Origin of the sequence: Caballeronia sp. Sq4a, from assembly GCF_023170545.1 — a bacterium.
In the GTDB taxonomy this organism is placed as follows: domain Bacteria; phylum Pseudomonadota; class Gammaproteobacteria; order Burkholderiales; family Burkholderiaceae; genus Caballeronia.
Genome location: NZ_CP084250.1, coordinates 2881792 through 2936737, shown reverse-complemented (window position 1 = coordinate 2936737; position 54946 = coordinate 2881792). Strand labels below are relative to the sequence as shown.

At 61.6% G+C, this 54946-nt stretch carries 57 protein-coding genes and 1 tRNA gene (1 of these 58 cut by a window edge); 16 read left to right on the top strand and 42 right to left on the bottom strand.

The window, feature by feature from the left end; all coding sequences use genetic code 11:
* A protein-coding gene (locus LDZ24_RS13995; protein WP_248320828.1) for an SgcJ/EcaC family oxidoreductase crosses the window boundary here: on the bottom strand, positions 1-105 show its beginning. 366 nt of this gene lie to the left of the window's left edge; the window shows 105 of its 471 coding nt (coding positions 1-105); it begins with the start codon at positions 103-105; its stop codon lies off the left edge, out of view.
* A complete protein-coding gene (locus LDZ24_RS13990) occupies positions 102-728 on the bottom strand; it encodes a LysE family translocator (protein ID WP_248320827.1) in 627 nt (208 codons plus the stop codon). The genes LDZ24_RS13995 and LDZ24_RS13990 overlap by 4 nt, the downstream gene beginning before the upstream one ends.
* Positions 729-1125: 397 nt before the next feature.
* On the opposite strand from LDZ24_RS13990, the gene sap1 reads away from it, so the two are divergent.
* Together sap1 and LDZ24_RS13980 are read left to right on the top strand one after the other, a co-directional pair.
* Complete coding sequence (gene sap1, locus LDZ24_RS13985) at positions 1126-1470, top strand: surface attachment protein Sap1 (protein WP_248320826.1); 345 nt, start codon at positions 1126-1128, stop codon at positions 1468-1470.
* Positions 1471-1668: 198 nt separating this feature from the next.
* Positions 1669-2220: a YaeQ family protein gene (locus tag LDZ24_RS13980; RefSeq protein ID WP_248320825.1), complete on the top strand. Its 552-nt coding sequence runs from the start codon at positions 1669-1671 to the stop codon at positions 2218-2220.
* 3 nt (positions 2221-2223) lie between these two features.
* Here the strand turns inward: LDZ24_RS13980 and LDZ24_RS13975 are convergent, their stop codons facing one another.
* Positions 2224-2631 (bottom strand): VOC family protein, encoded by a 408-nt coding sequence (locus LDZ24_RS13975; protein WP_248320824.1) that lies wholly within the window; start codon positions 2629-2631, stop codon positions 2224-2226.
* A 391-nt stretch (positions 2632-3022) separates the two neighbouring features.
* On the opposite strand from LDZ24_RS13975, the gene LDZ24_RS13970 reads away from it, so the two are divergent.
* Positions 3023-5623 carry a DNA phosphorothioation-associated putative methyltransferase gene (locus LDZ24_RS13970; RefSeq protein WP_248320823.1) on the top strand — a complete coding sequence of 867 codons (2601 nt, stop codon included), beginning with the start codon at positions 3023-3025 and terminating at the stop codon, positions 5621-5623.
* A 62-nt stretch (positions 5624-5685) separates the two neighbouring features.
* Here the strand turns inward: LDZ24_RS13970 and LDZ24_RS13965 are convergent, their stop codons facing one another.
* From LDZ24_RS13965 to LDZ24_RS13945, 5 genes are all read right to left on the bottom strand, one after another.
* Positions 5686-7248, bottom strand: a complete 1563-nt coding sequence (locus LDZ24_RS13965; RefSeq protein WP_248320822.1) for an ATP-binding protein — start codon at positions 7246-7248, stop codon at positions 5686-5688.
* A 14-nt stretch (positions 7249-7262) separates the two neighbouring features.
* Positions 7263-9338, bottom strand: coding sequence for an AAA family ATPase (locus tag LDZ24_RS13960; protein ID WP_248320821.1), 2076 nt, complete (start codon positions 9336-9338; stop codon positions 7263-7265).
* A gap of 2 nt (positions 9339-9340) precedes the next feature.
* Positions 9341-9559, bottom strand: a complete 219-nt coding sequence (locus tag LDZ24_RS13955) for a DNA modification system-associated small protein (RefSeq protein ID WP_248320820.1) — start codon at positions 9557-9559, stop codon at positions 9341-9343.
* Entirely contained in the window at positions 9560-10696 is a 1137-nt protein-coding gene (gene dndC, locus LDZ24_RS13950) for a DNA phosphorothioation system sulfurtransferase DndC (RefSeq protein ID WP_248320819.1), read from the bottom strand.
* A gap of 87 nt (positions 10697-10783) precedes the next feature.
* Positions 10784-10969, bottom strand: coding sequence for a helix-turn-helix domain-containing protein (locus LDZ24_RS13945; protein ID WP_371747422.1), 186 nt, complete (start codon positions 10967-10969; stop codon positions 10784-10786).
* A 380-nt stretch (positions 10970-11349) separates the two neighbouring features.
* Between LDZ24_RS13945 and LDZ24_RS13940 the strand changes: the two genes are divergently transcribed.
* A complete protein-coding gene (locus LDZ24_RS13940; protein WP_248320818.1) occupies positions 11350-12594 on the top strand; it encodes a hypothetical protein in 1245 nt (414 codons plus the stop codon).
* A 567-nt stretch (positions 12595-13161) separates the two neighbouring features.
* Here LDZ24_RS13940 and LDZ24_RS13935 read toward each other — a convergent pair.
* The 14 genes from LDZ24_RS13935 to LDZ24_RS13870 all read right to left on the bottom strand — a co-directional run bounded on the left by LDZ24_RS13935 (position 13162) and on the right by LDZ24_RS13870 (position 23965).
* Positions 13162-13503, bottom strand: a complete 342-nt coding sequence (locus tag LDZ24_RS13935) for a hypothetical protein (protein ID WP_248320817.1) — start codon at positions 13501-13503, stop codon at positions 13162-13164.
* 184 nt (positions 13504-13687) lie between these two features.
* Positions 13688-15592, bottom strand: a complete 1905-nt coding sequence (locus tag LDZ24_RS13930; RefSeq protein ID WP_248320816.1) for an AAA family ATPase — start codon at positions 15590-15592, stop codon at positions 13688-13690.
* A gap of 278 nt (positions 15593-15870) precedes the next feature.
* Positions 15871-16047, bottom strand: coding sequence for an AlpA family transcriptional regulator (locus LDZ24_RS13925; RefSeq protein WP_248320815.1), 177 nt, complete (start codon positions 16045-16047; stop codon positions 15871-15873).
* Between the two features lie 110 nt (positions 16048-16157).
* On the bottom strand, positions 16158-17738 hold the full coding sequence (locus tag LDZ24_RS13920; RefSeq protein WP_248320381.1) for an IS66 family transposase: 1581 nt from the start codon (positions 17736-17738) through the stop codon (positions 16158-16160).
* Positions 17739-17768: 30 nt separating this feature from the next.
* The gene (gene tnpB, locus LDZ24_RS13915; RefSeq protein ID WP_045463971.1) at positions 17769-18122 is read right to left on the bottom strand and encodes an IS66 family insertion sequence element accessory protein TnpB; all 354 of its coding nucleotides are present in this window, start codon (positions 18120-18122) and stop codon (positions 17769-17771) included.
* On the bottom strand, positions 18098-18622 hold the full coding sequence (locus tag LDZ24_RS13910; RefSeq protein ID WP_248320380.1) for a transposase: 525 nt from the start codon (positions 18620-18622) through the stop codon (positions 18098-18100). Before LDZ24_RS13910 ends, tnpB begins: the two co-directional genes overlap by 25 nt.
* A gap of 214 nt (positions 18623-18836) precedes the next feature.
* A complete protein-coding gene (locus tag LDZ24_RS13905; RefSeq protein WP_248320814.1) occupies positions 18837-19538 on the bottom strand; it encodes a hypothetical protein in 702 nt (233 codons plus the stop codon).
* A 205-nt stretch (positions 19539-19743) separates the two neighbouring features.
* Positions 19744-20958: an integrase arm-type DNA-binding domain-containing protein gene (locus LDZ24_RS13900; protein ID WP_248320813.1), complete on the bottom strand. Its 1215-nt coding sequence runs from the start codon at positions 20956-20958 to the stop codon at positions 19744-19746.
* Between the two features lie 139 nt (positions 20959-21097).
* Complete coding sequence (locus tag LDZ24_RS13895) at positions 21098-21403, bottom strand: Arm DNA-binding domain-containing protein (RefSeq protein ID WP_371747356.1); 306 nt, start codon at positions 21401-21403, stop codon at positions 21098-21100.
* Between the two features lie 165 nt (positions 21404-21568).
* A tRNA-Ala gene (locus LDZ24_RS13890) sits at positions 21569-21644 on the bottom strand.
* Positions 21645-21710: 66 nt separating this feature from the next.
* Positions 21711-22061, bottom strand: coding sequence for a c-type cytochrome (locus tag LDZ24_RS13885; RefSeq protein ID WP_248320812.1), 351 nt, complete (start codon positions 22059-22061; stop codon positions 21711-21713).
* Between the two features lie 12 nt (positions 22062-22073).
* Positions 22074-22868 carry a BON domain-containing protein gene (locus LDZ24_RS13880; RefSeq protein WP_248320811.1) on the bottom strand — a complete coding sequence of 265 codons (795 nt, stop codon included), beginning with the start codon at positions 22866-22868 and terminating at the stop codon, positions 22074-22076.
* A 23-nt stretch (positions 22869-22891) separates the two neighbouring features.
* On the bottom strand, positions 22892-23479 hold the full coding sequence (locus LDZ24_RS13875) for a phosphoheptose isomerase (RefSeq protein WP_248320810.1): 588 nt from the start codon (positions 23477-23479) through the stop codon (positions 22892-22894).
* Between the two features lie 132 nt (positions 23480-23611).
* Entirely contained in the window at positions 23612-23965 is a 354-nt protein-coding gene (locus LDZ24_RS13870) for a YraN family protein (protein ID WP_248320809.1), read from the bottom strand.
* A gap of 90 nt (positions 23966-24055) precedes the next feature.
* On the opposite strand from LDZ24_RS13870, the gene rsmI reads away from it, so the two are divergent.
* A complete protein-coding gene (rsmI, locus tag LDZ24_RS13865; protein ID WP_248320808.1) occupies positions 24056-24937 on the top strand; it encodes a 16S rRNA (cytidine(1402)-2'-O)-methyltransferase in 882 nt (293 codons plus the stop codon).
* Positions 24938-24988: 51 nt separating this feature from the next.
* Here the strand turns inward: rsmI and LDZ24_RS13860 are convergent, their stop codons facing one another.
* Positions 24989-25591, bottom strand: a complete 603-nt coding sequence (locus LDZ24_RS13860; protein ID WP_248320807.1) for a septal ring lytic transglycosylase RlpA family protein — start codon at positions 25589-25591, stop codon at positions 24989-24991.
* Positions 25592-26257: 666 nt separating this feature from the next.
* On the opposite strand from LDZ24_RS13860, the gene LDZ24_RS13855 reads away from it, so the two are divergent.
* From LDZ24_RS13855 to LDZ24_RS13845, 3 genes are all read left to right on the top strand, one after another.
* Complete coding sequence (locus LDZ24_RS13855; protein ID WP_248320806.1) at positions 26258-26902, top strand: MBL fold metallo-hydrolase; 645 nt, start codon at positions 26258-26260, stop codon at positions 26900-26902.
* Complete coding sequence (locus LDZ24_RS13850; RefSeq protein WP_248320805.1) at positions 26899-27552, top strand: exonuclease; 654 nt, start codon at positions 26899-26901, stop codon at positions 27550-27552. The genes LDZ24_RS13855 and LDZ24_RS13850 overlap by 4 nt, the downstream gene beginning before the upstream one ends.
* A 95-nt stretch (positions 27553-27647) precedes the next feature.
* On the top strand, positions 27648-28106 hold the full coding sequence (locus tag LDZ24_RS13845) for an Lrp/AsnC family transcriptional regulator (RefSeq protein WP_008352298.1): 459 nt from the start codon (positions 27648-27650) through the stop codon (positions 28104-28106).
* Positions 28107-28139: 33 nt separating this feature from the next.
* On the opposite strand, the gene LDZ24_RS13840 is transcribed toward LDZ24_RS13845, so the two are convergent.
* The 3 genes from LDZ24_RS13840 to LDZ24_RS13830 form a co-directional block, all read right to left on the bottom strand.
* On the bottom strand, positions 28140-29294 hold the full coding sequence (locus LDZ24_RS13840; protein WP_248320804.1) for a cation diffusion facilitator family transporter: 1155 nt from the start codon (positions 29292-29294) through the stop codon (positions 28140-28142).
* Positions 29295-29484: 190 nt separating this feature from the next.
* Positions 29485-29787 carry an H-NS family nucleoid-associated regulatory protein gene (locus tag LDZ24_RS13835; protein WP_248320803.1) on the bottom strand — a complete coding sequence of 101 codons (303 nt, stop codon included), beginning with the start codon at positions 29785-29787 and terminating at the stop codon, positions 29485-29487.
* A gap of 357 nt (positions 29788-30144) precedes the next feature.
* The gene (locus LDZ24_RS13830) at positions 30145-30810 is read right to left on the bottom strand and encodes a HugZ family protein (protein ID WP_248322367.1); all 666 of its coding nucleotides are present in this window, start codon (positions 30808-30810) and stop codon (positions 30145-30147) included.
* 159 nt (positions 30811-30969) lie between these two features.
* Here LDZ24_RS13830 and LDZ24_RS13825 point away from each other — a divergent pair, with 159 nt between their 5' ends.
* On the top strand, positions 30970-32193 hold the full coding sequence (locus LDZ24_RS13825; RefSeq protein WP_248320802.1) for an MFS transporter: 1224 nt from the start codon (positions 30970-30972) through the stop codon (positions 32191-32193).
* 59 nt (positions 32194-32252) lie between these two features.
* Here the strand turns inward: LDZ24_RS13825 and LDZ24_RS13820 are convergent, their stop codons facing one another.
* Entirely contained in the window at positions 32253-33398 is a 1146-nt protein-coding gene (locus LDZ24_RS13820) for a branched-chain amino acid ABC transporter substrate-binding protein (RefSeq protein WP_159837420.1), read from the bottom strand.
* A 535-nt stretch (positions 33399-33933) separates the two neighbouring features.
* Between LDZ24_RS13820 and LDZ24_RS13815 the strand changes: the two genes are divergently transcribed.
* Entirely contained in the window at positions 33934-34638 is a 705-nt protein-coding gene (locus tag LDZ24_RS13815) for a dienelactone hydrolase family protein (RefSeq protein WP_248320801.1), read from the top strand.
* 33 nt (positions 34639-34671) lie between these two features.
* Here the strand turns inward: LDZ24_RS13815 and LDZ24_RS13810 are convergent, their stop codons facing one another.
* Positions 34672-34854, bottom strand: coding sequence for a hypothetical protein (locus LDZ24_RS13810; RefSeq protein ID WP_175938812.1), 183 nt, complete (start codon positions 34852-34854; stop codon positions 34672-34674).
* Positions 34855-35062: 208 nt separating this feature from the next.
* Positions 35063-36328 (bottom strand): MFS transporter, encoded by a 1266-nt coding sequence (locus tag LDZ24_RS13805; RefSeq protein ID WP_248320800.1) that lies wholly within the window; start codon positions 36326-36328, stop codon positions 35063-35065.
* A gap of 324 nt (positions 36329-36652) precedes the next feature.
* Here LDZ24_RS13805 and LDZ24_RS13800 point away from each other — a divergent pair, with 324 nt between their 5' ends.
* From LDZ24_RS13800 to LDZ24_RS13790, 3 genes are all read left to right on the top strand, one after another.
* Positions 36653-36865 (top strand): hypothetical protein, encoded by a 213-nt coding sequence (locus LDZ24_RS13800; RefSeq protein WP_175938808.1) that lies wholly within the window; start codon positions 36653-36655, stop codon positions 36863-36865.
* Between the two features lie 77 nt (positions 36866-36942).
* Positions 36943-37977, top strand: a complete 1035-nt coding sequence (locus LDZ24_RS13795) for a serine/threonine protein kinase (protein ID WP_248320799.1) — start codon at positions 36943-36945, stop codon at positions 37975-37977.
* Between the two features lie 158 nt (positions 37978-38135).
* The gene (locus LDZ24_RS13790; RefSeq protein WP_248320798.1) at positions 38136-38858 is read left to right on the top strand and encodes a PepSY-associated TM helix domain-containing protein; all 723 of its coding nucleotides are present in this window, start codon (positions 38136-38138) and stop codon (positions 38856-38858) included.
* A gap of 31 nt (positions 38859-38889) precedes the next feature.
* Here the strand turns inward: LDZ24_RS13790 and LDZ24_RS13785 are convergent, their stop codons facing one another.
* The 12 genes from LDZ24_RS13785 to mgrA all read right to left on the bottom strand — a co-directional run bounded on the left by LDZ24_RS13785 (position 38890) and on the right by mgrA (position 52163).
* On the bottom strand, positions 38890-39909 hold the full coding sequence (locus LDZ24_RS13785) for an XdhC family protein (RefSeq protein ID WP_248320797.1): 1020 nt from the start codon (positions 39907-39909) through the stop codon (positions 38890-38892).
* Positions 39882-40433 carry a CoxG family protein gene (locus tag LDZ24_RS13780; RefSeq protein WP_248320796.1) on the bottom strand — a complete coding sequence of 184 codons (552 nt, stop codon included), beginning with the start codon at positions 40431-40433 and terminating at the stop codon, positions 39882-39884. The genes LDZ24_RS13785 and LDZ24_RS13780 overlap by 28 nt, the downstream gene beginning before the upstream one ends.
* Positions 40424-41656, bottom strand: coding sequence for a VWA domain-containing protein (locus LDZ24_RS13775; protein WP_248320795.1), 1233 nt, complete (start codon positions 41654-41656; stop codon positions 40424-40426). The genes LDZ24_RS13780 and LDZ24_RS13775 overlap by 10 nt, the downstream gene beginning before the upstream one ends.
* Complete coding sequence (locus LDZ24_RS13770) at positions 41632-42528, bottom strand: MoxR family ATPase (RefSeq protein WP_248322366.1); 897 nt, start codon at positions 42526-42528, stop codon at positions 41632-41634. Before LDZ24_RS13770 ends, LDZ24_RS13775 begins: the two co-directional genes overlap by 25 nt.
* Complete coding sequence (locus LDZ24_RS13765) at positions 42528-43334, bottom strand: xanthine dehydrogenase family protein subunit M (RefSeq protein WP_248320794.1); 807 nt, start codon at positions 43332-43334, stop codon at positions 42528-42530. Before LDZ24_RS13765 ends, LDZ24_RS13770 begins: the two co-directional genes overlap by 1 nt.
* Before the next feature lie 11 nt (positions 43335-43345).
* Positions 43346-45745, bottom strand: a complete 2400-nt coding sequence (locus LDZ24_RS13760) for a xanthine dehydrogenase family protein molybdopterin-binding subunit (protein WP_248320793.1) — start codon at positions 45743-45745, stop codon at positions 43346-43348.
* Positions 45746-45797: 52 nt separating this feature from the next.
* Positions 45798-46274 carry a (2Fe-2S)-binding protein gene (locus LDZ24_RS13755; RefSeq protein WP_248320792.1) on the bottom strand — a complete coding sequence of 159 codons (477 nt, stop codon included), beginning with the start codon at positions 46272-46274 and terminating at the stop codon, positions 45798-45800.
* A gap of 284 nt (positions 46275-46558) precedes the next feature.
* On the bottom strand, positions 46559-48001 hold the full coding sequence (locus LDZ24_RS13750) for an amino acid permease (RefSeq protein WP_305854670.1): 1443 nt from the start codon (positions 47999-48001) through the stop codon (positions 46559-46561).
* A gap of 139 nt (positions 48002-48140) precedes the next feature.
* On the bottom strand, positions 48141-48797 hold the full coding sequence (rqpR, locus tag LDZ24_RS13745) for a response regulator transcription factor (RefSeq protein WP_248320791.1): 657 nt from the start codon (positions 48795-48797) through the stop codon (positions 48141-48143).
* A gap of 8 nt (positions 48798-48805) precedes the next feature.
* On the bottom strand, positions 48806-49651 hold the full coding sequence (locus LDZ24_RS13740) for a sensor histidine kinase (protein ID WP_248320790.1): 846 nt from the start codon (positions 49649-49651) through the stop codon (positions 48806-48808).
* Between the two features lie 319 nt (positions 49652-49970).
* Positions 49971-50741 (bottom strand): ferredoxin--NADP reductase, encoded by a 771-nt coding sequence (locus LDZ24_RS13735; RefSeq protein ID WP_175938781.1) that lies wholly within the window; start codon positions 50739-50741, stop codon positions 49971-49973.
* Between the two features lie 375 nt (positions 50742-51116).
* Positions 51117-52163, bottom strand: coding sequence for an L-glyceraldehyde 3-phosphate reductase (gene mgrA, locus LDZ24_RS13730; protein WP_248320789.1), 1047 nt, complete (start codon positions 52161-52163; stop codon positions 51117-51119).
* Between the two features lie 212 nt (positions 52164-52375).
* Here mgrA and LDZ24_RS13725 point away from each other — a divergent pair, with 212 nt between their 5' ends.
* Positions 52376-53170, top strand: a complete 795-nt coding sequence (locus LDZ24_RS13725; RefSeq protein ID WP_248320788.1) for a mechanosensitive ion channel family protein — start codon at positions 52376-52378, stop codon at positions 53168-53170.
* Between the two features lie 76 nt (positions 53171-53246).
* Complete coding sequence (locus tag LDZ24_RS13720; protein ID WP_248320787.1) at positions 53247-53450, top strand: DUF3185 family protein; 204 nt, start codon at positions 53247-53249, stop codon at positions 53448-53450.
* A gap of 8 nt (positions 53451-53458) precedes the next feature.
* Here LDZ24_RS13720 and LDZ24_RS13715 read toward each other — a convergent pair whose 3' ends face one another.
* Entirely contained in the window at positions 53459-54235 is a 777-nt protein-coding gene (locus tag LDZ24_RS13715) for a phytanoyl-CoA dioxygenase family protein (RefSeq protein ID WP_248320786.1), read from the bottom strand.
* 315 nt (positions 54236-54550) lie between these two features.
* Between LDZ24_RS13715 and LDZ24_RS13710 the strand changes: the two genes are divergently transcribed.
* Positions 54551-54901: a hypothetical protein gene (locus LDZ24_RS13710; RefSeq protein WP_248320785.1), complete on the top strand. Its 351-nt coding sequence runs from the start codon at positions 54551-54553 to the stop codon at positions 54899-54901.
* Positions 54902-54946 lie beyond the last annotated feature (45 nt).

Sequence of the window (54946 nt, the reverse complement as noted above, 5' to 3'; positions counted from 1 at the left end):
GGCAAAGCGCCCGGCCATGGCGGCGGCGTCCTGCCGGTTCCAGTCGTTCAGCAGCGCGAAAAACACGCGCCGCGCGCTGGCGGTCCAATCGTCGATGCCGTTCATGCTGCCCTCTTCCAAGCCGCGGCGAACACGCCCGCGCCCATCAGCAACGCGCCGCCGGTGCGGTTCACGGCGCGCTGCACCGAAGTCTTGCGGATCGCGCGGCGCGCTCCGGATGCGAGCAGCGCATAGGCGAACGCGTTTGCCGCCGCGATGCCCACGAACGTGGCTTCCAGAATAGCGATCTGCGAGACGGACGCCGCGTGCGGATCCACGAACTGCGGCACGAAGGCGACAAAGAAAATGATGCTTTTGGGATTGAGCGTGGTGACCGCGTAGGCGTGCGCCATGATGCGGCTCGTGCGCAGCTCGCCGGCCGGCTTGACGGCATCCGCATCGACGACCGGCGCGCGCCACAGCTTCACGCCGAGATAGAACAGATAAGCCGCGCCGATCCATTTCACAGCCATAAAAAGCTCCGCCGATGCCGCAAGCACGACGCCCAGACCGAGCATCGAAGCAGTCATGGCGGTGAGGTCGCCGAGCGCGACGCCGACCGTCGTCGCGAGCGCGTATTTGCGGCCGTGACCGAGTGCGTACGAGACGACAAGCAGGACTGTCGGCCCGGGAATCGCCACGAGAATCGCCGAAGCGATTGCAAACGGCAGCCATTGAGCGAGCGTCATTCCGAATTCTCCTTGAGTAATGCCGTCGATTTATCCACGAACCGGCGTGCGTGACAATAGGCCGTTCGGCTAGCTTCCGCCACTGACGATCGGCTGCTATGCGCGTTGTCGCGGCCCGACAAGAACCGCTTCTGCGGCGCACCAAAAGCGCAACGAGACAAATCGCCGCACCGACACATTGCTGCTGGTGAATTCATTTTCGATTCGCCCTTCAATCGGCCGGTTCGTCGTACAGGTGAGGGCAACTAATCTCCGGGATAAATACTGCGACATTGCGTCTTGTTGCAATCGCACACAACATATGCTTGCAACGCGACGCCGCTCATTTAGCATGAGTTCACGCAACCGGTTTTATATACGTTGCTAATGTCGCGGCTCGAGTCCGGAGGCTCTATTCATGAAGAAACGCGCCAGTGCTGTCTTCACCGTGGTGAGCTTGGTCGTCGCGGTTTCCGCGGCGTACGCGCAGGACAACGCCATCCAGCCACAGCAGACGTTCAAATTCAGGCCGAATTCGTACGGCTGCTTGTCGAAAGATAAATTCGATTCAGCGGATCAGCACGCAAAAGCCGGCGAGCATCAGCAAATGCAGCAGTTCTTTGAAGGCTTCGAGTGCATATCGACGCCGGTGGATTCGCATTTTCGCGTGCTGCGCGTGGTGGGCCACGACATCGAATTCGTGAATGCCGCCAATAGCGACACGCAAGGCATGTGGACCGCCGACCGCTTTATCGATCAATAAGCGGTCGCATCAAAGCGCGCCTTGAATACGGCGCGGTCGCCCGCTCAGGCTGACCGCGCGATCCGCACTTCCAATTCCACATCGATTCGCCGCACAATGTCGGGCTCATCGCGTCCGATGTGCGGCTTTCGCCGTTGCGCCGTGCCGCTTTCCAACTTCTTATGAATCGCCGGTCGCGAGCGCCGGCGTCATCGCTGCATGGCTCTGAAATCCACCATCTATAAGGCCGATCTCCAGATCGCCGACATGGACCGTCATTACTATGGCGACCACTCCTTGACCATTGCGCGGCATCCGTCCGAGACGGACGAACGCATGATGATCCGCGTCGCGGCGTTCGGCCTCTTCGCCAACGAGCGACTCGAATTCTGCAAGGGCCTCTCGGATACCGACGAGCCCGATCTCTGGCAAAAGGACCTCACCGGCCAGATCGAGTTGTGGATTGAAGCGGGCCAGCCGGACGAGCGGCGCATTGCGAAGGCGAGCGGGCGCGCGGACCGCGTGGTCGTGATCGCGTATGCGGGAAAGACGGCGGACATCTGGTGGCAGGGCGTGCGCGCGAAGGTGGAGCGCCTGCAGAACGTGACGGTATGGTCGCTCGCGGACGGCGTGGCGGAAGCGCTCGGCAAGCTGGCCGAAAGGACGATGCGCCTGCAACTGACGGTGCAGGATGGCGAGGCATCGCTCGGCAGCGCGACGGTCGACCCGGTGGCGATTCGCTGGAACGTGCTGAAGGCGCCGGGCGCGTGAGCGTCAGGCTTCTGGCGGCCCTTTGAGCTCGATCATGTTGCCTTCGGGATCGAACAGATAAAGCGACGGACCGAAACCTTCGGCGCCGTAACGCCGCGCTTCTTCGCCGATGCGCGCGCCGTGCGTCTCGAGATGCGCGCGCAGGGCTGCGGCATCGAAGGGTTCGACGCGCAGGCACAGGTGATCCATGTTGCGGCCCGCGCCCGGCTGACCGCTTTCGGGTCGGTCGATGGATGCGCCGACAGCGAGCAGATCGATCAGCGAGCGGCCGGCGCGCATCTGCACGAGACCGATATCGCGCTGCTCTTTCTCGACCGCGCAGCCGAGCGCGGTGCGATAGAAGTGGATCATCGCGTCGAGGTCGATGCAGCGAATCACGACGTGATCGATTTCGCGGATGTGGATGGGCATGGTGCGTTGCTCGCTCGCGGGGTCATTGACGAGCAGTGTACGCGGGATGCGGACTGCGGGAGACGCGGAAAAGACAAAGGGCTCGGTGTGATACCGAGCCCTTTGGGATTCGTGGTGGAGAGGAGGACTACAAAACAACGCGCTTAACCTACTGAATTATCAAGTATTGGGTCTTCTGCGTTTTGAAGTTGCCCCCAAACTTGCCCCCGAGCAATGTGGGCTCGCCGACCGCTCGGCTTGACAGTAGTGGCCGACTTCGCTGACCATCGAGCGGCAAGTCCCAAGACCGTGCTGTGACCTTACAGTGGGGCGCATTAGGCGACTGGGCGTCCTAATCCTTTGGCAGCGCTTGCCGCAACCGGGGGCGCAGAAGAGCGAGGTTAGCCTCTCGATGACGGTCGGAAAACGTGTTCACGACGAGCTGTATATCCATCTGTCCGCATTGGAAAGCCTGCAGGACGACGCACAGAAGCTTGCCATTGCGAAAGCGGCAGAAATCGTCGGTCGGTCAGGGGAACTGACTCCCAATGTGGCAAAAATCAACTTGCGTACCGGCAGTTTTTCTCTGCTGTCGTACCCGCAATTCGACGAGGAGCCATTTCCCACGCTGATGGCAAGCTGGCGGTTCGCAGCCGGTACATCGAGCCAGCCGATATTTAGATCCTACATAGACTCGTTAAACCCACCTATTCTTCACCGCAAAGAAAAACTAGTGCTTGACACCGACGAGCGACGCCACGACTGGATGCACGTCACGTCCGCCGCGGAGCAACTCGGCCTGTTCGACGACCCGCTCACCATAGGCTTCAGGGAGAACTGGACGCGGCTGATAGCGGCCAAGGGATATCAGTTGATTGGCTCAGAATTCATTCCACTCGCGAATGAAGTACCGACTGAGCCAATCGCGGCGTCCGCGAGCTCCCAGACAGTGAATCGCCATCTGACCGCATTGAATCGAAATGTTTTGTCGGCGCCCGTCCAACTGCTCTTCCGCCACGAGCTTCTATCTCCTGCCGCCGACTTCTTTGACTACGGATGTGGGCGGGGCGACGATCTCGCCGGACTTCGCTCGCTTGGATTTGAGGCAAACGGATGGGATCCACATTATGCGCCAACAGCTGACTTGCGACGAGCCGATGTCGTTAACCTTGGTTTCGTGATCAACGTAGTGGAGGACGCGGCCGAGAGAGTTGAGGCCTTACGAGGAGCTTTCCGGCTTGCTAGACGCGTGCTCTCAATTGGCGTGATGCTTCACACTGGCGACATTAGTGGTCGTCCATACCGAGACGGCGTTTTAACCTCAAGAAACACGTTTCAAAAATACTTCACACAAGCGGAACTGAAGGACTTCATCGAAGCGGTTCTTCACCGTGAAGCGTTCATGGTCGCACCAGGGATCGCATTTATCTTTGCAGATAACGAAGCCGAGCAGAGTTTTGTCGCGGGCCGCTATCGACGGCGCAATGTTGCCGAACGGTTGCTTTCTGCGCAAGCCGCGAAGGCTCGGATGTATGGCCGCGCAACCAAGCGCGCAACAAAGGACCACCGCGCCCCCGACGTACCCCGCACTAGAATTACTAAGGTCGAGCAACAGCGCGCCGCAATGCAGCCCCACCTCCAACAACTTTGGATTACGAGCCTTGACCTCGGTCGGGAACCTGATCCGAGTGAAGTTTCGGACCTGAACGAGTTGCTCGGCGCTACAGGAACCTTCGCTCGTGCGTTGCGGTTTATGAAGGAGACGTTTGATCCGGACCTACTGCATATCGCAGCAAGTCATAGGACGGATGACCTACGCCTTTACTTCGCAATTCAGCACTTCGAGAAGCGGCAGAAGTATCGAAGCCTTGAGGCGAGAATCCAGCGCGATATAAAGTCTTTTTTTGGCGACTATGCAAGCGCCCAGGCCGCTGGCGTGCAATTGCTGCGTGAGGCTGCCGATCCAACGCTGATATTATCCGCGTGCAAGGAAGCCCAAGCGAACGGCCTCGGATGGCTAGATGGCGAACATTCGCTGCAACTCCATGTGTCCCTCACTCATAGGCTGCCGGTGATATTACGCGCATACGTCGCATGTGCGATGGTAGTCTGCGGCTCGATGAGTGACGTGCAGTTGGTTAAGATTCACGTAACGTCCGGCAAACTTACTCTGCTAGAGTTCGACGACTTCGAAACGTCTCCAATCCCCCTATTGAAACGTCGTCTAAAAATCAACATACGGAAGCAAAGCTACGAAGTTTATGAATATGGAAGCCGCGATTATCCAAAGCCGTTTCTATTCCGGAAAAGTCGTTTCTTAAACGAAGACTGTGCTGGGTACGCGGAACAACTTGAATTCGACGAAGCGTTGGAGCAAACGGGTCTGTTAAATAACATTAGTGCTTCGCCTTCAACTCAGCAAGTAGAGGCCGCCCTAGAGGAACGCCGGCTTGAGATACGCGGAATGCGACTGGCGAGAAGCACATCAATACCCGACTTGGATCAAGCCTGCGGACAACATTTCACTTTTCGTGATTTCGTGGAGTGCGGGGAGACTCAAAAACGACTCAACGTCACTAACGTGCCGCGGAGCCCAGCGACGTACAACGCATTCTATGATTTAGCTACTCAGGTGCTAGATCCGATCATAGAATACTTCGGTTCCATACGCCTCACTTATGGGTTTTGCTCACCGGACCTGAGCAAACACATTACTCGGCGGGTAGCACCGAAGCTTGATCAGCACTCGTCCTGCGAACTGAGTTTCAAGGGCTCTCTCATCTGCCCGAGGGGCGGCGCGGCTTGCGACTTCATTATTGACGACGAAAACATGGCCGACGTAGTAGATTGGATCATCGACAACGTTGGCTTTGACCGCATCTACTACTATGGTGAAGATCGGCCGATCCACATAAGCTGGGCTCCAGAATACGCGGCTGATGTCTACTCGATGCGACTGTCTCCAAGCGGTCGTTTAATTCCGCGACGATACGGTAGGTCCCAGTCAGCTTAGCATTTTGATTTAGCGGGCGTGGCTCAGAAAGCGACGCTTCCAAGCCAGGCCCTATTCAGTTCCTAGGCACTCTCTGACAGCACTTCGGTCTCGGCTTTTCGGCCGGCGTCACGCCAGTATTGGCGGATCGGTCCTGTCAGCGTGGTCCCACGCAGCCGAAGGACGCCCTCGCCCGAGCCCAGCTTCTTATGGATCGTTTGACCCAGAATCATCCGTTGCTGCGACTCAGTGAGTGTCTGGGGAGATAGGTGAATCCCACAGTCAGCCAATTGGGCGAAATCAGTCGAATTCTGGCCCTTTGTTACGAACGCATCCGCGTCCTGCGAGGCAAGCCAGACGGGGAAGCCCCACGAACGGCCCTGTCGGGCCAGAGAGCCAAGAAGTCCTGCTTTGCCTTCCTTCGGCAAGAGAAGGTGTGCTTCGTCTACAAACAGGATCATTTGCAGGGGTTGAACTCCATCTACCACCTGCAACTGGCGATTCAACTGCCGCATAATGGTATTGAGAATCAGCGCAACCACCAACGATTTCGTTTCGTTATCGTTTCCAAGACCTTTGAAGTCAATCACAGTCGAGCTCGATAACCAATCCTCGATCGGTACGGCCGTCTTGGCGTCAGCAAATATGTTGAAAGATTCGATTTTATCGAACACCGATAGCGCAACACCGTCTTCCCCGCGATCCTTCAGGCCTTGCACAATAGACGGAATGTCCGGCTTTGCGGAACCTTCGTATGCTTCGCGAATCACGCGCTCTTGGTTAGCACCGAGCTGAGAGGCGAAGCATCTAACAAGATGTGCCATTTCTGAGGCAATTTGCGCGCGCTCCGCTCCCGTCCCACCTTCGACCAAAGGGTTTATTGGAAGTTGAGAATCAATCAAACGTATGTACCGAGCACCAGTTTGCTTGAGAAAACGGTCGCGATTTTCGCGCTGCTGAGAGTCGTCGGGAGAATCCTGCAGTTCGCCTTTGAGGTCAAAGAATAGGAAGCGGGCGCCAGAGTTAGCCGCTTGAGCAAGCAAATCGAGCCCCAACTGGCTTTTGCCTGTCCCCGGTCGACCGGAAATAACCATTAGGCCGTTTCCTCCAGCGGCATTTAGCCCCCACGGCTTCTGGTCTGTCAGCAACTGAATCGGCACAAGCTCACTGACCGCTTTTCCGACAGATAATGATTTCGGGCCGCCGGCGACGTGACCATCGAACTTAGGCAATCTACTCGCGAGCAGCACAACGAAGTCGACGGTATTCTTGTTAGCCTCGTTGTAGTCGTCTTGCAAAAGAGCTGCGCCTCGTTGCCAATGGAATTCGACAAGAGTGCGGAAGCTGCCAGAGTCGTCCAGTCGCTCTTCGACTGTGCTTGCAATAATCGATGCCCACACGTCAGAGTGATCGCCGAAGAGGTGGATCCCCTCGATCGGCATACCTTTGTCGGGGCCGCCGATCTTAGAAGTCGCCTCTTCACTATTGCGAACCGGTTCACACACGCTCCGGGCGAGCGCTAGCCTTGCCGCACTCGCCTTGTCGTTGAGACCCAGGATGGAACGCAAGTCGCTGAGGAACTCTTCTGCATTTTTCGTGGGGCGGTACCGCATGCGGTCCACGTCTTTGATTGTGAATTGGGCCATGGCAGTCTACAGGATCAGAAATAACAATCTTCGTTTATGGTCGAGACGCCGGAACCGTCCTCGATTGGCTCGAACGTCACAAGGAACTCCCTACGGATTCGGCTTCGGATTGCGCTGGCGTAGCGGTCGTCAATTTCTTCGTCATGCGACAGGAAGATGACTTGCCCCGGAGCCGCCTCTGACACGTACTGAAGAACCCTTGTCCGATACTGAGAGTCCATATTCCCGACGGGCGTATCGATGACGATCGGTGCGTTCGTCTGCGCCACTCCCGCCACTGCTAAAGTGAATGCCAGACCAAACGCTCGCTTCTGCGCACCCGACAAACTGCTGAGAAGAACTTGCTGCCCCTTAGGCCCTTCTAGCCATGGCTCATTGTCCGCCTCAAACCTCGTCTTGAATTTTGAATATTCGCCCGAGATCATCGCAGAGAAATGCTCTGTGCATTGCTGCTCGAGCGCGTCCTTGCACAGTGGGATCAGGTTCTCCTTTGCATCATCAACCAACGCTCTTACGCGTTGCGCGACATCAAGTTTTTCTTGGATAGGAGATCCTGCTTCCCGCCTCGCTTCCATTTGTCCGATCGCAGCTTTGAGATCGTTGATCGAATTTTGCAACCCACGCTCCTGATGCTCCAATCCGCTTACGATACCGCTGACCTCTCGGAATTGATCCAATGTAGACTGCAAATCGGCCTTCAATTTTTGCAATTGAGGCTGAATATCCCGAGTGCGCTCGAACCTTTGCCTTGTGTCTTCGAGCTTAGTTGTCACCCTATGAAGGTCGACCGCGATGTCGCCGAGATTCTCATTTGCTCCATAACTGGACTTCTGGATCGAAGAAATAACCGACGAACGATCGGTGTCAGTCAAGAACCCGTATCGAAAATCCGCGGCGCATCCTTCTGGCGGAGGGCTCCAGAGGCTCTCCAGTGCAGTTTCTAAAGCTCCGCGCAGCTGATTTGATTGCGAAATTGAAAGCGGGGGCGTTACACGCGCACTACCCGAAGAGGGCAGTACGCTCTCAACAATCGCACTTGCTTTGGCTGCGGCTTCGTCCTTAAGTAGCAGCCAGCGGTTCCGGACAATTTCGGCTTCCAGATCGCAGACGATGGTGCGCGCGTTGCGGCTTAACGCCAAAGGCATTGCAAGGCTCACTACACCATTGACTAGCTCTTGATGAAGCTTACTTTCCTCCTGTGTCAGTGCTGCAATGGTGGCGGAATATTCTTCTACGTCGGTAGCCTTATCGCCGACCATAGAGTACAAGTCATTCTCAAGCTGCTCGCGAGTTTGTTCTGCGTTGGTACGGTCCCTCCGCTTCTCGCTTAGGCTATTCTGGATGTCTTTCAACTGGTCTTTGCAACGGTCAAGTTCCTGACGCTTTTCCTCAAGTTCGTCTGCGCGAACGGACCCCACATCGCGTGTCAGTTTGCCTTTCTCGTTAGTGATGTAGCTCCGCAAGCTTTCGCCCAATTGGTCTAGCAACCCGGTTCCATACAGCGCCTTGACGGCGTCAAATAACGCTCGCCCACCTGCCGCCTCAACGCGTGCCTGTGCTTGCTCGCCATCGAAGAAAAGGCATGGCATCACATTCGAAGGAAAGAGCAGTTCCTCAACGCGCTTGTTTGCGTCCTGCCAATTCGGATAAAGCTTTTTCCGACCATTCGCTTCGATCAGTACTTCCTCACCATCTGCGGAGTCTAAATCACGGACCTTACCCCCGCGTTTGAAGAGCCACCGCCGTGTAACCACCACGGGGGCGTCGTCAATCTCGAAAGTCAAGGTCACTGAGCAGTGTGGTTCTTCCGTCTCGCGAGACGGCCGATGCAAGATGCTTTCGATGAGACGCTGATAGCTCAGAAACTTATCTTCGGTGCCGTTCCGGCCACGGAATCCTTCGATCAGGTGCATTGCTTCTCGGCCGAACATGCCGAGATACAGCGACATCAGAAACGATGTCTTTCCTACGCCGTTCTGCGCGCCGATAAGAATTACGTTTCGCTTTCCATTCTTGTCGGGGACGGGAAGGGAGAAGGTCGCGTTTCGATAGCTGCGCCAGTTTCGCAACTGAAGCTGAGTCAGGTACATGACTATTCTCCCCGAACAATCGAAGCGCTATCGAGGAACTCTGCTATTGCGGCACTAAAATCCTGCGTAATGCCGATTTGCCTTCCCCGACCGAGATTTTCTCGTTGAATTTCAATCATCTGCGTGACCAGCTCGAGTGATACATTGTGTTGTTTGCAAAGGTCTCTTAGAATTTTTTTGGCTGCCCCATCCGACAGAATTGGCAGCGATCGCTTCGCCATCTAGCGCTCCTCAAGCATTGTTATGAGGCGGTCAGCTTTACGCATCACACCCGTCGATTTATCGTCTTCCCAGATCTTGTGGATCTCTCTAACTTCTTCCCCGCTGATTAACGGCAGCCCTACCGTATCCTGTAACGAAAGCAAGCTATCGAGCACTGCCTTCCGCGCCTCGAAGGTGAGCGGTCCAATCCCCTGCTGCCCGTTTCGACGCTCTTGCATTCTGTTTTCCGGGGTATAACAGAATACCTTCATCCAATCTCGGAATTCCGCCATTGGGATGAGATGCTCAAATCCCTTATCCACTTGATTCCGAAACGATTTGTCTTTGTCGACAACTGTGCACGTCCAGCACCCAAAGCGAATGGATGAACTGCCGCACGAGGGTTGTGCGTCCGGGTCAATCACAATTGGGCACTCGCCACCCATCGCGTCTCGGTACAACTTAACGAGCGCGTCGTGGGTGCCCGCCCAGGGTGGCTGCCGAGACATCAGGTACTCCCATACATCCTCGGTGGTCAACTCGAGAATCGGTCGAAAGACAAGGCACCCCGGTATATCGTTGTGCGAGTTGAGCCGTTCCCCATTATCGTAACGTTTCGCAGTAGCGGCCCGTGCGGCCGATTCGCTTCTGCGCACGCCTAGCAGAAGAATAACCTCGCCCGATTCGCTTACTTTTTGCCGGATGAAGTCAGTCGTGGGCCGGATTTTTAACCGATCAGTGCACCATCTGAACATCCGCGTCGGGCTCGGATAACCACGGCCAATAACGTTAACCCAGTATGTGTGCGTAACCAGAGGAACTGTCTTTCTTACAGTGCAAGGCAGTTGAAGGTCGGCTAGCGCGGTGGTCAACCGCTTAAGCGTTTCATCAACGAACGTTTGAACGATCGGAGACTCAACGAGTGTGTCGTTGGCAACTATATAAACGGGTCTGTTTCGTTCGGACCATGGAATCTCAAGCAATGACTCGATCACTAGGTGTAGAACAAGAGTGGAATCCTTCCCGCCGGAAAAACCAATGATCCACGGTCTGGTGTGCGACTCGCGATACTCCGCTTTTATTTCACGTTTAATCTCGTCAATCCGCTCTTCGAGAAGCTGACTGTCATTTGCGTCCAACGTTTCCGATCTTGTCATTACGATACCTGGTGTTACTCCGTGCTTCCATGCAGAAACCTACCTATCGATTCGCCCAATGTGGCGAACGCAGATAGCGCTTAATTCTTACTTCTGCCTTTCAGGCTCAGGCAGCGAGAGTTGCGACTGCTCCCTTATCCACTTGTCAATATCTGCGAACGAAAAGCGCCAACTCCCACCAACCTTAAATGCAGGGATCTCTTTGGCGGCCACTAAACGGTAAATTGTCCGTTCAGTGACCTTCAGATATAGCGCGACCTGGGAAAGGGTCATGATTTCACTTATCTCAGCCTTGCTCAACATAGATCGGTGCCGGGTAGCTGGTAAATTTGTGCAGCATAGGGCAAAATTTTCATGAAGCCAAGAGCCACCTTCGCTCGGCGGTGGTGAGCACCTCACGTAATCTTTGCCGATCGGTCAGCGGCGCCCGAGAGGTCTGTTGGTGACCCGGTCCACTGTGGTTCCTGCTCACTAAGATGCTCTGTGATGCAATCGCCGGCGGCAACGCGACGTCGGCCAGCGTCTGATCGTCTCAGACCGAAAGGACACGGCCTTACCTGCTGCCCGGTCAATACGACCGCGATTATTCCTTTTTTGGGCGGCAGCTAGCGGCAAGCGAACCGCTTCGCTAGAAAGACGCAAGAACAAAAACTATGAAAAGCATCGAAGTTCAAATCAGCACCGAGTGCGGGACGTTGGGCCTACCACCAAAATTACTCGGACAGGCGGGGCGGAAGTTAAATTGGGACGCGAACGAAAGCAACGCATTTGGCCTTGTAGCAATGGTCACTGCTCCTCCAACATACGTCGGGTTCTCCCTAGCCGATACATGGGCGCATCAGCGCTATTTTGCGGCAGTCGATCCGCTCAAAGCCCATCTGTCGCTCCGACACGAATGGATTGACCTAGATCCACATCAGAAAACGATACTCGCAGACGATTGGGGGATGGGATTCCCGCTGCTATATCTGATGGAGGTGCTCGACATGGTGCACTTCGCCCCCACGGATTACTGGGTCAAGTCCATAGAGCTGGCAACGGGAACCAAGCTTGTACTGAAAAAGGGGAAGCAAGGCCCACCGAAGCTGCCTGACTTCATAGGCATGGACACCGCTGGGCGCTATCATGCTATCGAGTGCAAAGGTACGCAGAAGTCGCGCTCAGCACTGTCCTCCGCTATAAAGCGCGGCGTTCCACAAGTTGAGAACCTACGTGCCCTCGGGGCACTACCAGCGGCCATGCACGCGTGCTTCGATAGCTGGTTGGTCGCCGGCCTTTACGTGCCGACCGGAAATAAGAAGACGCGACCGCTGCTCAAGATAGCTGACCCCGATTTTTCTTCGCTGTCGGACCTGATAGATCGAGCCGGTGGAATACAGGCGGTCACCAAGGCGATATTCCTTACAGCTTTGTGTCAACAACTGGCTTCTGTCGGACTGCGCCGCCTCGCCTCAATACTATTTTCAGGGAAAGCCCAACCGAGCGAAATTGAGCTTGTGCGCACACAAGCTGGCATTAGCGAGGAGGCGCGCCGGGCCGGTTTTGTCACGAACGGTAACTTTTTGGTTGCTGATCGAAAAACTCAGATATTTGACCCTCAGAGACAGAACGTAGGAGCGCGGATTCGGGAGGTGAAGTCGTCGTATTCTGCTCCCGCGAAACTCGTCGAATCACTTGCACTGACAGTCCAAGACAACGGGAACGTAAATCGCCAGCAATTAGATCTCGTGCTCTCGAATTTGGTTAGCGCGCTCCCTGGCAACGAGCCAAGGTCCACGCCTTTGCCACGGGACGAAGGAAGAGAAAGAACGCCATGGATATCCCGAGAAGTAAACGGACGCAGCCAATTACGCTCACAGTTCGGAATCCAAATCGATACGGCATTGGACAGCGAATAAGCTTGGTTGCAGATAGCTTCTTGCGCGGTTTAGCCTGAATCGGTGCTGCAGTGGCTACGCCAAGTCCGGCAAACACGAGGGTGCTTGAGAGCGAAAGACTGGCAACCGACGTTGTTAGTTTGTCAGACGTCGGCGCCGGTGTTGCCTGCGTTAAATCGCGCGACATCAAAACTTGCATTCTTGGCACGGCAAACCGGCATAACCTAAGCGAATTGATCGCTTTCCCCTTCCTGATCCTGTATGCGACCCTGCGCGTGATGGGACCCGTTTGTGTGACCAAAACGGGTGTATGGGGGTCACGACTCGTCGCAACCGACCGCTGCAATCTGACATCTTTCGGAAGGAGGCACCGCGCGCGCGCGCGATACCTGTAGCTTGCCGAGATAGCTAGCCCCCGCGTTTCTGTGGCCGCCGCACCACGAAGTAAGGGTTGCGCGCCTCTAGCGAGGTGTTCAAACGACCGACACCTCTTGAAGGATGCGCGGGGAGAAGAAAAAGGAGGGAATCCCCTCATAGGCGCCGCAGAGCCCGACGCAGACTACGGTCTTGAGGAGAATCGCCGCCGCGTTAGTAGAAATATCTCACCCCTGACGCGGCGGCCTTCCGCAGGAACTCGTGTTCGAAGACCGCGGTAGCGAAATCGGGCGCGCACTTGATGAAGGCGCCGCCCCGTTTCACGCTCACTTGGTTGTACCACGTGCCGCAATGCCAGACCAGTTGTCCGAACTGGCGATCGCGGGACAGCGAGACCTTTGACTCGGGATACGCAACTTTCGCGATATATGCTGCCGTCTCCGCTGATCGGGCATCTGCAAAGCGTCGCTCGGCGGTGGTCTCGCCGGCGGGAGTTTTCACGAGCAATACCCATGAGGGCTCGCGTGTTGTCCTGTTGTTTCTCTTGTTCGGCATTTCGGTTCCTCGAAGAAAGAATAGAAAACAGATCTGTCCGCTTGTCCCGGCCGATATGCGGCCATCGGCAAGCATTCGAGTGGACGCAAAATGACGCACCCTTATAGGTGGGTGCGTCTTTTGCGTCTTTGATCCTAAGACACGGAAAGCGCAAATTCGTCTTATTGCGTCTTTTGCGTCAGGGTCAGATGGCCCACAGCCTGCCATCGCTGATGCCATAGATGCCACGCGCCTTCATTGCTTCGATCGCGCGTTTGGCCGTACTACGGCGGCGGCGAGGGTCTTCGTCCACAAGCTCGGCGCTCGCGGCACCGATGGCGGATTCCAGCTGGATGCACAGTCGACCGGTCGATGCACCGCCTTCGTCGACGTCCATCGAGGCGCGAAGCAATTGCATGACTGCCTTATGAACCAAGATCTGCTTCGCACCTTGAGGTTGCGGCCGGGCCGGTCCCTTCATGGCGCCGTCGGAATCGACTACACAGCTCGAGATAGCATCGCCATGGTCATCCTGGCCGAGGTTTACTTCGTGCAACATGAAGGCATGCACGCCACCGTCGACATCGTCTTTGCTCTTTGCAACCGACCACTCACGGTTGCCGCCGGGAGCGCGCGAAACCTCGATGGCTGCATCGAGCGCCGCGTGCAGACTCGAGTGACCGCGAAGCCCCTTTGTCGCGTCTTTGCCGGTGTGGTGGACGAGCAGAACTAGCCCACCGAGCCACTCCTGCAGGCGCTTGGCGGCAGAGATGATGCTGCCCATATCTACGGACGAGTTTTCGTCAGCTCCTGGCGCGGCGCGGTTGAGGGTGTCGAGCACCACCAACCCGCCCGGAGCGCCCGCGCTCTGGATCGCCCGGGCGAGTGCATCGACGTCCAACGGGTCAAGCAAGTTGAACGGCTCGGTCACGAAGCGCAAGGCGTCAGGCAACGGCTTTCCATGATGCTGGGCCAACGCCATCAAGCGCTTGCTCATGCCCGCCTCGCCTTCCAGGGCGCAGTAAGTGACCGGGCACTGCGTCACCCGACGCCCGAACCATTCGGGCGCACCGGCCGCCACGGCAGCAGCCGCATCGAGCGCCAAAAAAGACTTGCCGGACCCGCTCGGGCCGAACAAGGCGGCGAGCCCTTCTTTCGGCAGCACCCCACGGACGAGCCACGGCATCGGCAGCGCGTTCGCCAGCTCGGCCGCCGAACGCAATCGAAAGCGCGTCGCTCCAGCTTCGAGCGCGGCGACGTTCAGACGGCCTTTCTGAGCCCACTCAACGAGAGTACCAATCGTGACGGCGTCAGGCCGGTTATTTCGAAAGCTCTCCCACTCTTTCTCGCACAAGCCTGGCTGATACATAGGCCCGCCGTCCTTATCGATGCGCTCGTCCTTGGACGACCAATCATCCCAAGCCTCGCACCACTTGGGATCGCCATCGCCTTGGTGGTGCAAAATCATGCCGAGTTTGAGCCACTGCTTGCGATCCCAGGTCTCGTCGTTCGGGTCGAGCTTCGACAATAGCTCGCCCCTGACGCATTCGAGGGTCCAGCGCCCGCGCGGCTGTTTCAGCAATAACGGGTCTGCATCGTTGCGCGTCAGCATGTTACGCGGCTTGACTGCGCGCTCTTCGGCATCGCGGGCAACGCTTTGCGAAAGCCAATAGTCAACATTCAGATAGCCTTCGCCCTCATGCGCGCCATGCTTGAATTCAGCGCCCTCGTTTTGCACCGGCAAGTACATGATGCGGTCTGCCTCAACTGAGCCCGGGTCGAGCGTTGCCGGAAAGCGCAGCGCGACGACCCACACGAGCGTTTCGTGTTCGTCGCGCGACACATCGCGCCCGAGCGGGATGATGACGCGTAGGCGGGGCGCTTCCGGCGTGTGAGAGCGCGTGGTGTGCCAGACGTAGGCGAACGGGGCGAGCACGTCGCCATTCCTAAAGGCGGCGAACAGGGTCTCCGCTCCGTGGTCGAAGTCGAGCGCGAGCGCCGAGCGGTACTCGAAAGCACTTCCGGCGCGCTTGTTATTGACGAAGGAGCCGTAAGTCATGAACCGATCTTGCGCTTTCTCGGCATTCCGTTCCGACTTAGTCAGCTCCATGTATTCGCCATGTGTGATCGGACTCCGCCTCGGCATTGAGAGAAGCTTTACCAAATCAGCAAATTCGATCGTCCCCTGCTTTTCAAGCTTACCTCTATCGAATTGGCCTACCCCGACCTTAATTCGGCGACACGGAGATACTTGTTCTGGCAACATTTTTCTATGCAATCCTAATTACTAGGTCCCGAATGTCGCTCGTAGCGGCCGATCGGGGATTTCTATTAGCGGGTTGTGCGGATCAGATGGAAGTCGAGGTCCAGCGTATTTGGCACCCCGCGTCAGCCGATGAGCCGGGTGTCTGCCCTGCGCCGCAACCACTCGTCGATCTCGGCTTCGACCCAACCGACGGCCCGCGCGCCCAGATGAACCGGCTCCGGGAATTGACCGACCTTGATCAACCCGTAGATCGTCGAGCGTGCAAGACCCACTCGCGATTCGACTTCCGGGCGCCGCATGATGCGAAGCGAGCCGGCGACCTTACTGATTTCTTGAGCGTAAGCGATCCACGAACGACGCCGCTCAGAGTAAGGTGGTAGAGCGCCGTGATACGTGATAGCGAAGTGGGTCAGCGGAGATCTGCGGGCATCTTCCAGGGAAGCAGCGCGTCGTAGTCGTCGACGGTCTTCGCCAGCGGAAGGCGCTGGAATAACCAGTGGAGGTAACGATAAGGATCGATGCCGCCGGCTTTGCACGTTTCGATGAGGCTGTAGAGGTTTGCACTAGCGTTTGCCCCTGCAACCGTGTCGCTAAAAAGCCATGAACGGCGCCCAACGACGAAGGGGCGAATCGCGTTCTCACAAGGGTTGTTCGAGATAGGCCAACTGCCGTTCTCGACATAGCGGATCAGCTTCGGCCACTGCTCGCGTAGATAGGTCAGTGCCTTTCCAAGCAGACTTTTTGGCACGATGCCGGGCGACTGCGCGAGCGCCAAGGCGTAGATGGCGTCGAGGATGCGCGTGCTGTATCGCCGTCGCAATCGCTGTCGTCGCTCAGGCTTCCATTTCTTAGAGCGGGCCTCTGCAGCGAACAGCTTGCCGATCAGCGTGATGAAGCGTGTCGCGAGCAGATCGGGCGAACGGGCGACTTTGGGCACGTTGTCCTCCGCTTTGATGAAGTACCGCCTCAGGTGCGCCCAACATCCGAGGTGCACGAGGTCGTAGCGTTGAGCGATGTCGTTGTAGGGCTCGTAGCCGTCAGTTACTAGAACGGCGCCCTTGCGGATGCCCGTGAACAGCTTGTCGGCCAGCTTGGCGCCGCGTCCAGGTGTATAGCTGAAGCAGCGGATAGGGACGCCCGAGCCGGTCATCTGCGCCCAGAGGTAGCTCTTCGTTTGTGGTTTTCTCCCTTTCTCTTTCAGTACCTGGAACGTTGTTTCGTCGCAGTAGATCAGCTCTGCCTCGAGCAACGCATCGCGCATCAAGTTGATCACGGGCTGGGTCGCGAGGCCAACGCGAACCATGCTGGCGGCGATCGTGTTCGACGAGATGTCACCGCCGAAGCGACACAGCAAACCAGCCTGACGATACAGCGGCATGCCGAACTGATACTTGCCGGTGGCGATCCATGCAAGCGCTGATTCGCTGAACAGTCCGCGCGCGATGATGCGCGGCGGCGCCGGCGTGACCTTGATGCCGAGGTCACAGCATGGGCACGCATATTTGATGCGCTGGTGTTGGATCACCCGAAGCTGCTCGGGGATCACATCGAGCTGCTCACTGATCTCCGCGCCTATCTCGACGAGCGCGTGCCCATCGTTCGTGCAGAAGCGTTCGGCTTCGGGCAGTTCGTGTCGCACGACCTCGCGCGGCAGATTCGGATCAAGCGGCTTGCGATGACCGCGCTTCTTGCGCTTGTGCGCGGCGACCGTCGTCTCCGGCGTGTCTTCCTGCGCGGGCGCGCTGTTCGCGCCGAGCGTCTCGGCTTCGTTGAACAAGCTAGGTTGATCAGAATCTCGTGCTTCACTCTTCGCGCCGAACAGTTCGCGACGATAGGCTCGAAGGCGCTCCTCAGCGAGATCGCGCTCGGCCGTCACGAGCCGCAAGGCGCCGCGTAATGCCTCCTGTTGCTCTCGCAATGCACGTGCAGCATCGCGCTCGGCAAGCAACGCCTTCAGTTCCTCGGCGGTGATCGTGACGTTGATCGGCATGGCGGTTAGACCTGCACGCCGCCTCACTGTTCAGCTCACGCGATGATATTCCTGCTTGGGATGCCGTCGAATCGCGGTGATGTCATCGCCGTCGAGTAGCGCGTGCAGCACGTTGGTGGTCATCGTCACGATCTCAGCCTTGTTGTCGGGCCAGATGAAGTGGCTTCTCTCCAATCGCTTTATGAGAAGCCAGAAACCACTGCCATCCCAGCCAAGGATTTTTATCCGATCGCGACGCCGGTTTCCGAAGATGTATAGGGAAGTGTCCATCGGATTCAGGCGCATCGACTGCTCGACGAGAATCGACAGGCTATTCATGCCGTAGCGGAAATCAACGGGATCGCGGTGCAGATAGACCTTCAGATCGTCGTCGAACCGGAACACGGCATCCTCCCCAGAATCTGAACCATGGTCGTCAATTCGTCGATGGTCGCGATTGCCCCGCCAAGTTCAAGCTCGACGCCGTTCGACAGACGCACATGCAAGGCAAGTGTCATCGATGGCGGTGTGGACGGTTGTGTCGGCGACGCTGAAACGACCGACACGAACGCAGACGGCTTTACCGCGACCGGGACGGGTTGGTGCGACCCTGGCAGATCGACGGCCACGTCATTAATCGACTTGTCGGGCTGAGGCGGGTTGTATTCGTCGTTGCCATTATGCTGCGACGCTGGCGAAATGCCATTCTCGCGCTCCACCAGGTACTTCGCGATCCACTTGCGCAGCAGATTGGCGTTGATGCCGTGCTGCTGAGCCAGACCGGCGACTGATACTCCGGGACGAAGTGCTGCTTCAATCAAGGCGCGTTTACTTTTTTCGTCATAGCGGCGACGGCCATCGCTGCTGCGACGCACTACTGCCAACTCTGAGTCCATGCCAGTCATAGGTGTCCACCTCCAAGATAGGTGGACACCTATGGTCCTCGCTACTGTCGCTCACTGCCAGACGTCGAAGATGGACCGCTTACTCTTGAGCCATGTGTTCTCCTTTCGAAGTTCGCGTCCGGCGAATTACCGGAACGTCATGGCTCGCAGTGTGCCGTGTGAGACTCGCGAAGTCCGCTAGTGCCATGCACCCGTGCATGGCGGGTGCATGGCACTACTTGACAGGATCAGGGGGGACCAGATCGGGGGCGGATTTCTGCGCGGCGATGATTACGTCGCGCAAAGTCATTGGACTGCGCAGCAATTTGAGATCGTCTCCGATCACTTTCAGGATTTCGACAGCTGGGGAAGCACGGCCCATGTCTACATCGGCCGTCGCTGTCACCGGTATGCCGTGCTGCTTCACTACCCGGAGCACACGTATTGCCATTTCGACCAGCACTGTGTGCGCCTTGTCGACGGACGTGCGGACCTTGGGCAACTGAGGAATCTTTGCCCCGGCGACCTCTGCGGACGCGACCAGGTGATCGAGCACTGAAACCACGTCGACGTCAGTCGGGTACAGCCGGCGGTATTCGGGCGACCGATCTTGTGCTTTTTTGAGAGCTGCACGCAGCGAGCGCAGAAAATCGTCATGCTCGGCCATGAGCTCACCCTTATTAATATCGCGCTTGTGTTCTTGAAGCTCTGCGGCAGCCCAGTGAATCTCTGCGCAGATGACTTGTACGAAGTGGTCGGTGGGCTCGCCCCACGGCATCTCGGGCGGCCCTACAAAGTCGCCGCCGCCGTGATTGGAAGAGGACTGGTCGGAGAATAGGCGGTACAAGTCCCGCAGTTTGCACTTCGCCTTTTCCGAAAGGCTTTCCGGTGCAGATTCGATGTAACGCGCGGTGTATCGCGCTTTTGCGGTCGGCATTGGTGACGCTCGCTGAGGTATTTGGCGCGCCGAAACGCTGCACGTCGGCATGACGCGTCAGTTACACGGTGATCAAAATGTTCGAGAGCGTCTCGTTCGGCAGCGCGCTCGCAGGACGTGCACGCGGTGATCAGACCCCGATTTAGTTCACGCGGTCAACGCCATTGGTATCCGGTCCGACGCAACTGCGATAACTCGACAAATTCTAGGTCAGCACATGGAGAGATTCGGGACGCATAGATCCCCACTTGAGCCCATCAAGGTAGTCTGCCCACTGCTGCATCATGGCGCGCCGGTCTTTCAGAAATCTGGTGCGGTTGTATGCGGTACCTAACGCGTCCGGGACCTTGTGCGCAAGTTGATGCTCGATCACTTCCGGTTTGAAATGTAGTTCCTCGTGCAGGATTGTGCGGGCCATCGCCCGGAATCCGTGACCCGTGATCTCCGTCTTGGTGTCGTACCCCATGCGCCGCAGGGCCGCGTTGATCGCCGCCTCGCTCATCGGTTTGCGCAGGTCGCGTCCCGGAAACACGTAAGTCCTGTGCCCGGTCAGCGCGTGCAATTCCCGCAGAATGGCTACCGCTTGCGTCGCCAGAGGGACAAGATGCTCAGTCTTCGTTTTGGTCACAAGGTAGCGCCACTCCGCCTTATCGAGATCGAAGCCTGACCACTCAGCCTTTCGCAATTCGCCCGGTCGCACAAACAGGAGCGGAGCCAACTGCAACGCGCTTTTCACGACGAAGGTGCCGCGAAAGGCATCGATTGCGCGTAGCAGCTCCGCGACCCCCATGGGGTCGGTGATGGATGCGAAGTTCTCGTGCCGAACGGGCGGAAGGGCGCCTTTCAGGTCACCAGATGGGTCGCGTTCGGCTCGCCCCGTCGCCACGGCGTAGCGGAAGACCTGTCCACAGTTCTGCAGCGCTCGATGGGCTGTATCTCGCGCACCCCGACTTTCGATCCGCCGAACTACTGCCAGCAGTTCGGGCGCGGCGATTTCAGCAATGGGTCGGTTTCCGAGCCAAGGGAAGATGTCTTTTTCGAGACGCTGGATGACCTTGTCGGCATGACTCTGAGCCCATCCGGGCGACTGATGAGTAAACCACTCACGCGCGATCACTTCAAACGAGTTGGCGCCCCGCTCAAGCGTCGCGGCTTTCCGAGCCTTCTTGTGCTCGCCAGGGTCGACACCCTGCGCGAGCAGTTTGCGCGCCTCTTCTCGGCGCTCGCGTGCGTCCTTGAGGCCGACGTCCGGGTAGACGCCGAGCGATAACCGCTTCTCCTTGCCACCGAATCGGTATTTGAAGCGCCACCACTTGCCACCGGTAGCGGATACCTCGAGGTACATGCCTCGCTCGTCGAATAGACGATAGAGCTTGCCGGTCGGCTTCGCGTTACGAACACCTACGTCAGTCAGTGCCATGCTCGCTACTCCTTAGGGAGCACGTTGCGCGTTGCATCAAGAAATGCCCGAAGCTGAGCCGTCTCCGATGGATTCAGGTTCATGCGGCGGGAGCCGAGTCGGATAGAAAGCGCGCCGTCGCTATCGACGAAACAGCGCATTACCGCCTCCAGCCGAGCGGCTTCATTCCGCTGGCTGGCGCGCTCTTCTTTCCGCACCTCGCTAGGATCAACCCCGCGGCGAGTAGCCCCCGTGCCTCGTCTCGCATATTCCGCGCTGCTGCGAGGGTCACTTCCGGGTAGGTGCCGAACGACAGGCTTTTCTCCTTGCCGCCGAAACGATACTTGAGTCGCCAGTATTTGCCCCGCCCGGGGGCGACAAGCAGGTACAGGCCGCCGACGTCAAAAAGCTTTCTGGGCTTCTCAGCGGGCTTGGAGTGCTTGATGGCGGTATTGGTAAGCGCCATTTGGGGAATACTGCCTCAACAGAAAAACGAGTAGCCCCAAAAGTCTTCCCCATTCGGGGCCGGATGTCAATGAACGAATCGGGATCTTGCCGGCAACAAAAAACCCCGTAAGCCTTGAACTTACGGGGTTTTATGGACTTTCTCGGATTTCTTCAGACGTATTCGTGGTGGAGAGGAGGAGGATCGAACTCCCGACCTTCGCATTGCGAACGCGACGCTCTCCCAGCTGAGCTACCCCCCCAACGAAGTGCGATTCTACCACAGCGAAGCAGCCTTCGAGCAAGCCCCTCCGCTACGCCACAACATGTTACTTCTGCGGCGCCCCGGCGAGCACCCACTCGACGACGGTCTTGATGTCGCCATCGTTCATCGCGGGGTGCGAGGGCATCGGGATCGAGCCCCAGACGCCGGCGCCGCCGTCCTTCACTTTCCTGGCGAGCTTGGCGCTCGCCTGAGCATCGCCCTTATACTTCTGCGCGACCTGCTGGAACGACGGCCCCACGAGCTTGCGATCCACCGCATGACAGCCCATGCACGCATTACTGCGCGCAATCGCCATCGCGCTCGCAGAGGAAACCGACGCAACCGGCTGATCCGCCGCCACCGCATAACCCGATGCCGCCAATAACGCAGCCACGACAAACCTTGCTTCAACCATCTTCACGCACCATTACTTCGCTGAACTGGAACTGCCCGGACGCACATCAGAATTCTTGACGGGCGCCGGAGACTGCTGATCGAGCGGCCGCGACGTCACCGACGAATCCGGCACCGTGCCGACCGTCGCTTCCGCAGGCGCGGGCGTCGCCGCCGTCGACGCGCTCGCGCCCGATGCCGCCGCCGCTGCCAGCGCCTTCGCTTCTTCCGGCTTGATGTACTGATACACCTTCACGACTTGCTCCACGCCCGGCACGCGCGCAGCGACATCCGCGCCATGCGCGCCTTCGTCCTGCGTGACGAGGCCCATCAAATAGATGATGCTTCGCTCGCACACGACCTTGTAGTAGTTCGTCGACAGATCCTTCTCGCCGACCATCGCGGTCTTCACGCGGCCTTCGAGGTACGAATCGTTAGCACGCGACGAAATCGAACTCGCCGGCTGCACCGACAGTTCGTTGACGATGCCGCCCACGTTGTTAATATCGCGCACGACGGCTTCGGCCTTTTGCTTGGACGCGTCGTCAGGCACTTCGCCCGTCAGCAGCACGCGCCGGTTGAACACCGTCACGTTGATATGCGCCTGGTCGGACACGTTGTCCTTGATCCGCGAAAGCGCCTTCACCTGAATCTCGCGGTCTTCGGTCTGCGCGCCGAGCGTGCGGCGATCCGTGGCGATCAGCGTGCCGCCCGCCGCCGCGCCCACCACCGCGAGCGCGCAACCCTGCATCGTCAGCGCGACGCTGGACAACAGGCTGACCGTCAGCGTGGCTTGAGCCAGCGCCGCCTTGACGCGTGTCTTCTTCATCAACTCCGTTCCCCCTTTTGGATTCAGTCTTCGCCCAGCAGCATCGCGTCGATGCCGTCGCACAGGCAATGAATGGTCAACAGATGTATTTCGTGGATACGCGCGGTCCGTTCGGACGGCACGCAGATGTGGATGTCGGTATCGGCGAGCACGTCGGTCATCGCGCCGCCGCCGTCGCCGGTCAGCGCGATCGCGACCATCTCGCGTTCGTGCGCTTCCTGCACGGCGGCAAGCACGTTCACGCAGTTGCCCGATGCACTGATCGCCAGCAAGACGTCACCCGCTTGTCCAAGCGCGCGGACCTGATTCGAGAAGATCTGCTCGAACGCGAAGTCGTTGCCAATGGCCGTGAGAATCGAGGAATCCGTGGTCAGCGCGATAGCCGGCAAGCCGGGGCGCTCGCGCTCGAAGCGGCCGATCAGTGCGGCCGCGAAGCGTTGCGCGTCCGCCGCCGACGCGCCGTTGCCGCATACGAGAATCTTCGAGCCGTTGGCCAGCGCGCTGAACAGCGTATCGACGGCGGCCGCGATGGGCACGGCGAGCGTATCGAGTGCTTCGAGCGTGTGCGCGGCGCTGTCGCGGAATTGCTGTTGAATGCGTTCGACTGACATCGACTCTCGGTGTTCGGCCGCGATGCGGCGTTCGTTGCGTGTGGCGTTGGAAGCGAGGCGCGCGCAAAACGCGGCGCGTCCCTGCGTTGAGTCTGCGCAGTTTACCGCATGCACCCTGCGCCGAACCGCGCGCTACGACTCGTCCGCGCGAAAGGCATCCGGCAGCCAGCGAATCTCGCCCGCGTCGAACGCGATCACGTCGAAGCGGCATGCCGGAAGCGCGCCGCGCCACGTCGTCAGATAGTGCTGCGCGGCGCGCACGAGGCGCGCGCGCTTCGTCGCGCCGATGCTCGTCGCCGCGTCCGCGAACCGGCGGCTTCTGCGCGCCCGCACTTCGACGAACACCAGCGCGCCGGCTTCATCGATCATCACGAGATCGATCTCGCCGCCGCGACACCGCACGTTTCGCGCGACAAGTCGCATGCGCTGCCGCTCGAGATAGTGAAGCGCGCGTGCCTCGAAAGCATCGCCGAGCGTTTTGGACATTCGTGCCTCGTGAAAGTCGTGGGCGGGCAGGCCGAAGCGCGCGTGGCAAAATGACGTCCTCTCCTCTTTGCTCTACGCCCGCCCGCGCACATGCTGCAAATCACTGAACTGGCCGCCGGGCAGCAGTATCCGGCGGGCGCGCTGTACGTCGTCGCCACGCCCATCGGCAATGCCGCAGATATCACCGTGCGCGCGCTGCATGTGCTTTCCCTCGTCGATCGCATCGCCGCTGAAGACACGCGCAACACCGCGCAACTGCTCGCGCGTTACGGCATCTCGAAGCCGTCCATCGCCGTGCACGAGCACAACGAACGCAGCGCGGCCGAGCGCGTGATCGAGCATCTGCGTAGCGGCGAGCGCGTCGCGTGTGTGTCGGATGCAGGGACGCCAGGCATTTCGGACCCCGGCGCGCGTCTCGTCGATGCCGTGCGCGAAGCCGGCCTGCCCGTCGTTCCGCTTCCGGGGCCGAGCGCGGTCGTCACCGCATTGAGCGCGGCGGGCGCGTGGGTCAACGGCTTCACCTTCGTCGGCTTTCTGCCGGCGAAGGCCAAGCAGCGCGCCTCGCAATTGCACACGCTCGCGCGGCATCCGATGGCGCTCGTCTTCTACGAAGCGCCGCATCGCATTCTCGAAACGACGCGCGCGCTCGCCGATGCGTTGGGTGGCGAGCGGCAGCTTCTAATTGCACGCGAGTTGACGAAGTTACACGAGAGCCTGCATCGCTGCACCCTGGCCGAAGGGCCAACGTGGCTCGAAGGCGATGCTAATCGTCAGCGCGGCGAGTTCGTGCTCGTAGTTGAAGGCGCGCCCGAAGCGGAGGATGCCGAGGACGCGCACGATGCGCTGCTTCTGACGCTGCTGGAGGAGTTGTCGGTGAAAAGCGCGGCGCGGATCGCGGCGACGCTGACGGGCGCGCCGCGCAATGCGCTGTATGAGCGCGCGCTGCGGCTCAATAAGCCCGCGCAGGAATGAAAACGGGCCGTCGAGAGACGGCCCGACGATAATCGAGTGAGGCGAAAAAGCTCAGTTCACGCTGTCATCCGCGAGCGACTGCGACTGCTCGCGCGCCGCACGCGCTTCCTGCTGCGTGAGGCCCTCGATCTTTACTTTCTGCGTACCCACGCCGCGCATGCCGAGCGCGGCGGCGGCAGCATACGACAGGTCGATCACGCGGCCACGCACGTAAGGACCGCGATCGTTGATCTTCACCACGACGGTCTTGTGGTTCGACTCGTTCGTCACGCGCACCCATGAGGCGAGCGGCAGCGTGCGGTGGGCGGCGGTCATCGCGTTCATATCGAACTTCTCGCCGCTCGCCGTCTTGCGGCCATGGAACCAGCGGCCGTACCACGAAGCCTTGCCCTTTTGTTCGAACGTGCCGACGTTCGGACCGTCCGTGATCGGCTCCGCTTCGGAGAGCGACTGGCTCTTGTTCGCGTTGTCGGCCGGAACGGTGCTCAGGTTCGTGTCGAATGCGAGCGGCGCATTCGAGCGGGCACTTGCCATGCTGATACTAGGCGTGGTCTGATGATATGACGCGACGTCGCCTGAACCGGGCGCGGCGCAACCTGCCAGGACGCCGACAGCGAACAGGCTTGCAATATGTCGAATGAATCGAGCATTCATAGGCGGTTACCAACGGTAAAAGGGCCGCCGCGCCGCGCTGGTGAGCGCGCGTCAGGCAGCCAAAGGCTTGTCCGCGCAAAGCAGCGCGCCGCTCGCGTAAGCGAACGGCAGACTGATGCTCGGATGCGGCGTACTCGTGCCGCAAACGCCCGGTTATCGTTCACGTCTGGCGCAACCTGTCCCCGGCAGCCTGACCAGACCCCACATGCCGCCATCGAACGTGGCATCACGCTCGTGCCCGCCTCGACCACGAGACGGCGCAGGAACGGCGGCGTAGGCCCCATCCAGCGTGACGGCGGCAAAGGCCATCGAACGGACGCGCAGCGCCCGGCTGGACAAGACGTGTGCACCTACAAGAAGGTGCGTTGAGTTGCAGTTGCGAGGCTTTTGGCCCCTAACAGCTTACTGATGGCGATTGTAAAAACGCACTGGCGTTTCGGCAGTCGCCCATTGACGGCATGACCAAATCCATGCACTAGTGAGCCCATTATACAAAAAAAGCGGGGTCTGGCTGCGCCGACTGTGGAAATCGTCATTGATTCTGCCTATGGGCGCAAGAATTTCCGATTGCGACAGTCTTTTCCAAGCGTCTGCATGCGACCGTCGCGGCTTCGGAGCGGCCGGTACAATGAACGTTTTTACAGGCGCCGTCCCCCGGACAGACCGATGAAAGTCACTCTCGTTCCCGTCACGCCGTTCCAGCAGAACTGCTCTATCGTCGTTTGCGAAGCGACGCGCCGCGCGGCCGTCGTCGATCCGGGCGGCGACATCGAGCGGATCATCGCGGAGGTGGATCGGCAGGGCGTGACGGTCGAGAAGGTGCTGCTCACGCACGGTCATCTCGATCACTGCGGCGGCGCGAAGGCGCTCGCGGATCATTACGGCGTGCAGATCGAAGGGCCGCAGAAGGAAGACGCGTTCTGGATCGACCAGCTGCCGGCGCAGTCGCAGCGGTTCGGCTTCGCGAATGCGCAAGCATTCACGCCCGACCGATGGCTGGAAGACGGCGAGACCGTGCAGTTCGGCAACGAGACGCTGGAAGTCTTCTTCTGTCCCGGCCACACGCCGGGGCATGTCGTGTTCTTCAGCCGCGAGCATCGGCTTGCGTTCGTCGGTGACGTGCTGTTCGCCGGCTCCATCGGCCGAACGGACTTTCCGCGCGGCAATCACGCCGAGCTCATCCGCTCGATCCGCGAGAAGCTCTGGCCGCTCGGCGACGACGTCACGTTCGTTCCGGGCCACGGCCCGGCATCGACCTTCGGCGAAGAACGCCGCACGAATCCGTTCGTGGCCGATGGAGTCGCCGCATGAACGCGATTCCCGAAATCTACGTCAGCACGGACGTCGAAGCAGACGGCCCCATTCCCGGCCCGCACTCGATGCTGAGTTTCGCGTCGGCGGCGTACACGGCCGACAAGCAACTCATCGCCACGTTCTCCGCGAATCTCGAAACGCTGGAAGGCGCGGCCCCGCATCCGGTGCAGGCCGCGTGGTGGAAAACGCAGCCCGAAGCATGGGCCGCATGCCGGACCGATCTGCAGAAGCCGGAAGTGGCGCTTGTGAACTACGTCGAATGGGTCGAGGCGCTGCCGGGCAAGCCGGTGTTCGTCGCGTATCCGGCGGGCTTCGACTTCACGCATATGTTCTGGTACATGATGCGCTTCGCCCAACGCTGCCCGTTTTCATGGTCGGCGCTCGATATGAAGACGCTCGCCTTCGCCATCACCGGCCTGCCGTATCGGAAGGCAATCAAGCCGCGCTTGCCGAAGCACTGGTTCGACGACTTGCCGCACACGCATGTGGCGCTCGACGACGCGATCGAGCAAGGCGCGCTCTTCTGCAACATGCTCGCCGATCTGCGCGGAGCGCAGGCGGCTTTGGCTTCATCCCAAGCGGCAGCGAGCGCTGACGAACCGACGGAAGATCATCCTGAAGGTAAAACACCGCCCGCAGGGCAGTGAGTTAGGGAATCTCCCTCGTTGCGCCCACGTTGCATTGCGCTTCTTTTCTGGGGCCTCTACCATTGGAGTCAGATCGCGACCGAACGGAGGCGCAGTTGACTCTCGATACATTCTCACAAAAAATCCTGCGTCTTCTGCAACTGGACGCGCGGCGTTCCGTTCAGGAAATCTCCGATCAGGTCGGGCTGTCGAGTACGCCGTGCTGGCGCCGTATCAAGGACATGGAGCAGTCCGGCGTCATTCAGCGTTATACGGCGCTGCTCGACCGTGAAAAGCTCGGCCTACACGTCTGCGCGCTCGCGCATATTCATTTGACGCGACATACGGAAGGCGGCGTCGAGCAATTCGAACGCGAAATCGCCACGTGTCCCGAAGTGACCGAGTGCTACAGCACGACGGGCGAATCTGATTACATCCTGAAGATCGTCGCGCCCGATATCAAGGCGTACGACGCGTTTCTTCACGATCGCATCTTCAAGATTCCGGCGGTCGCGCAAGTGCGCACGAGCGTCGTGCTACGGGAAATCAAGTTCGATACGCAATTGCCGCTTTAACCGCGCGCCTTATTCCGAGGCGTTTCTTGCGGCTTAAGGCGCGGCCACTTTCACAGCCTGCGTCACGCGAATCTGACGCGCGCCCAGTCGTTGCCTGAGCGCATCCAGATCGACGTCCGCGAGTCGGGGCGCCGTCTTGCTTTCCGCAGCGTACGGCAGAACGATTTCCACGTCGAAGCCGCGCTTCAGATAGTGCAGATTCAATGTATCGACGGATAAGCCCTGCTCTGAAAACGCAGCAGTCACCGCCTTCGTCACCGTGGAACGCAGCGGGAAATTGCCGGGCAGCGGATTCACCGCATCGCTTTCCGGATCGACGTGAATGAGCGCGTCGATTACGCGCGAATCGGCCAGGATATGCGCCCGCGCGGATTCGGCGATGTAATGACCCTCCGAAACCGAAATCAGCGGGTCCACCAGTATGTGCGCATCGACAATGGCGAGATCGCCCATTTTGCGGGTACGCAAGTCATGCACATCGCGCACGCCGGGTGTTCCCAGCAAAATGCCGCGAAAATCGGTCGTGGTCGATTCATCCAGCGCGCGGTCCGAAAGGTCTTGCAGCGCATCCCACGCGAACGTCCAGCCCATTCGGCCGACCAGAAAACCGACAAGCGCCGCCGCAATGGGATCGAGAATGCGGAACCCTGCGATACTGCCGACGATGCCGAGCGCGACGACAAGCGAAGAAGCGGCATCTGATCGCGCATGCCACGCATTCGCGACGAGCATTGCAGAGCGCACGCGTTCGGCCGCGCGCAGCATATAGCGAAACAGCGCTTCTTTCGAAACAAGAACGATTATGGCGACGACCAGTGCGCTTGCATGAACCGGCGGGATTTCGCCCAGATTCATGATGCGAACGCCCGCGCGCCATAACATGCCGATACCGACAGCAATGAGCAATCCACCGAGGAATAGCGAAGCCACTGTTTCGTAACGGCTGTGGCCATAGTTATGATCCACATCCGGCACGGCCGCCGCCTTTCGGTTCGCAATCAGAACCACGAGATCGGAAACGATATCGGCGAGTGAATGAACGCCGTCCGCAATCAACGCCTGCGAATGCGCAACGAGACCGACCGCGAGTTGCGCGGTAGTGAGTCCGCTGTTAAGCGCGATACTCGTCCAGGTCGTCCGAACTGCGACATCGTGCTTTTCTGTTGCGTGCGCCGTCGAAAGTGTCATGTAAAGTGCTCGGGGTGTCCATTGACAGCATTTTATCAGGCACGCACCGGTTCTGCTTTTAAATCAACGTCTTAATAACGCGACGCATTCTCGTCGCTAATTTAACCGAGCGTCGTGAATGAATAGCGCGGCGCCAACAAAAAAAGCCGCGCCATTGGGCGCGGCCTTCATTCTCCGACTGAAGCGCGGCTTATTTACCGATCAGGAAACTATCGCGATCCTGGCCCGCAATCCACTTGGGCGGCTTGCCGCGGCCGGACCACGTGCTGCCGCTCTCGGGATCGCGGTATTTCGGCGCGACACCCGTGCGGCTGCGCGATGCCTTAGCGGTTTTCGCGCCGCGGCCACCGGCCAATTCCTGAAGCGTGATGCCGTAATCGGCCATTTTCTGCTTGATCTCATTAAGTACTTCGGCGTATTCGCGCGACTTCGCTTCTTCGATCTGACGCTCAAGAGACTCGCGCTGTGCGAGCAGTTCCTTGTATGAAGGCATGGCAAATCCCTAAGTGGTGTATTGGCTTGCGAGTCGGTGCTCGCTCTTCGGTTATCAGTATAGCCTCGGACTGAATCGCAGATTAACACATTTCCGCTAAATCGCGGCATAGCAGGATTGCGATTAATTGTATTGGCTAATTACTCGTAACATTTGCCGACTCGTTCGCCGTGTTGAACGCTGACGCGCTGACGTAATTCTCCGATTCAGTGTCCGATGAGCCTGAGAATCGCATGAGACGAAAACAACCCATCGGCATTGCATACAAATTCTCATGCGATGGCAGCTTCTCGTGCCATTTCTTGGCTCAGCGACAGTCAGCAGTCGCCGTAAAGCGCATGCGAGCGTCGATGCGTCTTACGCGTGCCGTTCGAAACAGTCTATGAGCGCGGCTTTCAGTTCTTCTGCATTCAGCTTGGGTTTATCGAAAGTAAAACGATTGCGCATGCCTGATTCGAGCAAATCGCAGCCGTACCGGTCTATCCCCAATAATCGAACGTCGGCTGGCCGGCTTGCATGGGTGTCGGAGAACGCGCAAAGCGCGGCTTCTTCGTCATCGCTCAACGGTTCCAGCGAATCGATTTCGTTTCCGTCGAGCCAGCCCATCGCCCCGAAGCCGCCGATATAGCGCATGCGCTGCGTCGAAAGCACCCAGAATGCGAAGTCGCCTAATGCGAGATAACGCGCCGCATCAGGGTGATAGCGCAGATATCGCCGAGCCAGCTGTTCGTGATCCGATTTCGCCGCAGGTTCGAACGTGCCCAGCAAAGTCAGGCGCTGACCTTCCAGGACGCTTGCGCCATTTGCATGCGCGACGAGAAACCCGGCGCGGGGATCGGCTTGAAGATTGCGCGTGTGTTCCGCGAGGTGACTGATGAGCAGCATCGGCGCATGACGCGCGGTAAGCGCGAATGGCAATGCAGTCGGATAAGGAAAGCCGGCTGGATCGCGCGAATGAGTCGCGAGGGTTCCTTCCGAAACACGATGCAGCAAATGAAGCGGCGCTTGCGGCGGGATATTCATGAAAAGAGGTCGACAAGTGAACTGCCGAAAATGGTAAATCAGCGCGGTCAGCGTGTCTCCTGGCCGTTCGATAGAATCGTAAGCTCTCGCGAAAGGCGGCATGATCGGCGGTTGTTCCGCGTCATTGCCGCCGCGCGCCACCTTTCCAACGGCTCAACCGTGTCCGACTCGACTTCCGCTTCTTCCACCCGCGAGTCCAACCCATCGCTCGCGGTGCATCGCAGTCTTCCTCAAGCCACGCGCCAGCGCGCCCGATACGCCACGATGGCCGTCTTCTTCATCGCCGGCATGATGTACGCGTCGTGGGGCGTCCACGTCCCGACCGTGCGCGACAAGTTCGCGCTCAGCCCCGGCATGCTGTCGCTCGCGCTGTTCGCGGTCGCCGGCGGCTCCATTTTCGCGATGATCACCACGGGGTCCTGGATCGCGCGCGCCGGCACGCGCACGGCGTGCATGGCGGGCGGCATCGCGATGACGGCATGCGGCGCGCTAATCCTCGTCGTGCCGTCTTTCTGGCTGCTGCTGATGGTGCTCGCGGTGTTCGGCGCGGGAATGGCCACGCTCGATGTCGCGATGAACGCCGAAGCGAGCGCCGTCGAAGAGGCGCTCGGGCGGCCGATCATGTCGTCGCTGCACGGCATGTTCAGCATCGGCGGGATGGCAGGCGCGGCAATCGGCGGCACGCTGCTCGCGCACGGGCTCGCGCCGGCGGCGCATCTGGCGCTCGCGGCGGGCGCGAGTCTCGTCGTGCTGCTGGCTTCGATGCCGTCCGTGCTGCCGCACGTGCCGCATCACGAGGCGCACGCGAAGGCGTCGTCGTCGAATCGCTGGCGCTCGGGGGCGCTGTGGGCGTTGGGCGGCCTGGCGCTCGTCGCGCTGATCGCGGAAGGCGCCATGTACGACTGGGCCACCGTCTATATGCGCGATGTCGTCGAGGCGTCGCCGTCGTTGTCGAGCGCCGCGTATGCCGCATTCTCCGGCGGCATGGCGGCCGGGCGCTTCGGCGGCGATGCAGTGCGCGCCCGCTTCGGCGCGCCGCAGCTCGTGTTCGGCAGCGCGGGGCTCGCGTTCGTCGGCATGGTGATGGCGCTCGTCGTGCCGAACGCCTTCGTCACGATGACGGGCTTCACGCTCATGGGCCTCGGACTCGCGAACATGATGCCGGTGCTCTTCGCGGCGGCGGCGCGCGTCGAAGGCGTCACGGCGGCTGAAGGGCTCGCGCAGGTCGCCGGGCTCGCGTACTTCGGCTTGCTGCTCGGACCGGTGCTGATTGGCGGCGTCGCGCAGGTGAGCACGTTGCCCATCGGCTTGTGCGTCGTCGCGGCGTGCTGCGCGGCGATCGCGCTGATCGGCCCGCGCATCCTCAGGCGCCTGAAGATATAAAAAAACGCGCGGACCTTCGAAAGTCCGCGCGTTCTTCCCGGGCTCACGCCCAACCGCGATTACATCTTGACGACGTCGAGCAGCGTCTTCTTGCCTGCCTTGTAGTCGTACAGCGAGATCACGCCATGCTTCAGGTCGCCCTTCGAATCGAAGGTCGTCTGGCCGATCACGCCCTTGTAGTCCGTGTTCGGCATCGCGGCGAGGATCTTGGCCGGATCGACCGAGTTCGCGCGCTTCATCGCGTCGACGATGATGTACACGGCGTCATACGTGAACGGCGCGTAGATCTGGATCGGCTGGCCGAAACGCTTCTGATACTTCGCAGCGAATGCCTGACCGCCTTCCATCTTCTCCAGCGCCATGCCTGCTTCCGAGCACACGACGTTGTCGGTCGCGTCGCCGGCAAGGTCAGCCAGCTTTTCCGTGCAGACGCCGTCGCCCGCGAGCACCTTCGCGCGCAGGCCGAGCTGCTTCGCCTGCTTGGCGAACGGGCCGCCGGTCGCGTCCATGCCGCCGTACATCACGGCGTCGGGGTTCTCGCCCTTGATCTTCGTCAGAATCGCGCGGAAGTCGACGGCCTTGTCGTTGGTCGCGTCGTGCGAAACGACCTTCAGACCCAGCGACTTCGCGGTCTTCTCGAACTCGTTCGCGAGACCCTGTCCGTACGCGGTCGAGTCGTCGACCACGGCGACGCTCTTCACCTTCAGGTTCTTCGCTGCGTAGTTCGCGAGCGCCGGGCCTTGTTGCGCATCGGTCGCGACGACGCGGTACGTCGTCTTGAAGCCTTGCTGCGTGTAGGTCGGGTTCGTTGCGGACGGCGAGATCTGGACGATGCCCGCGTCGCTATAAATCTTCGATGCCGGGATGGACGTACCGGAGTTCAGGTGGCCGACCACTGCGACGACCTTGTCGTCGACGAGCTTCTGCGCGACTTGCGTAGCGGTACGCGGGTCGGCTGCGTCGTCTTGCGGGTCCAGTTGCAGGGTGATCTTCTGGCCGCCGATGGTGAGACCCTTCGCGTTGATCTCTTCGACTGCGAGCCGCGCGCCGTTTTCGTTGTCCTTGCCCAGGTGAGCGATACCGCCGGTCAGCGGAGCGACGTGACCGATCTTGACGACCTGGTCGGCTGCTGCGGACGTTGCCAACGTAGCGAACAGCACGGCTGCGGCGCTGATCGGCAACACTTTGTGAAGCTTGGTGTTCATGTAAGTCTCCAGTTTCGGTCCCAAAAACAACGTAATCGCCCTGTGCCCCGTCTTTCATCACGATCGCTCAGTCCCGTGGACGACCACGCCGGATGCATCGTATTGCACTTGGCAAGTCCTTCCGGCCGGCTGTTTGTGGCAGCCGCCATCCGCACCGCGCGAGAAGTGTAGGGTTGTCAAATTAATTTAGGGAAGTTTTTTAAGATACTGGTGTGACTACCGATTAACGGCCAGTTGAGAACGCCGCCCGTTTGTGGTGGCGATTGCGCCGCCAGGCCCAACCGATGCGGGTTTCGGGCCGGCCTTCGAGTTCTTTCGCATGCCTGCCGATAATCGCGCGGCGCTGGTCGCCATTAGCCGGTTTCAAAAGCTGTTTAACGCTTGGCTTTAGGCACTCGCCTCTAAAAATCGCCTGCCCGGTCAATCCGTGTGCCTGCTTCCCGCCAACGACTGACCGCGCTCAGGCGGCCGAAAGGGAAAGCTGGCAAACTCACTCGCCTGCGTTCTTATAGTCAACCAAGCAAGGAGCATCGACGTGACCGTAACCGTGACTTCCCGATGGATCGACATTCCCGCCGACGGCGGCAGCTTCCAGGGCTACCTCGCGCTGCCCAAGACGGGGATGGGGCCTGCCGTGATCATCCTGCAGGAGATCTTCGGGGTGAACGCGCATATCCGCAGTGTCGCCGATCAATACGCCGCTGACGGCTATGTCGCGCTCGCGCCCGACGTTTTCTGGCGCACGCAGCCGCGCGTCGAGCTCGGGTACGAAGGCGCGGATCGCGAGAAGGCGATGGAACTGCTGCAAAAGACCGACGTGGATTCGGCCGTCGCGGATGTCGGCGCCGCTGCCAAGGCGCTGCGCGCGCTGCCGGAAGCGAGCGGCAAGGTCGCCGCGATCGGCTATTGCTTCGGCGGCCGGCTCGCGTATCTCGCGGCGGCGCAAGGCTCGGTGGATGCGGCCGTCGCGTACTACGGCGGCGGCATCCAGAATCAGTTGGACAAGGCCGATCAGGTGAAGGCGCCGATTCAGTTCCACTACGGCGAACTCGACGCGCACATTCCCGCTGACGCCGTCGATGCGGTGCGCCAGCGCTTCGCCGGCCGCGCGGACTCGGAACTGTATGTCTACCCGGCCGCCGACCACGGCTTCAACTGCGGCGATCGCGCGTCGTATAACGCGAAGGCGTCGGCGCTCGCGCACGGCCGCACGCTGACGTTCCTCGGCCAGCACCTGTAAGTAGCGAACGCGCGCGGCGCACGCCGTGCGCCGTCATATCAGCGCGGGCAAGCCCTCTACCAGCAGGAACGCGACGAGCACGCCGACGAGCGCCCCGCACGCTCGCAGCACGTTATTCTTGAAGTGCGATGCGCACGGAATGGCGCCTAAGAACAGCGCGCCGGCAAGCGCCATCGGGATGACCAGAATGAAATCGCCGATCGTGAAATACGTCATGGTGCGTCTCCCATCGTCCTGCTTTTCTCGCTCGAATCGTGCCGGCGCGAACGTGCGCATCGACGATTCGAGTATAGGCGGCGGGAGAAAGCGCGTTGCGCCGTCGTCGCGAAACAGGGTTCGCTGAAAACGCCGGAGCCTTGTGACAGAAGGCTCCGCAGCCCGCGTTATTAAGCGGACGCGGTAAAACCCTTAGTTTCGTCCGATTTCATTCGGCTTTCGACGGCGCGCGGATCAGCGCCCGTTCGCGGCCATTCAGATAAGCCGCAGCCGCGACGCCGATCACGAGCAGTCCCGCGATCAACCCGACCACGCCCGGCCAGCCGAAGCCGGTCCAGAAGTGCCCGCCATACGATCCGATCAGGCTCGATCCCAGGTAATACGCCAGCAGATACAGCGCGGCGGCCTGGCCTTTCGCCTGTGTCGCGAGCCGGCCGACCCAGCCGCTCGCCACCGAATGTCCCGCGAAGAAGCCGAACGTCAGGCAAGCGATTCCGCCGATGATCACCGGCAGCGACATCGAAAGCGTCAGCGCGATGCCGGTCATCATCAGCACGATCGCGGCAATCAGCACGCGGCCACGGCCGAAAGCATCGGCCATCTTGCCCGACCACGGCGACGCGACCACGCCAGTGAGGTACACGGTGAAAATGGCGCCGATCTGCGTCTGGTTGAGCCCGAACGGCGCGCCCAGCAGCCGATAACCGACGTAGTTGTACACCGTGACGAAGCTGCCCATCAGCACAAAGCCGATCAGAAAGAGAAACGGTAGGCCGCCATGCCGCAGATGCCCGACTAGCGAACTGCGGTGATGCGCGAACCCGACGCCGCGCCGCGGCTTGAAGCGTCGCGACGGCGGCAGCAGCGACCGGAACGCCAGCGTCGCGAGCAGTCCGAGCACGCCGATGCCGCCGATCGCCACGCGCCAGCCGAAGAAGTCCGCGAGCACGCCGCTGATCACGCGCCCGGCCATGCCGCCGATCGCCGTTCCGCCGACATAGAGGCCCATCGCGAGGCCGAGTCCTTCGGGATGCACTTCTTCCGCGAGATACGCCATTGCGACGGCCGGCACGCCGCCGAGCGCGAAGCCTTCGAGCGCGCGCACCACGAGCAGCGCGTGCCAGTTCGGCAGCAACGCCGCGACGACCGTCAGCACCGACGACGCGAGCAACGACAGCGTCATCAACCGATGACGGCTCCAGCTCTCGGAGACGAATCCCGCGATGAAAATAGCCACCGCCAACGCCGCCGTGCTCACGGACACCGCGAGCGCGCTGACCGCCGGGCTGACGCCGAAGTCCTTCGTGAACTCCGGGAGCAGCGGCTGCACGCAATAAAGCAGCGAAAACGTCGCGTAACCCGCAAAGAGCAGCGCGAGCGCAGCGCGCCAGTAAGCTCGCGAGCCGCGCTCCAGATAGAGTTCCGCAGACGCGGGCGGCACATCTTTGCGCTGCGGCGCGGGTGATGCGTTCACGAATGAAGTCTCCGCTTAAAACTGAAACCCTCAACGATACGCCGTCCCTCAGGGTTTTGCCGGATGCAGCGGCGCATTCCATGTGCCGCAGACAGCAAATGCGCAGTGAACGTCTGCGCTGGGCAACAAATCGCGGCATTGGGCATCGCGTTTGCGCGTTGCCATAGGCTAAAGTAAGCGCACAATCGTTCATGAAAGCCGCGCAGGTCGCGCTTCCCGCAACAAAGACGCGGCGATTGTCTGGTGCACGCGCCGTCACGAGCGCGTGCTGTTGGAACATATGACCGGCGTCTCATTGAGCCGGCATGGATACGGGGTTTCATCATGCAAATCGGTTCGATTGTCCGCTCCGTGCATATTGCCGTGCCTCACGGCGCTCGCGGCATCGTCATGCGCATTCTCGGCGACATGGCCATGGTCGCGTGGTACGCAGGCGAGCCCGGCGTCACGAAGCTCCTGAACACGGAGCCGTTCTTCCTCGAAGACCTGATCGATACGGGCGATATCGTGCGCCCGTCGAACTCGGTCGTTCATTGAGCGGCGTTGCGCCGGCGACCCGAGCGCCGAGTTGAAGCGACGCTGATGCCTGCCGCCGGAAGGCGCACAATGCCGGAATGAACTCAAATCATTCCGACTCCGCCGGCGTCCCCGCTTCCGACGCCGCGCCGCCCTTCGCTGGCCTCACGCCCGAGCGCGTGCTCGACGCCGTCGACAGCGTGCTCATCACCGCCGACGCGCGCACGGACGGCCGGCTGCTCGCGCTCAACAGCTACGAAAACCGCGTGTATCAGGTGGGCGTCGAAGACGGGCCGCCTGTCATCGCGAAGTTTTATCGGCCCGGGCGCTGGTCGAATGAAGCGATTCTCGAAGAACACGCGTTCGTCGCGAGCCTCGCCGCGCGCGAGATTCCGGCGGTTCCGGCACGCGTTCTCGAAGGCGCGACGCTCCACGAATTCGAAGGCTTTCGCTTCGCCGTCTTCGACCGGCGCGGCGGCCGCGCGCCCGACCTCGACAACCGCGAAACGCTCGAATGGCTCGGACGCTTCATCGGGCGTATTCACGCCGTCGGCGGCGTCGAGCCGTATCGCGAGCGGCCGACGCTCGATATCCACACCTTCGGCTTTGAACCGCGCGAGTTCCTGCTGACGCATGGCTTCGTGCCCGACGACGTGCGCGAATCCTACGAGCGCGCCGTGTCGATGGCGCTGGACGGCGTCGCGCAATGCTTCGAGCGCGCCGGCGACGTGCGGCATCTGCGCATGCACGGCGACTGCCACCCGAGCAACGTGCTGTGGACGGACGCGGGCCCGCATTTCGTCGATTTCGACGACAGCCGCATGGGACCGGCGATCCAAGACCTGTGGCTCTTGCTGCCGGCCGGCCGCGCGGAAGCGTCACGTGCGCTCTCCGATCTGCTCGCTGGCTACGAAGACTTCTGCGACTTCGACGAGCGCGAGCTGCATCTGATCGAGGCGCTTCGCACGTTGCGGCTGGTCCACTACGCCGCGTGGCTCGCGCGCCGCTGGAACGATCCCGCGTTCCCCGCCGCCTTCCCGTGGTTCAACACGCAGCGTTACTGGGAAGACCGCATCCTCGAACTGCGGGAGCAAATCGGCGCGATGCAGGAAGGACCGCTCTGGCCCGTCTGAAATTTTTGGTGACGAAGCGGCGTCTTTACGCCGCCAGAAAGCATTGTGTCAGGCGTTTCGTCGTGCAATGATAACGATTCTCATTTGCCCGCCGTGAACGACCGAGAGTCGATCAGGGCGTGGCGTTGCCGACGAACCCGCCGACTCCGGAGAGACGCTTGAACGCGCCTGACACCCTCACCCCGCCGCCGACGAGCGACACCGCTCGATACCGTCCGCAAGGACGCCCGATGGACGACGCCGAACAAACTGGGCGCAAGACTCGCTCGCGCCGCTCGACGTTTCTGAAATGGCTGCGCAAGGTTCACGGCTGGGTCGGCTTGTGGGGGGCGCTGCTCGGCCTGCTGTTCGGCGTGACCGGTTTTCTGCTGAACCACCGCGCGCCGCCGCTGCGCGTCTCGACCGGCGAGCCGCAGGTTTCGCAGATGCAACTTCCGCTACCCGCAGGCGGTTTCAAATCGCCGCGCGACATAGGCATGTGGCTCAAGAAGGAACTGAAACTCGACGGCAACCTCGGCCGTACGCGGCGCGAGCCGGCGCATCCCGTCGGCTGGGGCGACAAGAGCGCGATTCAGCCCGAGCAATGGTCGACGATGATTTCATCGCCGGGCAGCAGCGTGATGGCCGAGTACTGGGTCGGCAACAACTTCGTCTCGGTGAAGCGGACGGAAAACACTTTCCTCGCGATGCTGACGAACCTGCACAAGGGCGTCGGCCTGAGCGTCGGCTGGGTGCTGCTGATCGACACGCTCGCCGGCAGCCTGATTCTTCTGTCGCTCACGGGCGTGCTGCTGTGGACTGAGCTCAACAAGCGGCGCATGGCGGGCGCGGCGATCGTGACGGTGTCGCTCGTCGCGATGATCGTGTGCGGGCTGATGTAAGCGGCAACGGCGGCGCTTTATTGTGCGGCCGTCAAACGCCGCACACTTCGCCATTTCCGGCGACTTCGCGCGCCGCCTTCGCGCCTTCCACTTGCAGCAGTTCCGGCAGCGACACCCCGTTCTTCGCCGCCGTCACTTCGGCGAGTATCGATACGGCAATCTCCGGCGGCGTCCGGCTGCCGATATAGATGCCGACAGGTCCGTGCAGCCGCGCGAGCTCGGCATCGCTGAGATCGAACTCTTTCAGCCGCTCGCGCCTCGCCGCGTTATTGCGCCGCGAACCGAGCGCGCCGACATAGAACGCCGGCGTCTTCAACGCTTCCATGAGCGCGAGATCGTCGAGCTTGGGATCGTGCGTGAGCGCGATTACCGCGCAACGCTCGTCGAGCTTCATGTCCATCACGGTGTCGTCGGGCATGGTGCGCACGATGGTCGTGCCCGGCACGTCCCACTCGTCGGTGTACTCCTCGCGCGGATCACACACGGTCACCTGATAGTCGAGCCCGACCGCGATGCTGCACAGATAGCGCGACAACTGCCCCGCGCCGATCACGAGCATCCGGTAGCGCGGACCGTGAATGGTCAGGAGCGTCGCGCCGTCGAAGAGCACGCCGTCCGTGGCCTGCGCGGGTTCGAGGCGCGCCGTGCCCGTCTCCATGTCGAGCGTGCGCGCGACGAGCCGTCCGCTTTCCACCGCCGCGCACAGTTCCGCGATGCCGCTTTCGCGCGTGAGCGGCTCCAGCACGAGCTGAATGGTGCCGCCGCACGGCAGTCCGAAGCGGTGCGCTTCTTCCGCGCTGATGCCGTATTTCACCGCTTCCGGCTTCGACTGCTCGATGCCCCGCTGCCGCACGCGGTCGATCAGATCGTCTTCGATGCACCCGCCCGACACCGAGCCGACCACGTGGCCGTCGTCGCGCACCGCGAGCATCGCGCCTTCCGGCCGGGGCGACGAGCCCCACGTCTTCACGACCGTGACCAGCAGCGCGCGATGCCCTTCTTCGAGCCATCGCGCGCTGTTCTTCAGGACTTCGAGATCCACGCTGTCCATGATTTCTTTCCTTTCTCTTCCTTGTCGGCGTCAGCCGGTTCGTCCGCGACGCCGTTCTGTTCTCGCTGCGCTTCGCCTGCGTCCTGCAACTTCGCGCCGAAACGCTTGAAGAACTCACCCGCGATCTTACGCGCTGCGCCGTCCACGAGCCGCGAGCCGATCTGCGCGAGCTTGCCGCCCACCTGCGCGTGCGCGCTGTAGGTGAGCTTCGTGGTGTCCGCGTCTTCGCCCGGCTCGAGGTTCACTTTCGCCGTGCCTTTGCTGAAGCCTGCCGCGCCGCCCTGTCCTTCAAAGACGATCGTATAGGTGTGCGGCGCGTCGATATCCGTCAGTTCCATGCGGCCCTTGAAGCGTGCCTTGACCGGGCCGACGGCGGCAGTCATCCCGACGGCATAGGCATTTTCGCCGTCCGCTTCGATGCTGTCGCAGCCCGGAATGCAGGCTTTGAGCATGGCCGTGTCGTTGAGCGCCTCCCACGCGCGATCCTGCGGCACCGGCAAGGTATGCGTTTCGGTCAGTTCCATTGCGTGTGTCCTCCTGGCATTCGGGGCGCGCCGCGCGCGGAAAGCGCCGCCATTTCCCGCCCGACAGCGGCGAGGCTGTCGAGGTTGTGAGCCGCGAGCATCGCGTCGACGTGCGGCAGGATCGCGCGCACGCCTCGCGCGCGCGGCGTGAAGCCGGCAAATCGCAACAGCGGATTGAGCCACACGAGCCGATGCGCGAAGCGCCTGAGCCGCGCCATTTCGGCATCGAGCACGTCGATGGCCTCGTGATCCAGCCCGTCGGTGACGAGCAGCACGGTCGCGCGGCCCGTCAGCACGCGACGCGCCCAGCGACGGTTGAATTCTGCGAGCGCCGCGCCGATGCGCGTGCCGCCCGACCAGTCCGCGACCTGTTCGCCGAGCGCGGTCACCGCGACATCGGGATCGCGCTCGCGCAACGCGCGCGTCGCGTTCGTCAGCCGCGTGCCGAACAGGAACACCTGCAAGCGTTCGCGCGATTGCAAAAGCGCGTGACAGTAGTACAGCACGGCGCGCGAATACGCGCTCATCGAACCCGAAATGTCGAGCAGCAGAACCAGCGGCGGCCTGCGTTCCACCGCCGCGCGATACTTCCACACGGTCCAGTCGCCGCCCGCGCGGACCGCTTGCCGCGCGCTCGCGCGCAAGTCTGCGTGCGTGCCGCGCGACGCCGCCTTCAGCCTGCGCGTCGGCTCAGTCGCGAGCGGCAGCCGATGCGCGCGAATCTGATGCCGCAACGCGCGCCATTCGTCGGCGCTGAGCGTGTCGAAATCGCGATGACTCAGGCGCTCCTGCGCGCTGAACGACAGCCGCGCGTGCGTCTCTTCGGCCTGCGCTTCAGGCTGCGCCTTCTCGCGCGTGTCGCGCGTGTCCGCGCGCGTCGCGAGCGCATCGGCGAGACGGTTGTTGCGCTTCGGCGGCGGCGCGGCGCTTTGAATCTTCGGCAGCAAGAGCGCGCGCAGCTTGCTTTCCCAATCGGGATCGCGCCAGAACAGATCGAACGCCGAGTCGAAGATCTCGCGCTCGTCGCTCGCATGAACCAGCAGGCACGCGAGCGCCGCGCGCACGTCGTCGCGCCGGCCCAGGTCGATGAGGCGCAGCGCGTCGAGCGCATCCACCGCCTGCGCCGGCGACATGCCGAGCCCCGCGCCGCGCAGCAAGCGCACGAAGTGCACGACGTTGCGCGCGAACGGTGGCATGGTCACGCCCGCGCCGTCGAAAGGCATTGCGCGAGCGTCGCGGCGTCCATGCGCGCGAGGTCGTCCTGATACTTCAGCAGCACGCCGAGCGTGTCCTGCACCGATTGCGGATCGAGTTCCGAGACCGACAACGCCGCGAGCGCGCGGCACCAGTCGATGGTTTCCGCGACGCCCGGCGCCTTGAACAAGTCCATTGTGCGCAACTGATGGACGAACGCGACGGCCCTCGCCTGCAACGCCGCGCCCGCTTCCGGCGCACGCGCCGCGACGATATCGAGTTCCACGTCCCGCGCCGGATAGCCGATCCACTGATACAGACACCGGCGCTTCAAAGCGTCGTGGACTTCGCGCGTGCGGTTGGACGTCATCACGACGAGCGGCGGCCGCGCCGCGCGCACGGTGCCGTACTCGGGAATCGACACCTGAAAGTCCGACAGCAGTTCCAGCAAGAACGCTTCGAACGGCTCGTCGGCGCGGTCGATCTCGTCGATCAACAAGACGCGCCGCGCATTCGCGTTCCCGGGATCGGGCAGAAGCGCCTGCAACAGCGGCCGCTTCAGCAGAAACTCGCCGCGATACAGCGAATCGTTCGACGGCGTTTCGCCCGCGGCTTCCGCGAGCCGCAGCGCCATGATCTGACGCGGATAGTCCCATTCGTACAGCGCGCTCGCCGTATCGAGCCCTTCGTAGCATTGCAGACGCAAGAGCGTCGTGCCGCACAAGCCCGCCGCCGCCTTCGCCAGCTCCGTTTTGCCGACGCCCGGCTCGCCTTCCAGAAAGAGCGGGCGCTGCATCTTCAGCGCGAGAAAGAGTGCCGTCGCCAGTTCGCGGCTCGCGAAGTACTGCTGCTCGCGCAGGCGCGCGAGCGTCTCGTCGATGGAAGCCGGTTCGTCGATCATCACGCCGAGAACGACAGCGCGCGTTCGATCGCGCGGCCCGCGAGCACCGGGATCAGATGCGCGCGGTAGGCGGCGCTCGCGTGCATGTCGTCGTTGAGGCCGTCGGCGGAAATCGTCACGCTGCGCGCGGACGCCACCGAGAAGTCCTTCGACAACGCCGCTTCCAGTTCGGTCGGCCGGAACGCGGAAGGCGCCGCGCCGGTCACGCCGACGCGCACGCCGTCCGCGTGCTTCGCGACGAACACGCCGACGAGCGCGAAGTGCGACGCCGGATTGCGGAACTTCTCGTAGCCCGCGCGCTCGGCGAGCGGAAACTCGACGGCGGTGATCAGTTCGTCCGGTTCGAGCGCGGTCTCGTACATGCCGAGGAAGAAGTCGTCGGCGGCGATGCGGCGGCGGTCCGTCACGATGGTCGCGTTGAGCGCGAGCACGGCGGACGGATAGCACGCTGCGGGGTCGTCGTTGGCGAGCGAGCCGCCGATGGTCCCGCGCTCGCGCACCTGCCGGTCGCCGATGCGGCTCGCCAAGTCGGCCAAGCCCGGCAGCGCGCGTTTCACATCCGCGTTCGCGCCGACCTGCGCGTGGCACATCGCGCCGCCGATGGTCAGCTTGTCCGCATCGAGCGTGACGGTTTTCATCGACGCGATGCGCGTCACATCCACGAGCGCCGACGGCTGCGCGAGCCGCAAACGCATGGTCGGCAGCAAGCTCTGGCCGCCCGCGAGATATTTGGCGTCGCCGTTCGCCGCGAGCGCGGCCACCGCCGCTTGCGCCTCGTCCGGGCGTTGATAGTCGAATGCGTACATATCGGTCTCCGTCAGGCGGTTTCGGCAGTGTGGGCGGCTTGGGCGGCGTGCATCGCGGTCCAGACGCGGTGCGGCGTCGCGGGCATCTGCAAGTCTTTGACGCCGAGCGGCGCGAGGGCATCGACAATCGCGTTGATGACGGCGGGCGGCGAGCCGATCGCGCCCGCTTCGCCGCAGCCCTTCACGCCGAGCGGATTGTGGGTGCACGGCGTGCCTTTCGCGGTCTCGACGGTGAAGCTCGGCAAGTCGATGGCGTGCGGCATCGCGTAATCCATGAACGAGCCGGAAAGCAGCTGGCCGCTCTCCTTGTCGTACACGCAGCGCTCCAGCATGGCCTGGCCGATGCCCTGCCCCAAGCCACCATGCACCTGGCCTTCCACGATCATCGGATTGATCACGTTGCCGAAATCGTCCACCGCAGTGAACTTCTGGATGCGCGTTTCGCCGGTGTCGCGATCCACTTCGACTTCGCAGACGTACGCGCCCGACGGATACGTGAAGTTGGTCGGATCGTAGAACGCGTTTTCGTTGAGACCCGGCTCCATGGTTTCGAGCGGGAAGTTATGCGGCACGTACGCAGCGAGCGAGACTTCCGCGAAGCTCTTCGTGCGGTCCGTGCCCGCGACGCGGAACACGCCGTTGGCGAACTCGATGTCTTCCGCCGACGCTTCCAGCAGATGCGCGGCGATCTTCTTCGCCTTCGCTTCGACCTTGTCGAGCGCTTTCATGATGGCCGAGCCGCCGACCGAAATCGACCGCGATCCGTACGTGCCCATGCCGAACGGAATGCGCCCGGTGTCGCCGTGAATGACCTCGACGTTTTCGATCGCCACGCCGAGCCGGTCCGCCACCACTTGCGCGAATGTGGTCTCGTGGCCCTGACCGTGGCTGTGCGAGCCGGTGAACACGGTGACGGAGCCGGTCGGATGCACGCGCACTTCGCCTGCTTCGAAGAGCCCCGCCCGCGCGCCGAGCGCGCCCGCAATATTCGACGGCGCGAGCCCGCACGCCTCGATGTAGCACGAATAGCCGATGCCGCGAAGCTTGCCTTCTTTCTCCGACTGCGCCCGCCGCTCGGCGAAACCCGCGACGTCCGCCAGTTCCAGCGCGCGGTTCAGGCACGCGTCGTAGTCGCCGGTGTCGTAGGTGAGGCCAACGGGCGTCGCATACGGAAACTCGCGGATGAAGTTGCGGCGGCGCAGTTCGACCGGATCGATGTTCAGCTCGCGCGCCGCCGTCTCGACGAGCCGTTCGACCACATACGTGGCTTCCGGACGGCCCGCGCCGCGATAGGCATCCACGGGAACGGTGTTCGTGAACACGGCCTTCACTTCGGCGTAGATGGCGGGCGTGGCGTACTGGCCGGCGAGCAGCGTCGCATAGAGCACGGTCGGCACCGACGACGCGAACGTCGACAAATACGCGCCCATGTTCGCCGTCGTGTGGACGCGCATCGCGAGGAACTTGCCGTCGTTGTCGAGCGCGAGTTCCGCTTTGGTGACGTGATCGCGGCCGTGCGCGTCGGAAACGAAGGCTTCGGAACGCTCGGCGGTCCATTTGATCGGACGCCCGACTTTCCTCGATGCCCACGTCAGCGCCACGTCTTCCGGATACAGGAAGATCTTCGAGCCGAAGCCGCCGCCCACGTCCGGCGCGATCACGCGCAGCTTGGATTCCGGCAGCGACAGCACGAACGCCGCCATCAACAAACGCTCGACGTGCGGATTCTGATTCGCGACGTAGACCGTGTAGCTGTCGTCGTGCTTCGAATAGCTCGCGTTGACGGCGCGCGGCTCGATGGCGTTCGGCACGAGCCGCTGATTCACGATATCGAGTGTGGTGACGTGCGCGGCCTGCGCGAACGCGGCGTCGGTGCGCGCCTTGTCGCCGTGGCCCCAGTTGTAGCAGACGTTGTTCGGCACGCTGTCGTGCACGAGCGGCTGGCCTGCGTCGGCGGCGCTGCCGGTATCGACGATAGCGGGCAGTTCTTCGTAATCGACCTCGATCAGTTCGAGCGCGTCCTTCGCTTCCTTCACCGATTCGGCGACGACGAGCGCCACCTGATCGCCCACGTGCAGCACCTTGTCGTGCGCGATGACAGGATGCGGCGGCTCGTGCATCGGCGAGCCGTCCGTGCTGTGGATGAGCCATCCGCACGGCAAGCCGCCGACGTTCTCGCCTGCGAGATCCTTGCCGGTGAACACGCCGATCACGCCCGGCGATGCGAGCGCCTGCTCGGTATTGATGCCGCGAATGCGCGCGTGCGCATGCGGCGAGCGAAGGAACACGCCATAGCTTTGGCGCGGCAGCACGACGTCGTCGGTGTATTGGCCCGCGCCGGTCAGGAAGCGATAGTCTTCTTTGCGCTTGACGCCAGCGCCGATCAGTTTCTGTTGCTCAGGGGCATTCATCGCGGTCTCCGTGATAGGCGCGATTCGTGGTGTCGAAAAGGGAACGAGGGAGTCAGGCGCCCGCTTTCATGTTCTGCGCGCCTTCGAGGACCGCCTTCACGATGTTGTGATAGCCCGTGCAGCGGCACAGATTGCCGTCGAGTTGATCGCGGACTTCTTCCTCGGTGAGATCGGGCGATTCGGCGGCGAGCGCGCTCGCGCTCATCACCATGCCGGGCGTGCAGAAGCCGCATTGCAGGCCGTGGCATTCCCTGAACGCCGCCTGCATCGGATGAAGCTGGCCGTCTTTCGACATGCCCTCGATGCTCGTCACGCTCATGCCGTCGGCCTGCGCGGCGAGGATGTTGCACGATTTGATCGCGCGGCCGTCGAGATGAACGGTGCACGCGCCGCACTGCGCGGTATCGCAGCCGACGTGCGTGCCGGTCAGCCCGAGGTTTTCGCGGAGAAACTGAACGAGCAGGACATGCGGTTCCACCTTCGCGGTCAGGGGTTTGCCGTTGACCGTCAGGCTGATGCTGAGCGTCATTACTGTCTCCTTGTCGACCGCGGCGGGCTTTTCGCCTCGCTACGGTCCTTGCATGATTGCAAGGGGATGGACCAGCCTCAACGTCACTCGGGTCACGCACGTCGCCACGTCTCTACCTGCCCGCGCGTCGCGTCCGGCTGGAATTTCGTGTTATGTGTACGGCGAGTAAAGCACAAATCAGCGGGCGTCGCTATTAGGCGCACGCCCGTGCCGCGCCGCCGACGGAGGAAAAAAAACGCCGTCCCGAGGGACGGCGCTCTTTAGCCGAACGATCAGACGAACACTCAGTGCGTAACGGTTTCGCGCTTCGCGGTCTTCGCGTTCGCGGGCTGCGGCTGAACGCGGCCCAGCGCCGAATGACGGCGCGAATACGCGAAGTAAATCACGAGCCCGATCACGAGCCAGACGACGAACGCAATCCACGTCGTCGCCGTCAGGTTGAGCATCAGGAAGAGGCACGACGCCACCGCGAGAATCGGCACAACGGGCACGCCCGGGCAGCGGAACGCGCGCGGCAGGTCGGGGTGCGTGCGGCGCAGGATCAGCACGGCGATGGACACCATCGAGAACGCGGCGAGCGTGCCGATGTTGATCAGCTCGGCGAGCACGTTGAGCGGCACGAGCGCGCCGATCAGGCCGAAGAAGATGCCGACGAGCCACGTCGTGAAGAACGGCGTCGAAAAGCGCGGATGCACGCTCGAGAGCTTCGCGGGCAGCAGTCCGTCACGCGACATCGCGTAGATGATGCGCGTCTGGCCGTAGCTCATGACGAGAATCACGGTGAGCATGCCCAGCACCGCGCCCAGGTCGATGAAACCCGCCACCCAGTTCTGCCCCGCCACTTGCAACGCGTACGACACCGGATGCGAGATGTGCGCGAACTGCGCCGCCGGCACGATGCCCGTCACGACCGCCGCCACCGCCACGTACAGCACCGCGCACACCGCGAGCGACGAAATGATGCCGATGGGCAGATCGCGCTTCGGGTTCTTCACTTCCTCGGCCGCGGACGACACCGAATCGAAGCCGATGAACGCGAAGAACATAACCGCCGCCGCGCCGAAAACGCCGGACCAGCCGTGCGGCATGAACGGATGCCAGTTCGCCGGCGTGACGTGAAACACGCCGACCGCGATCACCAGCAGCACGACCGTGACCTTGATCGCGACCATCACGTTGTTGATGCGCGTGGATTCCTTTACGCCGATCGACAGCAGCCACGTAATGACCATCATCACGAGGAAAGCGGGCAGGTTGAAATACGTGAGGTGGTCCGGCAGGGCGCCGGGCGCGGCGGTGAGCGCGGTCGGCAGGCTGATGCCGAAGCCCGACAGCAACGATTGCAGATAGCCCGACCATCCGACCGAGACGGCGGACGTCGCGAGCCCGTATTCGAGCATCAAGTCCCAGCCGATGATCCACGCGGCCAGTTCGCCGAGCGTCGCGTACGAATAGGTGTAGATGGAACCGGCGACCGGAATGGTCGACGAAAACTCCGCGTAGGCGAGCGCGGCAAAGCAGCAAGCGATGGCCGCGACGATGAACGACACCATCAGCGCGGGCCCGGCCTGCACGGCGCCCGTGCCCGTGAGCACGAAGATGCCGGTGCCGATGATCGCGCCGATGCCGAGAAACGTGAGGTCCAGCGCGCCGAGCGTTTTCTTGAGTGACGTGCTGTGCGCGCCGGCCAGCATGTGCTCGATGTTTTTCTTGCGGAACAACGACATTGCGATAAGTCTCCATGCGGCGCTCGCGCGCCCTGCTGCGGGAAAACCCGACATTCTATCGGAGACTTCGAAAATGCCCGGAAATTGGGCAACATGCGCAGCGCCGGTGTTTTTTATCTTGTACGAGATAAATCACCGCTCAGCCTGCGATCGCAGGGTTCATATCGACGAGGCGGTTCGAGAGGACGTAGAACGTGAGTTCGGCGTTGTTGGCCAGCTTCATCTTGTCGAGCAGGCGCGCGCGATACACGCTGACCGTCTTCACCGACAACGACAGCGCATTCGCGATGTCGGTCAACCGCTTGCCCGATGCCAGCATGCACAGCGTCTGGAACTCGCGGTCCGACAAGTTCTCGTGCGGCATCCGTTCGCTATCCAGCGAGACGTAATTGGCGAGCGCCTCCGCCATTTCCGGGCTGACGTACTTGCGGCCGGCGGCGACCTGTTGAACCGCGCGGATCATGAGCGCGGGGTCCGCTGTCTTCGATAGATAACCTGCCGCGCCCGCCTTCAACGCGCGCACCGCGTACTGGTCTTCGCGATACATGGAGAACATCAGCACCGGAAGACGCGGCGCGTCGCGCTTCAGGCGCTTCAGGACGTCGAGGCCGGTCGTATCGGGTAATGAGATATCGAGGAGAGCGACGTCGAACGAGGCGCGCGCCGCCAGCGCCAGCGCCTGTGCGCCCGTTTCCGCTTCGCTGACCTCCGACGCGACGCCACGCTCCAGCAGCAATTGCGCGACGCCACGGCGCACGATGGCGTGATCGTCGGCAAGAAGAATCTTGAGCGCCATGCGCGCGCTCAGTCGTTGACCGCGCGCAGCGCGGCGCGCGGCGCGGCCGTCCACGGCAGGCGGGCGCGCACGCACGTCCCGCCCGTTTTCGATGCGCCCACGCGCAGCGTGCCGCCGAACGCCTCGCAACGAGAGCGCATGCTCGCGAATCCAAGCCGCCCGGCTTTGCGGCGCGCAACGGGCGCCATCCCGATGCCGTCGTCCTCCACCACCAGCGTGAGGGCGTCGTCGTCGGCTGCGAGCGTCACGTTCGCGCGCGTCGCATGCGCGTGCCGCGCGACGTTGTTCAGCGCTTCCTGCGTGATGCGAAAGAAGGCATGCGACAGACCCTGCGGCAGCCGCTTCGCGTAGATTTCCACTGAACAGGATAAATTGACGGAGAGCCCGGCGCGCGCGCCGAAGGTTGCGAGCCACTCCGCGAGCGCGGCGGGAAGGCCGTCGTCGAGCGCCGGCGCGTGCAGGCCCTCCACGATCCGGTGATTCGACGCAGCGACTTCGGCGAGACATTCGCGCGCCTGGCGCAGCGCTTCGGAGCAGGCAGCGGGCGCATCGGCGGGCAGCAGATATTCGGCGCGCGCCACCGCGAGGTTCGCAGCGGTGAGAATGGCGCCGGCTTCGTCGTGCAGATCGGCGGCGATGCTGCGGCGAACGCGCTCATCGGCCGCGCAGACTTGCGAGGCGAGATCCCGTACGCGGGCGCGCAGGCGCTCGACCTCGCGGTCGCTTTCCAGCTTGGCGTCGAATAGAGCGGAAAACGGTAAGCCGGATGCTTCCGGCGTCGCTGACGACACGCCGCGCACGGTGGCGCAGGACGTTGCACGCTGATCCAGTCCGATCAGGGCCGACGGGTTCATTTTTCCTCGCTTTGAGCGCAACTTGAGCTACGTCCTCGGCAGACCACGAGTCGGCGTAACTGAATTTACACTCTGTAACATGGAAATCGGACGATGCACGTTTTGCGCATCGCTTCGACGTGACCGCATCATATCTCAAAAATATGATTAATCCATGTCCGACAAGGCTGCGGCGGCAGAACTTCATGTCGATTGGTAACAGCAGTGCGGCCGAACCGCCAACAATGCCTGTCCGCAGATGTAACAAGTTGCCCGCAAGCAGGCGAAAAAAAACCGGAGCGATGTGCCCCGGCTTCTCTGCAAACACGCCAACCACGAATCAGCCGACGAACGCCTTCTCGACGACGTAATGCCCCGGATGGTTGTTGCTGCCTTCCTGGAAGCCCAGCGAGTCGAGCAACTGGCGCGTGTCGCGCAGCATGTGCGGGCTGCCGCAAAGCATCACGCGGTCGTTCTCGATCGAGAACGGCTCCACCGACAGATCCGAGAACAGCTTCTTCGTCTCGATCAGGTCCGTGATGCGGCCGCGGTTCGCGAATTCTTCGCGCGTCACGGTCGGGTAATAGACGAGCTTCTCGGAGACGATTTCGCCGATGTGCTCGTGCGCCGGCAGGTGCTCGGTGATGAAGTCCTTGTACGCGAGTTCATCGACGAAGCGGCAGGTGTGCGTCAGCACGATCTTCTCGTAGCGGTCGTAGACGTCCGGGTCCTTGATGATCGACATGAACGGCGCGAGGCCCGTGCCAGTAGAAAGCAGCCACAGCGTCTTGCCCGGCAACAGGTTGTCCGCGACCAGCGTGCCCGTCGGCTTCTTGCCGATCAGCACGGAATCGCCGACCTTCAGGTGCTGCAGACGCGAAGTCAGCGGGCCGTCCGGCACCTTGATGCTCAGGAATTCGAGATGCTCTTCGTAGTTCGCGCTCGCGAGACTGTAGGCGCGCAGAAGCGGCTTGCCGTCGACTTCGAGGCCCACCATCGTGAACTGGCCGTTCTCAAAGCGGAACGAGGCGTCGCGAGTGCAGGTGAAACTGAAAAGCGTGTCGGTCCAGTGGTGGACGCTCAGAACGGTTTGAGAGTTGAGGTTGCTCATGGCTTCTTGGACTATGCGAAAACGGTGACGCTCACGGCCGGAACGCCGGAATGCGGGTCGCTCGACGCCGCGCGAAAGGACGAGCGGCTTGCGCTTTCGTCCGAACTTTCGGCTTGGTGCGGCGTGTTTGCGGCAGGCCCGCGTCGGCAGTCGTGCAGCCGGGCGTTGCATGGGCGCAATCGGCTATTCTAACTCGATAGCCGCGGGGCGTCCTCGGGCCGGATCGCCAGCAGCGCGTGACGATCCGCCACGCGCCGCCGCCGCCGATTGTGCTCGCTGCCGGTCAGCAGCGAATGGACCGCGAGCCCGCATGATAGCAACCGTCGCCGAGCCGCTTCCGAATCACCCTTCTGACGGAAGGCGGCTGCAAGACATTCAGATGCGCTGATCCGTCGACGGCTTTTCCCACAGATTGATGCCGCCTTCCTGCGCGTACTTGTCGATTTCCGCGAGCTCTTCCGGGCTGAACTCCAGATTCTTCAACGCGCCGACGTTTTCGGTGACTTGCTCCGCGCGGCTCGCGCCGATCAGCACCGAGGTCACGCGCCCGCCGCGCAGCGCCCACGCCAGCGCCATCTGCGCGAGGCTTTGGCCGCGCCGCTGCGCCAGTTCGTTCAGCTTGCGCACATGCTCCAGATTTTCCTGGCTCAGGTGTTCCTGCTTGAGCGATCCGCCGCCCGGCTTGTTGACGCGCGCATCCTGCGGCACGCCGTTCAGATACTTGCTCGTGAGCAACCCTTGCGCGAGCGGCGTGAACGCGATGCTGCCCGCGCCGATCTCGTCGAGCGTATCGAGCAGTTCTTCTTCGATCCAGCGGTTCAGCATGTTGTACGACGGCTGATGGATCAAAAGCGGCACCTTGTGCTCGGCGAGCAGCTTCGCCATTTCGCGCGTCTTGGACGCCGAATACGAGGAGATGCCGACATACAGCGCCTTGCCCGAATGCACGGCGGTCGCGAGCGCGCCGGCGGTCTCTTCGAGCGGCGTATCGGCATCGAAGCGATGCGAGTAGAAGATATCGACGTAATCCAGCCCCATGCGCTTTAGGCTCTGATCCAGACTCGCGAGCACGTACTTGCGCGAGCCGCCGCCCTGCCCGTACGGACCGGGCCACATGTCCCAGCCGGCTTTCGTCGAAATCAGCAGTTCGTCGCGATACGGCTTGAAGTCGTCCTTGAAGAGACGTCCGAAGTTGGCTTCCGCGCTGCCGTACGGCGGCCCGTAGTTGTTCGCCAGGTCGAAATGGGTGACGCCGAGATCGAACGCGGTGCGCAGGATGTCGCGTTGCGTCGAAATGGGCGTGGTGTCGCCGAAGTTATGCCAGAGACCGAGCGACAGCGCCGGCAGCTTGAGACCGGATTTGCCGCACGTGCGGTATTGCATCTGCGAGGAGTAACGCTCGGATGCTGCTTCGTAAGCCATGACAGTTTTCCTTTGCGAGTGGCGGTTTTGGACTAACTTTGACAATCGTGAAGCTGGTGGATGCGCGCGGCTGCTCTATGCTCGCGAATCGACCAAAGCCGTCAATGTTAAGCCAATCGGCGACGGCGCGAGCGCCGGGCATCCGTGTCCCGATATGCGGGAGCACACGGCGCGCCGCCCGGTCAACGCACACATCGCACAAGGAGCACTCAATGGATTCAATCGACAAACTGCGCCCGGCCTACGACTTCATGCTCACGCTCGGGCTGACGTACGGCATCAACATTCTGATGGCGATCCTGATCGTCGCCGTCGGCTGGTGGATCTCGAACATCGTCGCCAACGCGCTGCGGCGCACGCTCAACCGCACGAACGTCGATGCCACGCTGACGCCGGTGCTCGCCAGTCTCGTGATGTGGGCGATACGCGTGGTCGCCATCGTCGCGGCGCTCGGCAAGTTCGGCATTGCGGCGGCGAGCATCCTGACCGTGCTCGGCGCGGCGGGGCTTGCCATCGGACTGGCGCTGCAGGGCACGCTGCAAAACATCGCAGCCGGTTTGATGTTGCTGCTACTGCGGCCGTTTCGCGTGGGCGACTATATCGAGGGAATCGGCGTGACGGCGGGCACGGTCAACGAGATCGGACTTTTCACCACGCGGCTCACGAAGGCGGACGGCGTCGTCATGTACGTGCCGAACAGCATCATCTGGGCGAATCCGGTGACGAACTACAGCGCGAACGAGCAGCGGCGCGTCGTGCTCAATTTTCTGGTGCAGCACGGCCAGGACGTCGAGCGCGTGCTCGGCGAGCTGCGCAGGCTCGTTACGGGCGATGCGCGCATCGTGCAGGACGGCGCGTCGGCGCCGTGGATCGCCGTCACCGATTACACCGATACCGGCGTGAAGTTCAACGTCGGCGTGTGGACGCGCGCAAGCGACCATCCGGCCGTGCAGGCCGACTTGCTGCGCCAGATCCAGCCGCTCACGCGCGTGCCCGTCGCGGCGTGACTTTGGCCTGACTGGACGCTCTGCGGCGTGCCTTGTAAGCTGGCGCGCCCTATCCCGAAACTAACGAGGATCCTTGATGACCCGAGCGATTTCCCTTGCCTTGCTCGTCGGCGGCATCGTGCTTTTGTACTTCGGCGGGCAGTCGTTTCACTCGTTGAGCAACGACGTCTCGCGCTTCTTCACGGGCTCGCCGACCAGCAAGACGATCTGGCTGATCGCGGGCGGCATTGTCGCGTCGCTCGCGGGGCTGATCGGACTGGCGCTGCCCTCGAAACGCTGAACGCTCGCTCAGACGAGCGCGACTTCCGGTTTCGACGCGGATCGCGTGCCCGGCAACGCCGCGTTGCTCGCGCCGCGATACGTGTAGACGAGCGAGAACTTCACCTGATCGGTGAGATTCTTGCCTGCGGAATGCAGCGTGTTGCAATGAAAGAACACGACGTCGCCCTTGGCGAGCTTGGGCGAAACCGCCGTGTGAATCAGCGCCGTGTTTTCCGGCAAATCGGCGCGGAAGAATTTGGCTTCGTCGAATCGGTCCGACGTGAACGCGAGCTTGTGGGATCGCGGCACGAACCACAGCGCGCCGTTTTCGACAGTTTCATCGCCGAGCGCGACCCACGCGGAAACCAGATCGTCGCGCTCGAACGCCCAGTAACGCACATCGCGATGCCAGCCCGTCAGGCTGCCGTACGCCGGGTGCTTCGTCATCACGCAGTTGTGATGCGCGCGCGATAGATACGGCGTTTCGCCGAAGTACAGTTCCATCCAGCCGCGCACTTCCGGCGATGTCGCGAACTCCGCGAATAGCGGGTGGCGCCCGTACGCGTCCAGAAGCCGCCGCACGGTATGTCCGCCCGGCGCGTGCTTCGATTCCGGCGCGCCGGGATACTTCAGGTCGGCTTCGTATTCAAGCGGCGCGGCGGCTTCGGCCAATTGACGCTGCGCGACCTCGCGCAGCGCGTCGCAGCGCGCCTCGGACACGAGCCCCTTCACGATGACGAAGCCCATTTGGCGCAGCTCGTGCACCTGATCACTCTTCGATTTCAGCGACGTTTGTTCAGACATGTTGGTCGGCCTCGGCGCGGCTTCGATATCGCCTCATGCAGCCAGCGCAATACCCGGAAATTGGGGCGAATACGGGCATTGTAAGTCGCACGGGCCGCAAAGGCGCTCGCAGCATGGCTCGCGCGCCGCGCCGTGAAGGGACTGCTTCAGTAGCCGGCAGGGAAAACGCGGACTTACGACAGTCACGCACGTCCGGTACATTGGCCGCATCGTTTCGGTGCAACTTCGCTGCCGGGGTTGAATCGAAGCCTTGAACGCTATTTTTGAGACGACTACTGTCGAGTTTGCCACCACGCAGACGAACCTATCGCCGACATGAACCACCGAATCGCTAAGGGCCTTCGACGCGCCGCATCCCGTGCCGCTCGGCCCGCCCGGCGCGGCATGATCCGCGCGTTGCGACATCATTCCGCTCGCACGCAGGCGCTTGCGCCGCAACCCACGAACGCGCATCCGGTCGATGGCATCCGCTCCTGGTTTCGCGGATTCTTTCTGAATCTGCGCGCGCGCGCCGCCTCGCGCGACGTGTCGCTGCGCACGCTGCTGCGCCGCCCAATGCAACTGCGCGCGCCATCACCCAAGCCGCGAGCGGCCGCGCTGACAAGCCGCCGGCCGCGTCGCACGTCGGCGACCAGCGCCGGCTGGTACGCGTTCGCGGTGCGCTGAAGAAAGACGCGCGTCGCCCCCAAAAAAAACCGGCAGGCGCGATGC

Excerpts from the sequence above, each read along its gene's own strand:
- LDZ24_RS13820 (WP_159837420.1), bottom strand. The coding sequence starts at position 33,398 with ATGAACACCAAGCTTCACAAAGTGTTGCCGATCAGCGCCGCAGCCGTG.
- rsmI (WP_248320808.1), top strand. The coding sequence starts at position 24,056 with ATGCTGCAAATCACTGAACTGGCCGCCGGGCAGCAGTATCCGGCGGGC.
- LDZ24_RS13770 (WP_248322366.1), bottom strand. The coding sequence starts at position 42,528 with ATGATCGACGAACCGGCTTCCATCGACGAGACGCTCGCGCGCCTGCGC.
- LDZ24_RS13840 (WP_248320804.1), bottom strand. The coding sequence starts at position 29,294 with ATGACACTTTCGACGGCGCACGCAACAGAAAAGCACGATGTCGCAGTT.
- LDZ24_RS13935 (WP_248320817.1), bottom strand. The coding sequence starts at position 13,503 with ATGCCGAACAAGAGAAACAACAGGACAACACGCGAGCCCTCATGGGTA.
- LDZ24_RS13900 (WP_248320813.1), bottom strand. The coding sequence starts at position 20,958 with ATGGCACTGACTGACGTAGGTGTTCGTAACGCGAAGCCGACCGGCAAG.
- LDZ24_RS13715 (WP_248320786.1), bottom strand. The coding sequence starts at position 54,235 with ATGTCTGAACAAACGTCGCTGAAATCGAAGAGTGATCAGGTGCACGAG.
- LDZ24_RS13910 (WP_248320380.1), bottom strand. The coding sequence starts at position 18,622 with ATGACTGGCATGGACTCAGAGTTGGCAGTAGTGCGTCGCAGCAGCGAT.
- LDZ24_RS13775 (WP_248320795.1), bottom strand. The coding sequence starts at position 41,656 with ATGCCTTTCGACGGCGCGGGCGTGACCATGCCACCGTTCGCGCGCAAC.
- LDZ24_RS13965 (WP_248320822.1), bottom strand. The coding sequence starts at position 7,248 with ATGGCCCAATTCACAATCAAAGACGTGGACCGCATGCGGTACCGCCCC.
- LDZ24_RS13930 (WP_248320816.1), bottom strand. The coding sequence starts at position 15,592 with ATGGAGCTGACTAAGTCGGAACGGAATGCCGAGAAAGCGCAAGATCGG.
- LDZ24_RS13850 (WP_248320805.1), top strand. The coding sequence starts at position 26,899 with ATGAACGCGATTCCCGAAATCTACGTCAGCACGGACGTCGAAGCAGAC.
- LDZ24_RS13755 (WP_248320792.1), bottom strand. The coding sequence starts at position 46,274 with ATGACGCTCAGCATCAGCCTGACGGTCAACGGCAAACCCCTGACCGCG.
- LDZ24_RS13725 (WP_248320788.1), top strand. The coding sequence starts at position 52,376 with ATGGATTCAATCGACAAACTGCGCCCGGCCTACGACTTCATGCTCACG.
- LDZ24_RS13780 (WP_248320796.1), bottom strand. The coding sequence starts at position 40,433 with ATGGAACTGACCGAAACGCATACCTTGCCGGTGCCGCAGGATCGCGCG.
- LDZ24_RS13785 (WP_248320797.1), bottom strand. The coding sequence starts at position 39,909 with ATGGACAGCGTGGATCTCGAAGTCCTGAAGAACAGCGCGCGATGGCTC.
- LDZ24_RS13860 (WP_248320807.1), bottom strand. The coding sequence starts at position 25,591 with ATGAATGCTCGATTCATTCGACATATTGCAAGCCTGTTCGCTGTCGGC.
- LDZ24_RS13925 (WP_248320815.1), bottom strand. The coding sequence starts at position 16,047 with ATGCGGCGCCCGGAAGTCGAATCGCGAGTGGGTCTTGCACGCTCGACG.
- LDZ24_RS13905 (WP_248320814.1), bottom strand. The coding sequence starts at position 19,538 with ATGCCGACCGCAAAAGCGCGATACACCGCGCGTTACATCGAATCTGCA.
- LDZ24_RS13875 (WP_248320810.1), bottom strand. The coding sequence starts at position 23,479 with ATGTCAGTCGAACGCATTCAACAGCAATTCCGCGACAGCGCCGCGCAC.
- rqpR (WP_248320791.1), bottom strand. The coding sequence starts at position 48,797 with ATGGCGCTCAAGATTCTTCTTGCCGACGATCACGCCATCGTGCGCCGT.
- LDZ24_RS13895 (WP_371747356.1), bottom strand. The coding sequence starts at position 21,403 with ATGGCGCTTACCAATACCGCCATCAAGCACTCCAAGCCCGCTGAGAAG.
- LDZ24_RS13980 (WP_248320825.1), top strand. The coding sequence starts at position 1,669 with ATGGCTCTGAAATCCACCATCTATAAGGCCGATCTCCAGATCGCCGAC.
- LDZ24_RS13970 (WP_248320823.1), top strand. The coding sequence starts at position 3,023 with ATGACGGTCGGAAAACGTGTTCACGACGAGCTGTATATCCATCTGTCC.
- LDZ24_RS13740 (WP_248320790.1), bottom strand. The coding sequence starts at position 49,651 with ATGAACCCGTCGGCCCTGATCGGACTGGATCAGCGTGCAACGTCCTGC.
- LDZ24_RS13810 (WP_175938812.1), bottom strand. The coding sequence starts at position 34,854 with ATGACGTATTTCACGATCGGCGATTTCATTCTGGTCATCCCGATGGCG.
- LDZ24_RS13920 (WP_248320381.1), bottom strand. The coding sequence starts at position 17,738 with ATGCCGATCAACGTCACGATCACCGCCGAGGAACTGAAGGCGTTGCTT.
- LDZ24_RS13955 (WP_248320820.1), bottom strand. The coding sequence starts at position 9,559 with ATGGCGAAGCGATCGCTGCCAATTCTGTCGGATGGGGCAGCCAAAAAA.
- LDZ24_RS13800 (WP_175938808.1), top strand. The coding sequence starts at position 36,653 with ATGCAAATCGGTTCGATTGTCCGCTCCGTGCATATTGCCGTGCCTCAC.
- LDZ24_RS13710 (WP_248320785.1), top strand. The coding sequence starts at position 54,551 with ATGAACCACCGAATCGCTAAGGGCCTTCGACGCGCCGCATCCCGTGCC.
- LDZ24_RS13885 (WP_248320812.1), bottom strand. The coding sequence starts at position 22,061 with ATGGTTGAAGCAAGGTTTGTCGTGGCTGCGTTATTGGCGGCATCGGGT.
- LDZ24_RS13880 (WP_248320811.1), bottom strand. The coding sequence starts at position 22,868 with ATGAAGAAGACACGCGTCAAGGCGGCGCTGGCTCAAGCCACGCTGACG.
- LDZ24_RS13945 (WP_371747422.1), bottom strand. The coding sequence starts at position 10,969 with ATGACCCTTTCCCAGGTCGCGCTATATCTGAAGGTCACTGAACGGACA.
- sap1 (WP_248320826.1), top strand. The coding sequence starts at position 1,126 with ATGAAGAAACGCGCCAGTGCTGTCTTCACCGTGGTGAGCTTGGTCGTC.
- LDZ24_RS13765 (WP_248320794.1), bottom strand. The coding sequence starts at position 43,334 with ATGTACGCATTCGACTATCAACGCCCGGACGAGGCGCAAGCGGCGGTG.
- LDZ24_RS13795 (WP_248320799.1), top strand. The coding sequence starts at position 36,943 with ATGAACTCAAATCATTCCGACTCCGCCGGCGTCCCCGCTTCCGACGCC.
- LDZ24_RS13835 (WP_248320803.1), bottom strand. The coding sequence starts at position 29,787 with ATGCCTTCATACAAGGAACTGCTCGCACAGCGCGAGTCTCTTGAGCGT.
- mgrA (WP_248320789.1), bottom strand. The coding sequence starts at position 52,163 with ATGGCTTACGAAGCAGCATCCGAGCGTTACTCCTCGCAGATGCAATAC.
- LDZ24_RS13960 (WP_248320821.1), bottom strand. The coding sequence starts at position 9,338 with ATGTACCTGACTCAGCTTCAGTTGCGAAACTGGCGCAGCTATCGAAAC.
- LDZ24_RS13990 (WP_248320827.1), bottom strand. The coding sequence starts at position 728 with ATGACGCTCGCTCAATGGCTGCCGTTTGCAATCGCTTCGGCGATTCTC.
- LDZ24_RS13735 (WP_175938781.1), bottom strand. The coding sequence starts at position 50,741 with ATGAGCAACCTCAACTCTCAAACCGTTCTGAGCGTCCACCACTGGACC.
- LDZ24_RS13830 (WP_248322367.1), bottom strand. The coding sequence starts at position 30,810 with ATGAATATCCCGCCGCAAGCGCCGCTTCATTTGCTGCATCGTGTTTCG.
- LDZ24_RS13870 (WP_248320809.1), bottom strand. The coding sequence starts at position 23,965 with ATGTCCAAAACGCTCGGCGATGCTTTCGAGGCACGCGCGCTTCACTAT.
- LDZ24_RS13720 (WP_248320787.1), top strand. The coding sequence starts at position 53,247 with ATGACCCGAGCGATTTCCCTTGCCTTGCTCGTCGGCGGCATCGTGCTT.
- LDZ24_RS13750 (WP_305854670.1), bottom strand. The coding sequence starts at position 48,001 with ATGTCGTTGTTCCGCAAGAAAAACATCGAGCACATGCTGGCCGGCGCG.
- LDZ24_RS13855 (WP_248320806.1), top strand. The coding sequence starts at position 26,258 with ATGAAAGTCACTCTCGTTCCCGTCACGCCGTTCCAGCAGAACTGCTCT.
- LDZ24_RS13940 (WP_248320818.1), top strand. The coding sequence starts at position 11,350 with ATGAAAAGCATCGAAGTTCAAATCAGCACCGAGTGCGGGACGTTGGGC.
- LDZ24_RS13760 (WP_248320793.1), bottom strand. The coding sequence starts at position 45,745 with ATGAATGCCCCTGAGCAACAGAAACTGATCGGCGCTGGCGTCAAGCGC.
- dndC (WP_248320819.1), bottom strand. The coding sequence starts at position 10,696 with ATGACAAGATCGGAAACGTTGGACGCAAATGACAGTCAGCTTCTCGAA.
- LDZ24_RS13975 (WP_248320824.1), bottom strand. The coding sequence starts at position 2,631 with ATGCCCATCCACATCCGCGAAATCGATCACGTCGTGATTCGCTGCATC.